This is a genomic window from Paracoccaceae bacterium (assembly GCA_012103375.1).
Lineage (GTDB): Bacteria > Pseudomonadota > Alphaproteobacteria > Rhodobacterales > Rhodobacteraceae > WLWX01.
In genome coordinates this window covers 3243235-3300636 of record WLWX01000001.1, presented here as the reverse complement: position 1 = coordinate 3300636, position 57402 = coordinate 3243235, and the positions used below count along the sequence as shown (strand labels likewise).

General features: G+C 59.3%; 59 protein-coding genes, 1 tRNA gene and 3 pseudogenes (2 of these 63 cut by a window edge). 40 read left to right on the top strand and 23 right to left on the bottom strand.

All coding sequences use genetic code 11. The features are described from left to right. The 9 genes and pseudogenes from GKR99_16905 to GKR99_16865 all read left to right on the top strand — a co-directional run. Window positions 1-612 carry the 3' portion of an ATP-binding cassette domain-containing protein gene (locus tag GKR99_16905; GenBank protein ID NKB29133.1) on the top strand. The gene continues 66 nt to the left of window position 1, outside the view, so only the last 612 of its 678 coding nucleotides appear in the window; the start codon falls outside the window, past its left edge; its stop codon occupies window positions 610-612. Between the two features lie 140 nt (window positions 613-752). Beyond that, entirely contained in the window at window positions 753-1649 is an 897-nt protein-coding gene (locus GKR99_16900; protein ID NKB29132.1) for a cell division protein FtsX, read from the top strand. Further along, complete coding sequence (locus GKR99_16895; protein NKB29131.1) at window positions 1646-2416, top strand: 1-acyl-sn-glycerol-3-phosphate acyltransferase; 771 nt, start codon at window positions 1646-1648, stop codon at window positions 2414-2416. Before GKR99_16900 ends, GKR99_16895 begins: the two co-directional genes overlap by 4 nt. Beyond that, window positions 2409-3023 carry a pyridoxamine 5'-phosphate oxidase family protein gene (locus GKR99_16890; protein ID NKB29130.1) on the top strand — a complete coding sequence of 205 codons (615 nt, stop codon included), beginning with the start codon at window positions 2409-2411 and terminating at the stop codon, window positions 3021-3023. The genes GKR99_16895 and GKR99_16890 overlap by 8 nt, the downstream gene beginning before the upstream one ends. 124 nt (window positions 3024-3147) lie before the next feature. Then, a pseudogene (locus GKR99_16885) lies at window positions 3148-4105 on the top strand (IS630 family transposase). A gap of 453 nt (window positions 4106-4558) precedes the next feature. Continuing rightward, on the top strand, window positions 4559-4930 hold the full coding sequence (locus GKR99_16880; protein ID NKB29129.1) for a hypothetical protein: 372 nt from the start codon (window positions 4559-4561) through the stop codon (window positions 4928-4930). A 75-nt stretch (window positions 4931-5005) separates the two neighbouring features. Continuing rightward, window positions 5006-5413, top strand: coding sequence for a hypothetical protein (locus GKR99_16875; GenBank protein NKB29128.1), 408 nt, complete (start codon window positions 5006-5008; stop codon window positions 5411-5413). A gap of 30 nt (window positions 5414-5443) precedes the next feature. Next, on the top strand, window positions 5444-5857 hold the full coding sequence (locus GKR99_16870; protein ID NKB29127.1) for a curlin: 414 nt from the start codon (window positions 5444-5446) through the stop codon (window positions 5855-5857). A gap of 205 nt (window positions 5858-6062) precedes the next feature. Continuing rightward, window positions 6063-6377 (top strand): metalloregulator ArsR/SmtB family transcription factor, encoded by a 315-nt coding sequence (locus GKR99_16865; GenBank protein NKB29126.1) that lies wholly within the window; start codon window positions 6063-6065, stop codon window positions 6375-6377. A gap of 46 nt (window positions 6378-6423) precedes the next feature. Here the strand turns inward: GKR99_16865 and GKR99_16860 are convergent, their stop codons facing one another. Beyond that, window positions 6424-7590, bottom strand: coding sequence for an alpha/beta fold hydrolase (locus tag GKR99_16860; protein NKB29125.1), 1167 nt, complete (start codon window positions 7588-7590; stop codon window positions 6424-6426). Window positions 7591-8014: 424 nt separating this feature from the next. After that, window positions 8015-8977: an acetyl-CoA carboxylase carboxyltransferase subunit alpha gene (locus tag GKR99_16855; GenBank protein NKB29124.1), complete on the bottom strand. Its 963-nt coding sequence runs from the start codon at window positions 8975-8977 to the stop codon at window positions 8015-8017. Window positions 8978-9162: 185 nt separating this feature from the next. Here GKR99_16855 and GKR99_16850 point away from each other — a divergent pair, with 185 nt between their 5' ends. Beyond that, entirely contained in the window at window positions 9163-10548 is a 1386-nt protein-coding gene (locus GKR99_16850) for an IS1182 family transposase (protein NKB29123.1), read from the top strand. A 117-nt stretch (window positions 10549-10665) separates the two neighbouring features. Here GKR99_16850 and GKR99_16845 read toward each other — a convergent pair whose 3' ends face one another. The 5 genes from GKR99_16845 to rpiA form a co-directional block, all read right to left on the bottom strand. Next, complete coding sequence (locus tag GKR99_16845; GenBank protein ID NKB29122.1) at window positions 10666-10860, bottom strand: DUF2065 family protein; 195 nt, start codon at window positions 10858-10860, stop codon at window positions 10666-10668. After that, window positions 10860-11750, bottom strand: coding sequence for a protease modulator HflC (locus tag GKR99_16840; GenBank protein NKB29121.1), 891 nt, complete (start codon window positions 11748-11750; stop codon window positions 10860-10862). Before GKR99_16840 ends, GKR99_16845 begins: the two co-directional genes overlap by 1 nt. Continuing rightward, complete coding sequence (gene hflK / locus GKR99_16835) at window positions 11750-12898, bottom strand: FtsH protease activity modulator HflK (protein NKB29120.1); 1149 nt, start codon at window positions 12896-12898, stop codon at window positions 11750-11752. Before hflK ends, GKR99_16840 begins: the two co-directional genes overlap by 1 nt. A gap of 59 nt (window positions 12899-12957) precedes the next feature. Then, window positions 12958-14334, bottom strand: a complete 1377-nt coding sequence (gorA, locus tag GKR99_16830; protein NKB29119.1) for a glutathione-disulfide reductase — start codon at window positions 14332-14334, stop codon at window positions 12958-12960. A 97-nt stretch (window positions 14335-14431) separates the two neighbouring features. Continuing rightward, window positions 14432-15214, bottom strand: a complete 783-nt coding sequence (gene rpiA / locus GKR99_16825) for a ribose-5-phosphate isomerase RpiA (GenBank protein NKB29118.1) — start codon at window positions 15212-15214, stop codon at window positions 14432-14434. A gap of 128 nt (window positions 15215-15342) precedes the next feature. Here rpiA and GKR99_16820 point away from each other — a divergent pair, with 128 nt between their 5' ends. Next, window positions 15343-16119, top strand: a complete 777-nt coding sequence (locus GKR99_16820) for a methyltransferase domain-containing protein (GenBank protein NKB29117.1) — start codon at window positions 15343-15345, stop codon at window positions 16117-16119. A 101-nt stretch (window positions 16120-16220) separates the two neighbouring features. After that, window positions 16221-17594, top strand: a complete 1374-nt coding sequence (locus GKR99_16815; protein ID NKB29116.1) for an L-serine ammonia-lyase — start codon at window positions 16221-16223, stop codon at window positions 17592-17594. A 126-nt stretch (window positions 17595-17720) separates the two neighbouring features. Here GKR99_16815 and GKR99_16810 read toward each other — a convergent pair whose 3' ends face one another. Continuing rightward, window positions 17721-17861: a hypothetical protein gene (locus GKR99_16810; GenBank protein NKB29115.1), complete on the bottom strand. Its 141-nt coding sequence runs from the start codon at window positions 17859-17861 to the stop codon at window positions 17721-17723. A 157-nt stretch (window positions 17862-18018) separates the two neighbouring features. Here GKR99_16810 and GKR99_16805 point away from each other — a divergent pair. Continuing rightward, window positions 18019-18977: pseudogene (locus tag GKR99_16805) on the top strand (IS630 family transposase). Here GKR99_16805 and GKR99_16800 read toward each other — a convergent pair. Continuing rightward, the gene (locus GKR99_16800; GenBank protein ID NKB29114.1) at window positions 18974-19357 is read right to left on the bottom strand and encodes a hypothetical protein; all 384 of its coding nucleotides are present in this window, start codon (window positions 19355-19357) and stop codon (window positions 18974-18976) included. The pseudogene GKR99_16805 and the gene GKR99_16800 overlap by 4 nt on opposite strands. 115 nt (window positions 19358-19472) lie before the next feature. Further along, a complete protein-coding gene (locus GKR99_16795; protein NKB29113.1) occupies window positions 19473-20399 on the bottom strand; it encodes an IS1595 family transposase in 927 nt (308 codons plus the stop codon). A 162-nt stretch (window positions 20400-20561) separates the two neighbouring features. Between GKR99_16795 and GKR99_16790 the strand changes: the two genes are divergently transcribed. Next, window positions 20562-21500, top strand: a complete 939-nt coding sequence (locus GKR99_16790; protein ID NKB29112.1) for an EamA family transporter — start codon at window positions 20562-20564, stop codon at window positions 21498-21500. Here the strand turns inward: GKR99_16790 and GKR99_16785 are convergent. Beyond that, window positions 21448-22107, bottom strand: coding sequence for a thiamine diphosphokinase (locus GKR99_16785; protein NKB29111.1), 660 nt, complete (start codon window positions 22105-22107; stop codon window positions 21448-21450). The two genes, GKR99_16790 and GKR99_16785, sit on opposite strands and share 53 nt — an antisense overlap. 223 nt (window positions 22108-22330) lie before the next feature. Here GKR99_16785 and GKR99_16780 point away from each other — a divergent pair, with 223 nt between their 5' ends. Further along, complete coding sequence (locus GKR99_16780; GenBank protein NKB29110.1) at window positions 22331-24001, top strand: hypothetical protein; 1671 nt, start codon at window positions 22331-22333, stop codon at window positions 23999-24001. Between the two features lie 236 nt (window positions 24002-24237). Here GKR99_16780 and GKR99_16775 read toward each other — a convergent pair whose 3' ends face one another. Further along, a complete protein-coding gene (locus GKR99_16775) occupies window positions 24238-24468 on the bottom strand; it encodes a DUF2842 domain-containing protein (GenBank protein NKB29109.1) in 231 nt (76 codons plus the stop codon). Continuing rightward, window positions 24468-25760, bottom strand: a complete 1293-nt coding sequence (locus GKR99_16770; GenBank protein ID NKB29108.1) for an adenylosuccinate synthase — start codon at window positions 25758-25760, stop codon at window positions 24468-24470. Before GKR99_16770 ends, GKR99_16775 begins: the two co-directional genes overlap by 1 nt. 158 nt (window positions 25761-25918) lie before the next feature. On the opposite strand from GKR99_16770, the gene GKR99_16765 reads away from it, so the two are divergent. From GKR99_16765 to GKR99_16705, 13 genes and pseudogenes are all read left to right on the top strand, one after another. After that, the gene (locus GKR99_16765) at window positions 25919-26314 is read left to right on the top strand and encodes a hypothetical protein (protein NKB29107.1); all 396 of its coding nucleotides are present in this window, start codon (window positions 25919-25921) and stop codon (window positions 26312-26314) included. 104 nt (window positions 26315-26418) lie between these two features. Beyond that, window positions 26419-26778, top strand: a complete 360-nt coding sequence (gene secG / locus GKR99_16760; protein ID NKB29106.1) for a preprotein translocase subunit SecG — start codon at window positions 26419-26421, stop codon at window positions 26776-26778. A gap of 282 nt (window positions 26779-27060) precedes the next feature. Continuing rightward, window positions 27061-28704: a CTP synthase gene (locus GKR99_16755; GenBank protein ID NKB29105.1), complete on the top strand. Its 1644-nt coding sequence runs from the start codon at window positions 27061-27063 to the stop codon at window positions 28702-28704. 366 nt (window positions 28705-29070) lie between these two features. Next, window positions 29071-29418 carry a hypothetical protein gene (locus GKR99_16750; protein ID NKB29104.1) on the top strand — a complete coding sequence of 116 codons (348 nt, stop codon included), beginning with the start codon at window positions 29071-29073 and terminating at the stop codon, window positions 29416-29418. 40 nt (window positions 29419-29458) lie between these two features. Next, complete coding sequence (locus GKR99_16745) at window positions 29459-29752, top strand: DUF1330 domain-containing protein (protein NKB29103.1); 294 nt, start codon at window positions 29459-29461, stop codon at window positions 29750-29752. A gap of 168 nt (window positions 29753-29920) precedes the next feature. Next, window positions 29921-30466, top strand: a complete 546-nt coding sequence (locus GKR99_16740; GenBank protein NKB29102.1) for a hypothetical protein — start codon at window positions 29921-29923, stop codon at window positions 30464-30466. Between the two features lie 59 nt (window positions 30467-30525). Beyond that, window positions 30526-30966 (top strand): TerB family tellurite resistance protein, encoded by a 441-nt coding sequence (locus tag GKR99_16735; protein NKB29101.1) that lies wholly within the window; start codon window positions 30526-30528, stop codon window positions 30964-30966. An 8-nt stretch (window positions 30967-30974) separates the two neighbouring features. Then, window positions 30975-31712: a PhnD/SsuA/transferrin family substrate-binding protein gene (locus GKR99_16730; GenBank protein NKB29100.1), complete on the top strand. Its 738-nt coding sequence runs from the start codon at window positions 30975-30977 to the stop codon at window positions 31710-31712. 76 nt (window positions 31713-31788) lie between these two features. Next, window positions 31789-32580: pseudogene (locus tag GKR99_16725) on the top strand (ATP-binding cassette domain-containing protein). Next, the gene (locus GKR99_16720) at window positions 32544-33263 is read left to right on the top strand and encodes a transporter substrate-binding domain-containing protein (GenBank protein ID NKB29099.1); all 720 of its coding nucleotides are present in this window, start codon (window positions 32544-32546) and stop codon (window positions 33261-33263) included. The pseudogene GKR99_16725 and the gene GKR99_16720 overlap by 37 nt, the downstream one beginning before the upstream one ends. 76 nt (window positions 33264-33339) lie before the next feature. Next, window positions 33340-34062, top strand: coding sequence for a transporter substrate-binding domain-containing protein (locus tag GKR99_16715; protein NKB29098.1), 723 nt, complete (start codon window positions 33340-33342; stop codon window positions 34060-34062). Window positions 34063-34133: 71 nt separating this feature from the next. Further along, the gene (locus GKR99_16710) at window positions 34134-35000 is read left to right on the top strand and encodes an ABC transporter permease subunit (protein NKB29097.1); all 867 of its coding nucleotides are present in this window, start codon (window positions 34134-34136) and stop codon (window positions 34998-35000) included. Next, on the top strand, window positions 34997-35317 hold the full coding sequence (locus tag GKR99_16705) for an ABC transporter permease subunit (protein NKB29096.1): 321 nt from the start codon (window positions 34997-34999) through the stop codon (window positions 35315-35317). Before GKR99_16710 ends, GKR99_16705 begins: the two co-directional genes overlap by 4 nt. Before the next feature lie 183 nt (window positions 35318-35500). On the opposite strand, the gene GKR99_16700 is transcribed toward GKR99_16705, so the two are convergent. The 4 genes from GKR99_16700 to GKR99_16685 all read right to left on the bottom strand — a co-directional run bounded on the left by GKR99_16700 (window position 35501) and on the right by GKR99_16685 (window position 40356). After that, the gene (locus tag GKR99_16700) at window positions 35501-37654 is read right to left on the bottom strand and encodes a CHASE2 domain-containing protein (protein ID NKB29095.1); all 2154 of its coding nucleotides are present in this window, start codon (window positions 37652-37654) and stop codon (window positions 35501-35503) included. Window positions 37655-37813: 159 nt separating this feature from the next. After that, window positions 37814-38524, bottom strand: a complete 711-nt coding sequence (locus GKR99_16695; GenBank protein NKB29094.1) for a hypothetical protein — start codon at window positions 38522-38524, stop codon at window positions 37814-37816. 27 nt (window positions 38525-38551) lie between these two features. Beyond that, a complete protein-coding gene (locus tag GKR99_16690) occupies window positions 38552-39937 on the bottom strand; it encodes an IS1182 family transposase (protein NKB29093.1) in 1386 nt (461 codons plus the stop codon). A 179-nt stretch (window positions 39938-40116) separates the two neighbouring features. Then, entirely contained in the window at window positions 40117-40356 is a 240-nt protein-coding gene (locus GKR99_16685) for a hypothetical protein (protein ID NKB29092.1), read from the bottom strand. A gap of 10 nt (window positions 40357-40366) precedes the next feature. On the opposite strand from GKR99_16685, the gene GKR99_16680 reads away from it, so the two are divergent. From GKR99_16680 to GKR99_16660, 5 genes are all read left to right on the top strand, one after another. Beyond that, on the top strand, window positions 40367-41689 hold the full coding sequence (locus GKR99_16680) for an AMP-binding protein (protein NKB29091.1): 1323 nt from the start codon (window positions 40367-40369) through the stop codon (window positions 41687-41689). 51 nt (window positions 41690-41740) lie between these two features. After that, complete coding sequence (locus tag GKR99_16675; protein NKB29090.1) at window positions 41741-43228, top strand: AMP-binding protein; 1488 nt, start codon at window positions 41741-41743, stop codon at window positions 43226-43228. A 270-nt stretch (window positions 43229-43498) separates the two neighbouring features. Then, window positions 43499-44083, top strand: a complete 585-nt coding sequence (locus GKR99_16670; GenBank protein ID NKB29089.1) for a hypothetical protein — start codon at window positions 43499-43501, stop codon at window positions 44081-44083. A 33-nt stretch (window positions 44084-44116) separates the two neighbouring features. Then, on the top strand, window positions 44117-44701 hold the full coding sequence (locus GKR99_16665) for an outer membrane beta-barrel protein (protein NKB29088.1): 585 nt from the start codon (window positions 44117-44119) through the stop codon (window positions 44699-44701). A gap of 101 nt (window positions 44702-44802) precedes the next feature. Then, entirely contained in the window at window positions 44803-45429 is a 627-nt protein-coding gene (locus GKR99_16660; GenBank protein NKB29087.1) for a sulfotransferase family protein, read from the top strand. Between the two features lie 1328 nt (window positions 45430-46757). Here GKR99_16660 and GKR99_16655 read toward each other — a convergent pair. Beyond that, window positions 46758-48143: an IS1182 family transposase gene (locus tag GKR99_16655; protein NKB29086.1), complete on the bottom strand. Its 1386-nt coding sequence runs from the start codon at window positions 48141-48143 to the stop codon at window positions 46758-46760. Between the two features lie 179 nt (window positions 48144-48322). After that, complete coding sequence (locus tag GKR99_16650; protein ID NKB29085.1) at window positions 48323-48484, bottom strand: hypothetical protein; 162 nt, start codon at window positions 48482-48484, stop codon at window positions 48323-48325. A gap of 121 nt (window positions 48485-48605) precedes the next feature. On the opposite strand from GKR99_16650, the gene GKR99_16645 reads away from it, so the two are divergent. Together GKR99_16645 and GKR99_16640 are read left to right on the top strand one after the other, a co-directional pair. Continuing rightward, the gene (locus tag GKR99_16645) at window positions 48606-48893 is read left to right on the top strand and encodes a transposase (GenBank protein NKB29084.1); all 288 of its coding nucleotides are present in this window, start codon (window positions 48606-48608) and stop codon (window positions 48891-48893) included. After that, on the top strand, window positions 48839-49735 hold the full coding sequence (locus GKR99_16640; protein ID NKB29083.1) for an IS3 family transposase: 897 nt from the start codon (window positions 48839-48841) through the stop codon (window positions 49733-49735). The genes GKR99_16645 and GKR99_16640 overlap by 55 nt, the downstream gene beginning before the upstream one ends. A 1362-nt stretch (window positions 49736-51097) precedes the next feature. On the opposite strand, the gene GKR99_16635 is transcribed toward GKR99_16640, so the two are convergent. From GKR99_16635 to GKR99_16625, 3 genes are all read right to left on the bottom strand, one after another. Next, window positions 51098-51184: transfer RNA gene (locus GKR99_16635), tRNA-Leu, on the bottom strand. 350 nt (window positions 51185-51534) lie between these two features. Further along, on the bottom strand, window positions 51535-51723 hold the full coding sequence (locus GKR99_16630) for a cupin domain-containing protein (protein NKB29082.1): 189 nt from the start codon (window positions 51721-51723) through the stop codon (window positions 51535-51537). A gap of 192 nt (window positions 51724-51915) precedes the next feature. Next, complete coding sequence (locus GKR99_16625; GenBank protein ID NKB29081.1) at window positions 51916-52230, bottom strand: hypothetical protein; 315 nt, start codon at window positions 52228-52230, stop codon at window positions 51916-51918. Between the two features lie 90 nt (window positions 52231-52320). Between GKR99_16625 and GKR99_16620 the strand changes: the two genes are divergently transcribed. Beyond that, entirely contained in the window at window positions 52321-53310 is a 990-nt protein-coding gene (locus GKR99_16620; GenBank protein ID NKB29080.1) for an NAD(P)H-binding protein, read from the top strand. On the opposite strand, the gene GKR99_16615 is transcribed toward GKR99_16620, so the two are convergent. Next, entirely contained in the window at window positions 53290-54093 is an 804-nt protein-coding gene (locus GKR99_16615; GenBank protein NKB29079.1) for an undecaprenyl-diphosphate phosphatase, read from the bottom strand. The genes GKR99_16620 and GKR99_16615 overlap by 21 nt on opposite strands. A 231-nt stretch (window positions 54094-54324) precedes the next feature. Here GKR99_16615 and GKR99_16610 point away from each other — a divergent pair, with 231 nt between their 5' ends. The 4 genes from GKR99_16610 to gltB form a co-directional block, all read left to right on the top strand. Beyond that, window positions 54325-55758: an NAD(P)-binding protein gene (locus GKR99_16610; protein ID NKB29078.1), complete on the top strand. Its 1434-nt coding sequence runs from the start codon at window positions 54325-54327 to the stop codon at window positions 55756-55758. A 204-nt stretch (window positions 55759-55962) separates the two neighbouring features. Next, window positions 55963-56298 carry a GFA family protein gene (locus GKR99_16605; GenBank protein NKB29077.1) on the top strand — a complete coding sequence of 112 codons (336 nt, stop codon included), beginning with the start codon at window positions 55963-55965 and terminating at the stop codon, window positions 56296-56298. After that, on the top strand, window positions 56295-56726 hold the full coding sequence (locus tag GKR99_16600) for a GFA family protein (protein ID NKB29076.1): 432 nt from the start codon (window positions 56295-56297) through the stop codon (window positions 56724-56726). Before GKR99_16605 ends, GKR99_16600 begins: the two co-directional genes overlap by 4 nt. Further along, on the top strand, window positions 56723-57402 hold the 5' portion of the coding sequence (gene gltB / locus GKR99_16595) for a glutamate synthase large subunit (GenBank protein ID NKB29075.1). It continues 3859 nt past the right edge of the window; 680 of the gene's 4539 nt are visible here — the first part of the coding sequence; the start codon lies at window positions 56723-56725; its stop codon lies beyond the right edge, outside the window. Before GKR99_16600 ends, gltB begins: the two co-directional genes overlap by 4 nt.

Genomic DNA, 57402 nt, shown 5'->3' with positions numbered 1-57402 from the left:
GACCTGCCGGCGGAGTCGTTTCATTTCCTGACCGGCCCGTCGGGATCGGGCAAGACCACGATCCTGAAGCTGTGCTACCTCGACCTGCGCCCGGATGAGGGGCATATCACGCTGTTTGATCAGGACGCGGGATCGTTGAACCGCGACGATATCGCCGCGTTGCGCCGCCGCGTGGGGGTGGTGCATCAGAATTGCGAATTCCTCGACCATCTGACCTTGCAGGCGAATATTGCCCTGCCGGTAACGGCGACCGGCAGTGGCACGGCGTCGTCCGAAAACGACCTGAAAGAGCTGATGGTCTGGGTCGGCCTGTCGGATCGTGCGGATGCAATGCCTCCGGAACTGTCTGGCGGTGAACGCCAGCGTGGCGCCCTTGCGCGCGCGGTGATTGTGGCCCCCGATGTGGTGCTGGCGGATGAGCCCACCGGCAATGTCGACTGGGAGATGTCATTGCGCCTGCTGCGTTTGCTGATCGAGTTGAACAAGATGGGCAAGACGATCCTGATCGCCACCCATGATCTGAACCTGATCCGGGCCGCGAAGACGCAGGTTGCCGCGCGCGTGCTGCGCATCCGCGACGGCGGCGTCCATGCGGCGGGGGCAGACCTATGAGCGGCGAGGCCAAATCCGACGCGCCTGAAACGGATGATGCCGACGGTATCGAAGGGGCACCAGCCGACGCCACGACACCCCCGTCGATGGGCGGGGCGTTGCGCGGGAAGTTGAGTTTCGAGGCATTGAACAAGATTCACATGCCGCGATTCCCGCTAACCTCGCTAGTGCCGGACCGGCGCGCGCAGCATGTGGTGCCGCGCAAGGGGATGACCGCACGGCTGACGGTTTTTGCCGCCGCGACCATGGCGTTTCTGGCGATATTCGCGATGGCGCTGTCGCTTGCGTCGGGGCGGATGGCGGATCGCTGGGGCGCGGAACTGGCGCGCACGGCCACGGTGCGCATATCGGCCCCGGCCGAATTCCAGGTAGCCCAGACCGAGGCTGTGCTGACCGCGCTTTCGCAAACCCCTGGCATCGCCTCGGCGCGTGCGCTTGAAGAATCGGAAAGCCTGGCCCTGTTGGAACCATGGCTGGGAAGCGGGCTGGACCCGGAAACCCTGCCGGTGCCGCAACTGATCGAGATCATCGAAGATCGCTCGGGCTATGACGAAGACGGGTTGCGCCTGCGGCTTGCCGCCGAAGCGCCCGATGCCATTCTGGACAATCACAGTGCCTGGCGACAGCCGCTTGTCAGCGCGGCCTGGCGGTTGCGCACCATCGGGCTGACGGCCGTGACCCTTATCGCGCTGACCATGGTGGCGATCATCGTGCTGGCCGCCAATGCGGCCCTGTCCGCGAATGCGCAGGTGATCCGGGTTCTGCGTCTGGTTGGCGCGCGTGATGCCTTCATCGCAGGGGCCTTTGTGCGCCGCTTTACTTGGCGTGCATTGATCGGCGCAGGCGTTGGCAGTCTGGCTGGCACCATCGCGGTGGCCCTGATGCCGGCCACCGATTCGGCGGGCGGCTTCCTGACCGGGTTGCGATTTCAGGGATGGGAATGGCTGTTGCCGCTTGCGATCCCGCTGTTGGCGGCGGCGATTTCCTTCGCCGCGACCCGCGCTGCGGCGCTTCAAGCGCTTCGGTCGCTGCCATGACAGAACTTTCGGGCGTCGCCTATGGTGTTCAGTGGCTCCGCTCGGTCCTGTTCATCGGACAGATGTATGTGGCAATGCTGATCTGTGCGGTTATCTGGTTCATCCCGGCGCTGTTCTCGCGCGAGTACGCCTACAGTGCGGTACACGCATACTGCCGCTGGGTTCGGTTTTCGGCGCGGGTGATCTGTGGCCTGCGCTCGGAAATTCGCGGCCCGGTTCCCACGGGCGAGGTGATAATTGCCGCCAAACATCAGAGCTTTTTTGACATCATCATGATTATCAGCGCGGTGCCGCGTCCGCGTTTCATCATGAAAAGTATCCTGAGATGGGCGCCGTTGCTGGGTTGGTATGCGCTGCGCATCGGCTGCATTCCGGTGGATCGCGGCAAACGGGGCAAGGCCATCAAACAAATGGTGGACGGGGTCAGAAACAGCCCGGACCCCGGACAGCTGATAATCTATCCGCAGGGCACCCGGGTCGCGCCGGGCAAATCGCTTCCCTACAAGGTTGGCCCGGCGGTTCTGTACGATCAACTGGCGCAGCCTTGTATCCCGGCGGCTGCGAATGTCGGCGTGTTCTGGCCGCGCCACGGGTTTTATCGCCGTCCCGGTCTTGCCGTGGTCGAATTCCTTGACCCGATTGCCCCGGGAATGAAGCAGCGGCCATTTCTGGCGCGATTGGAATCCGAAGTCGAAGCGGCCTCGGACAGGTTGATGGCCGAAGCTGGCTTCCCGGTGATTGACCAAAAGGCAGAGCAGCATGGCTGACGTAGAGTATCTGACCGACATCGCCGCGCTGGAGGCGCATTATGGCACCGCCCAGGCCCCGTCGCTGCGCAAGGTGGCCGACCGGCTGACGCCTGAATATCGCGCCTGGATCGCGGCCTCGCGCTTTGTCGTGCTCAGCACTGTCGGTCCGGAAGGCACCGATGGAACCCCGCGCGGCGATGACGGGCCAGTGGTGATCGAGCTGGACCCGCAGACATTGGCCCTGCCCGACTGGAACGGCAACAACCGCATCGATTCGCTGCGCAACATCGTGCGCGACGGGCGGGTGTCACTGATGTTCATGGTGCCGGGATCAAGCAACGTCGTGCGGGTGAATGGCACGGCCCGGATCACCGCGGACGAACCGTTGCGTCAGCGATTCGCCCGCAATGGCAACCTGCCGCGCACCGTCGCAGTGATCCGCGTGTCCGAGGTGTACTTTCAATGTTCGCGCGCGCTGATGCGTTCAGGCATGTGGGCCCGTGGTGACAAAAGTGAGGGGCTGCCAACGCCGGGTCAGATGTTGGCTGCAATGACAGACGGAGAGGTCGGCGGCCCGGACTATGACCGCGCCTGGCCGGAACGCGCCGAATCCTCGATGTGGTGAAGATGCGGCGCGACGGTCCGGATCTGACGAATCGCCGCTCCTAAAGCGTTTCGGCTTGAACCTGAATCGCGAGGGATTCCCTTGAGACCTGATCTGTGATTCATCCTGTTTGGGAGGATGGATCATGTCAGCACCTTTGCCATCTGCGCTTCGGATACGGTTTCAGAGATACATTGAAGAAGGGTTGAGCGGGCGCGCGGCGGCGTTGCGGTTGAAGCTGTCGCCTGCCACAGGCGCGCGGTGGGCGCGTCAGGTGAGGATGAAGGGTCATGCGGAACCTGCCCGGCAGGGACCGCCGCGCGGCAAGGGAAAGCTGGCTCCGCATCGGGAATTCTTTGAGGAGTTGATCGCACAAGACCCTGACATCACGCTCTTTGAGTTGCGTAATGCGCTGGCCGATGCAGAGGGTGTGCGGGTGCATCACTCCTCCATCGCCAACCTTCTGTCCCGGCTCGGCTTCACGTACAAAAAAGTCGCTGGTCGCAACCGAGCGCCGCCGCGCCAAGGTAAGGCAGCAACGGGCCGACTGGTTCAGATACCGCTCGCCAGCCATTGCGACCTTTCCTGAGCGCGTTGTCTTTATTGACGAAACCGCAGTGAAGACAAACCTCACGCGCCTACGCGGCAGAGCCAAGCGCGGTAAGCGCCTGACGATGGATGCGCCCTTCGGAAGCTGGGGAACCCAAACCTTGATCGCGGGCCTGACCCAAGGCGCGCTGATCGCACCTTGGGTCATCAAGGGAGCGATAGATGGCCCCGCCTTCGCGGCCTACATCCGCGAAGTGCTGGTCCCCGAGATCAACCCCGGCACTGTCGTCATTCTCGACAACCTGGCAACCCACCGGAATAAGGAGGCGACGCAGGCTTTACGCAATCACGGCTGCTGGTTCCTTTACCTGCCACCGTACTCGCCCGACCTGAATCCCATCGAGCAGGCCTTCTCTAAACTGAAAGCCCATTTGCGACGGATCGGGGCCAGGTCCTTTACCCAGGTCTTCGAAGCAATCGGAGCAATCTGCGATCTCTACGACCCAGTAGAATGCTGGAACTACTTTAAGGCCGCCGGATATGTCTCAGGTTAATGTCGAAACGCTTTAGCGCGTGGATTGCTGATTCGAACGCCCTGGCGGCCTGGCGATATCCATGTGCTGCGCCTGCGATTCTGCCGATTTTTCGCACCCTGATCGGATCTGGCCTGATGGACGCAGGAAATGACTCGATTCACACCCCGATTTCCTTTGTGCGTTCAGCGTCGTTTCAAACAGGGGTTGAAAAATGGTTCAAAAATACTTTGAGAGCACCGAAAATATAACCTATTGAATTAAAACAGTAATTGTCGAAATTCCTACCGCCGATATCCGATAACACGGCCGATCTTACCCGGCGTCATCCAATAGCTTACGTCACGTCATTTCATAGCATTCCGGCGTTATTGCCTGACATGGCAGGCCGCGGCCAGGTTGGGTCATCGGCACAGCAACCCCGCACCGCCGAACATCGTAACCCGTAACCTGCATACCCAAAGGATAGTGACCATGACCTTCACCAAACCATTCAAGACTGCCGCCCTTGCCCTGATGATCACGCTGCCTGCTGCTTCGGCCATGGCTGCTGGTAATAACGCATCGCTCAGCCAGTGGGGCTTTGGTAACGCCCTTGGCGGCGGCCAGTTCGGCAACGACAACACGGTTGTTGTTGGTCAGGCTGGTCTGGCGAACAACGCTGATGTTGCCCAGCACGGCGACTGCAACCTGGCCGGTGTTGCCCAGATCGGCAGCTTCAACAACGCTGTGGCCAGCCAGGACGGCGACTGCAACGCGGTTGGCATCATCCAGGTCGGCAACGGCAACAGCGCCGAATCCCACCAGATGGGCGCCGGCAACGTGTCGGTCTTCATCCAGAACTGATCCCGCCCCGTGCCGGGGGTGTCCCTCCCCCGCCTCCGGCACATCCCAAATTCCCGCTTATCAGGAGCCCCCGCCATGGCCTTTCCCCGCACATTCCTTCCGGTTGCTGCCCTGTCAGCGGCGGCCGCCTGCACCGCCGCCGTATCGGCCAGCCACCCGACCACCAACGTAACAACGGTCGCCAACGCACCGGTCTGCCAGATTGCCGTCGCCAAACAGGGCCGCAGCGTCAACCTTCAGGCGTTGGTCCATGCCGACACCGACATGCGCGGCAGCTATCGCTTCAGCGTCGCCAAATCCGGTGGCGGTGGGCGCGCCATGATCAACCAGGGCGGCAACTTCGCCGTCGCCGCGGGCGAAACCCGCACCCTGGGCCAGACCACGCTGGGCGGAAGCTCTGCCAGCTATGACGCGACCCTGACCATCGATGTCGGCGGGCAGACCTACACCTGCTCCAGCGACGATCCCACGACCGACCTTTGATCCCAACCCCTCTGCCAAGGAGATATTCCCATGACCAAGTTCCGCACCATCCCCGCCGCCCTCGTCACCGCAACCCTTTTGGCCACCACCGGTTTCGCGGCCCCTGCCGTCGCCGGTGGTCAGATCAGCATCGCGATTGAACCTAAGAACGAAGAAGAACGTCAGGCCATGCGCTTTGGCCTTGGCCTCTATGCCTTTGCCAAGGCGATCGAGAGTGACGCCTATATCGAGCAGAACGGCAACGGCAACGCTGCCGGTATCGCCCAGTCCGGCAACGGCAGCTTCGGCGTCATCGAACAGGACGGCGACGGCCACACCGCGACGCTGAACCAGCAAGGCGACAACCAGGCATTCGGCATTTTCCAGATCGGTGAAGGCGCCGAGGGCCACGTTGATCAGCAGATCGATGGCGATACCGGTCTGCTGCTTCAGATCGGTTTCTGACGACCCCACGACCACGGCAGACGCGTCCTCCCTGTCCTGTGCATCCCTGCCTGCCGTGCTGGCCCTCCGGATTTCCTGCCCCGGAGGGCCATTTTTTTTGCTGCACCCAGATCGGCTGTAGAGTTTGGATATGCCTTATTTTTTTAGGTCTTATTACATTACTTAGCCGTATTGCTAAGTAAAGATTTCCGATGTACCACACCATATGTCCGACCCCTTGAACAAAACCTTCCACGCCCTCGCCGACCCCACCCGCCGCGCGATCCTGGACCGCCTGTCGCACGGCCCAATGCCGGTCACCAGCTTGTCTCACCCGTTCAAAATGGCCCTGCCGAGTTTCATGAAGCACCTGAGTGTGCTGGAGAATGCCGGATTGATCGAGACACGGAAGGAGGGTCGGAAGCGCTGGAGCGCGTTGTCGGTCGAGGGGTTTGGGGTTGGCGCGGATTGGTTGGCGGAGGCGCGGGAGGTTTGGGGGGCGCGGTTGGCGCGGTATGCAGAGATGGTGGAGGAGGAATGAGGACCCTGCGGGAATGCGAAGCCTTTCCCACTGCGGGACGACCCCCCTAGGAATCAGTCTTTAGAAAGCGGCAGAACGCTTCAAAATATACGTCCCAAGTCGGGTGACCCAAAAGTGGGAGGTGATTTGCGGTCTCAAGGACCAGAAGCTCTGCGTTTGGAATTCCAGCGGCCAATTTCTTGGCCTCACTTAACGGATGGACCGCATCCTTGCGTCCGTGGACAACGAGTGTGGGACATTGCACCTTGGAAAGCACAGGCAGGATAGAATAATTGTTCACGGCATCGCGCAGCATTGTCATGGCTTCGGTCGTACCGCTTGCCCGCATCATTTTTGCCATTTCACCGACAACTGGAAACGGACCTTCCGGTGTATAGGCCAGCATGAAAGCGCGCGCGAAATAGTCTTCTTCTGATTCCCAGCTTTCGCGGATCATGGCCCGCAATATGTCCGGTTCTTCAGATTGTGACCGGCGGGTTCGCCCTTCTGCGTAGCCGCCAAGCAGAACCATCTTGCTTACTCTTTCCGGGTATTTTGCCGCGAATTGGATTGCCTCAAAGCAAGCGCCGGATTCACTGTAAATTGCAAACCTGTCCCATCCCGCTGCGTCGGCCACAGCGCGGCAATCGTCTGCATCACGTTCGCAATCGACATTATCAATGTCGCGATCCGACATTCCAAATCCAAAGCCGTCATAGCGCAACAGTTCAAATTCGGCAGAATTCGTTTCTATGATCCCGCGCAGCCCCGGCAGTTCCCATTCCATGCCAATATCCGCTGGCGTGGCAGGAACCCTCAGTAATCGGGGGCCGTTTCCGGTGATCGTATATGCCAATGATTTGCCCCCATCGCTACTCGCGTAGCGGACCTGCGGAGTTGGGGCGGCCTCGGGCGTCAATTCAATTGTATTCTTAATTTCGGCAACAAACTGCAACCCGCGCCGCTGCACAGTACGAATGATGGATTGCAATTTTCCGTCGTCGCCAACGGCCTTTCTCATCGCTGCAATCCGCGCACTGATTGCGGATTCTGATACAATGCGCCCGCCCCAAACCGCGTCAATGATTTCGTCCCGCGTCACCACCCGGTCGGCATTTTCAGCAAGAAGGTGCAGCAAATCGAAGACCTGAGGCTCAACCGGGACAGGTGTATCGTTGCGAAATAACGCGCGTTTGTCCGTGTCCAGCCTGCAGTCAGAAAACCTGTAAATCATGGACCCAGTTGATCGGAAAACCGATAGGTCGGCAAGCGCGGGCAAACTCTAAGGGGAAACACAGGGATTTCTAAGGATGGTCTGAAAGACAGCCAATTATTTGCCGGTCAGTATGGGTGCATCACGAAAGGATCAAGCTGATGATGCCACCAATTGATACCGCGCTTTTGAAACACGTCGAAGGTCGCCACCCAGCCATTCTCCAAGCAAGACGCGAGGCAATCAAGTCGGCAAGAGAGCGGAGACGTAAACGCATCCAAACGATTGTGGCGGGCTTACTCGGGGTCCCCCTGCGGATGGTGAATACGTCAGGTAGAAATAAACTTGGCTCCTTCGAGCATTCCAGTATTCGATAATGTGCAGGTTACTGGGATAGTGAATGTCGCCAATGGTTCCGAGCGACCAACCAGAGGATTGAGCCCCCCTAAGCCGCCAGCCCCTTCGTCCCGATATTCAAGTACTTCTCACGCCGATCCTTGATCAGTGCCTCGGGCGTTTTCTTCGACAATTCCGCGATCATCGCCTCAATCGCTTTGCCGACGCCGTCGATCGCTTCATACCGGCCGCGTTGGGCGCCGCCGACCGGCTCGGCGATGATCCGGTCAATGACGCCCAGCGATTTCAGATCCTGCGCGGTCAGGCGCAGCGCTTCCGCAGCCTCGCGCATTTTCTCGGCGTCTTTCCACAGGATCGAGGCGCACCCTTCGGGGCTGATTACCGAATAGATCGAGTGTTCCAGCATCGCGACCCGGTTGGCCGTCGCGAAGGCCACCGCACCGCCAGAACCACCTTCGCCGATGATTACGCTGACCAGCGGCACGCCGACCTCCAGGCATTTCATTGTGGAGCGTGCAATCGCTTCGGACTGGCCGCGTTCTTCGGCCCCCTTGCCGGGATAAGCGCCGGGCGTGTCGATCAGCGTGACGATGGGCATGCCGAAACGGCCCGCCAGATCCATCAGGCGGATTGCCTTGCGATACCCTTCGGGGCGGGCCATGCCGAAATTGCGTTCAATCCGCGATTTGGTGTCGTTGCCCTTTTCATGCCCGATCACCATCACCGCGCGCCCGTCCAGCCGGGCAATGCCGCCCATCACCGCGTGGTCATCGGCAAAGTTCCGGTCGCCTGCCAGCGGTGTGTAATCGGTGAACAGCCGGGCGATATAGTCTTTGCAATGGGGCCGGTCCGGGTGCCGCGCCACCTGGCATTTCTGCCAGGGCGTCAGATCCTTATAGAGGTCTTTGAGCATCGTCGCCGATTTCTTGTCCAGCGCGGCGGCCTCTTTTTCCACGTTCACGGCTTCGGACTTTTCGGCCATAGCGCGCAGTTCATCGGCTTTGCCTTCGATCTCGGCCAGGTCTCGTTCGAACTCAAGATAATGGGTCATGTGCGCCTCCGGGTTACCGGGCTAGGTATAGGAGGTGTGACGCAGGGGGTGCAACAGGTCAGCGGGTGCAGGCGCGAGGCAAGGTTGTCGTTGGCGATGAAAATGGCTAATTTTGTTGAAAAACTCCTGCTTGATCGAGGGCTATGGCGCTGATTCAATCCTCTCAACAAGCGGGAGGATCAGCCATGATGGGACCGAGGCAGGAAGCACAGGCGGCGCTGTTCTATGAGTTCTCGCTGGAAGACCATGTCCCGCAAGATCACCTGCTGCGATCGATTGATCGTTTCGTCGATCTGAGCAGCATCCGCGCCCATCTTGCCGATTTCTACAGCCACACCGGTCGTCCTTCGATCGATCCTGAACTGCTGATCCGGATGCTGATCGTCGGTTACTGCTTCGGCATCCGGTCCGAGCGGCGGCTCTGTGAAGAGGTACACTTGAACCTCGCGTACAGGTGGTTTTGTCGGCTCGACCTGGCCGATCGGGTGCCGGATCACTCGACCTTTTCAAAGAACCGGCATGGTCGGTTCCGCGAGAGTGAGCTGCTGCGCCATCTCTTCGAGACCACGGTCGCGCGATGCATCGCCGAAGGTCTCGTCAGCGGTCAGCGCCTGGCCGTCGATGCCAGCTTGATCGAGGCGGATGCCAACAAGCAGTACTCTGCGCCAAAGGAAGAATGGGACATTGCGCGGATCGATGCAGACGCTGCACCCCGCGCGGTCCGCGAGTATCTCGACACTCTGGATGAGGCCGCATTCGGAGCAGCGACACCGGTCGAGCCAAAGTTCACGTCCTATTCCGACCCAGCCAGCCAGTGGACGGCGGCGCGTAAGGGTCCCGCATTTTTTGCCTACTCCGACAACTATCTCATCGATACCGATCATGGTGTCATCGTCGACGTGGAAGCGACACGGTCGATCCGTCAAGCCGAGGTGGGGTCAACCAAGACGATGCTGAAGCGGGCCAAAGAGCGCTTCGATCTTCATCCCGAACGGCTGATCGCCGACACCGCCTACGGATCGGGACCCATGCTCGGATGGCTGGTGGGTGAAAAGATCGCACCGCACATCCCGGTCTTCGACAAAGCCGGGCGCACCGATGGCACCTGGTCCCGAGCTGACTTCGAATGGGATGCCGAGAACAATCAATACATCTGCCCGGAAGGCGAGGCTCTGAAGCAGTTCCGCCGAAACTACTCCGACCCCAATCGCGGCCCAACCGGCAAGGGCGTGGCCAAGTACCAAGCGCTGAAGCACACCTGCCAATCCTGTCCTTCCAAGCCGAAGTGCTGCCCGAATGCCGACGCCCGTAAGATCACCCGTGAGGAACATGAGGACGCTCGCGACATCGCCCGCGCAATCGCCAAAACGCCGCAATACAAGATCTCGGTGAAGCTCCGGAAGAAGGTCGAAATGCTCTTTGCCCACCTCAAGCGCATTCTCGGCCTGGGACGGCTCCGATTACGTGGACCATGCGGCGCAAATGACGAATTCCTGCTCGCCGCCACTGCCCAAAACCTTCGCAAACTGGCAAAGATCTTTCCTGCACCGCAGCAAACGCGCAAAGCCTGATCAGAAAGGCGCTCGCGCTATGTTCAAATCGCTACTTTCTGCGCCCGCAACACGTTGTTTTTCCACAGAATCGGCCAAAACCAACAACGCGCAAGCCATGCCCGAGGCGGGCCAAACCTATGCCCCCATCCCCCGCGCCAGCCAGATCAGCAGCACGCCGCCCGCCAGTGCTGCCAGGCCCAGCATACGCCGGGTTTCCGGCGGGATCGACAGCAGGAACTGCAACGCTTCCTCCAAACGACGCGGGGCCAGTGCAAGCACCAGCCCCTCGAACGCAAGCACCAGACCGGCACCCAGTAACAGCGTTGCCATTATTCGGATGCGCGCCCAGTTGGATTGTCGGATTTGAGGTATTCGAAGAATTCCCCATTGGGCGAGATGACCATCGTCGAGTTATCCGCCCCCAAAGCAGCCTGATAGGCCGCGAGGGAACGATAGAACTCGAAGAACTCCGGATCGGCGCCAAAGGCTTCGGCAAAGACCGCATTTCGGCGCGCATCAGCTTCACCACGGGCAATCTCGGCCTCTCGACCCGCATCCGAGACCAACTCGACCACGGTGCGGTCCGCCAATGCCCGAACCCGTTGCGCGGCTTCTTCGCCTCGGGCGCGTTCGTCGGCGGCTTCGCGTTCCCGTTCAGCGCGCATTCTTTCAAACGTCGCTGCAAGGTTCTGTTCCGGCAGGTTCGTCTGCTTCAGCCGCACATCCACCACGTCCAGGCCAAGCGAGGCCGCTTCGGCGTCTGCACTAGTGCGGATCCGATTCATCAGCGAGGCACGCTCGGACGACAGGATGGTGTTCGACGTCACACCTTCCGAACCCAGCACCGCCCGAATCTCGTTGATCAAAATTCGGTCAAGGCGGTCTTCGGCCAGCGGAATGCCACCGGGGCCAACCGCCTGTCGAAACTGCACAGCGTCCGCGATCCGATAGCGCGCGAAGGCATCAACCACCAACCGGCGGTCGTCCGAAGGCGTCACCTCGATCGCGGCGGTGTCCAGCGACAGGATACGGTCGTCATAGCGCACGACCTCCTGAATCAGCGGAATTTTGAATGCCAGTCCCGGATCTTCCTTGACCCGCTTGATCTGACCAAATTGCAGGACCAGCGCCTTTTCACGCTCGTCCACGATGAAAATCGACGACATCAGCGCGATTATTGCGACGAAGACGACGGCGATGAGTACGGTAAGTCTGGTCATCAGTTCGACCCCTCTGTCTGGCGACGCAATTCATTGAGCGGCAGGTAAGGGACAACCCCCTGATCGCCGCCCGCCCCTTCGTCGAGGATCACCTTGTCGACACGTCCCAGCACCTCTTCAATGGTTTCCAGATACAGACGCTTGCGCGTCACCTCTGGGGCTTTGACGTATTCTTCCAGGACGGCCGTGAAACGGCTCGCCTCACCTTCGGCTTCGTTCACCACGCGGGCGCGGTAACCTTCAGCCTCTTCCAGAACCTGCGCCGCTTCACCGCGTGCACCGGCAAGGACCCGGTTGGCATAGGCGTCCGCCTGACGTTCCAGCCGGTCACGTTCCTGTTCTGCGGCCTGCACATCGCGGAATGCGTCAATCACCTCGCGCGGCGGGTCGGCTTTGTTGAGGTTCACCCGGACGATGTTGATACCCGACTCGTAACTGTCGAGTGTCGCCTGAATCAGTTCTTCGGCACGTTGGGCCGTCGCACCACGATCCCGGTTCAGAAGCGGCGCAAGCTCACTTCCGGCCACAATCTCGCGCATGGCGGATTCCGACACGGCGCGCACCGTCTGCGGACCGTCCGACAGGTTGAACAGGAAGGCGGCGGGATCGTTGATATTCCAGACCACCTGGAAATCAATGTCGAGGATGTTTTCATCCGTCGTCAGCATCAGCCCGTCACCACCCGATGACCCGCTGCGGCCCAACCCGATATCTTCAGATCGTTCCCGGGTTACGGCAATGACTTCGGCCTTGACCACTGGCCAGGGCGCAAAGTTCAGGCCCGGATTACCAACGGACGAGAATTCCCCAAGGAACAGCTCAACGGATTGCTCTTCCGGTTTCACAGAATAAAATGAGGTGAACAGCCACATTCCGGCAGCCACCAATCCGGCGATCACCAATGTGCCGCGTCCGATGGCCGGACCACCGCCGCCGCCACCGCCGCCAGTGCCATTGCTGCGGCCACCACCGCCGCGACCGCCCATCAGGACGCGCAGCTGTTCCTGCCCTTTTTTGACGATCTCGTCGATTTCAGGGATTTGCGCGCCGCCTGCAGGGCGTCGCCCGCCGCCACGCCCGTCGTCATCGTCGCCGCCGCCACCGTTCTGGCCGCCACCCCCCCAGGGTCCGCCGTTGTTACCTGCCATGGGTACTGTATCCCTTTGGTTTGCGTTTCATGTTCTAAATGCGCTTTCGCGCCCGAATATCAAGCCGTTCCTTCGGAGGTTCGCACCGGATGCGCCATTGTGACCAGTTCTTCGGACACGGTCGGATGCACCGCAACGGTACGGTCAAAGTCTTCCTTCGTCAGGACATTCTTCACTGCGATCCCGGCCAGCTGGATCAACTCGCCCGCATTTGGCGCGATGATGTGGCAGCCGAGCACGCGGCGTGTTTCACTATCTACGATCAGCTTTAGCAGCACTTTGCCGTCACGTCCTGCAAAGGCTTCCTGCATTGGGCGGAAAGAGGTGCAATAAACCTCGATCTTATGCGCCTCACGGGCGTCTTCTTCGGTCATGCCGACGCTGCCATATTCGGGCTGCGTAAAGATTGCCGCCGCCACCAGGTCGTGATCGGCCTTGCGTTTCTGACCGCCGAACATCGTGTCGGCAAAAGCATGCCCTTCGCGGATCGCGACCGGCGTAAGATTGATGCGGTCCGTCACGTCACCAACGGCGAAGATCGACGGAACCGAGGTTTGCGAATAGGCATCAACCTCGATCTGGCCGCGACGGCCAAGCGTCACGCCGACCTCTTCCAGCCCCAGACCCTTGGTATTCGGATTGCGCCCGGTGGCATAGATCACCCGATCATAGGTCTGATCGTGCCCGGTGGTCGACGTGACCTGGATCCCGTTATCGCCCTGCCGCATCCGCACAACATCCGCGCCCACGTGCAGATCAACCCCGCTGTCGCGGATCAGTTCGGCCAGATGGCCGCGCGATTCTTCGTCAAAGCCGCGCAGGATCTGCGCGCCACGATAGAATTGCGTCACCTCAACGCCCAGACCATTTAGAATGCAGGCGAATTCGCAGGCGATATAGCCGCCGCCGACAATCAGCACCGATTTCGGCAAGGCCTCCATCAGGAAGATGTCGTTTGAAACCCAGGCCAATTCGTGCCCGTCCAGGGTGTCGGGCACAAAGGGCGACCCACCCGTGGCGACCAGAATGTGTTTGGCCGATTTGACGGTGCCATCGGCCAGCTTGACCTCATGCGGTCCTGCCACGGTAGCGCGGGTGTCGAACACCTCGACACCGGCATTGGCCAGCGTGTTGCGATATGCCGCTTCAAGCCGATCCAGCTCGGCCAGCAGCTTGGGGCGAAACCGATCCCAGGAAAACGTCGCATCCCCGAAATCCCAGCCATATTCGCGCGCATCCGCCCCCATCCGCGCATAGCCCGAGGCGAAGACCATCAGCTTCTTGGGAACGCAGCCCCGGATCACGCAGGTGCCGCCCATGCGGTATTCTTCGGCCAGCGCGACCTTCGCACCATGCTGCCCCGAGGCGATCCGCGCCGCACGCACGCCGCCCGAGCCGCCGCCAATTACGAACAGATCATAGTCAAACGCAGGCATTCGGGTAACTCCAGTTGGGCAGGCCGCAACCTTTTTGCACAAGTGCCGTCCAAGGCAAAGGGCGCATTCAGGACGCGGGTTCACCAATCTGTCAAAATCACAGATCCGCAAAGATGTTCTGAGCGCCCGCCACGTCGAGGCGGCTTTCCTCGCGCGTGCCCTCATTGATGTCGCGGGTTTCAACCCGCCCATCGCCGTGCCCCACGACGACGACATCGCAAATGTCGATGAACAGCCCGTTTTCGACGATCCCCGGTATCTGGTTCAGCACCAGGGACATCTGGCGCGGATTGCCAATACGTTTCAGATGCAGGTCGAGGATGTGATTGCCCTCATCCGTTACATAGGGCGCGTCGCCATTCATCCGCTGCGTGCAATCACGCCCCAGCACGTCCATATTGACCAGCGTTTCTTCCAGCAGCGCCTTTGTCGTCTGCCAGCCGAACGGAATCACCTCTACCGGCAGCGGGAAGGCCCCCAGCGTTTCGACTTCTTTGCTGACATCGGTGATCACGATCATCCGATCACTGGCCGTGGCCACGATTTTTTCCTGCAACAACGCCCCGCCGCCGCCTTTGATCAGGTTCAATTCCCGATCAAACTCGTCCGCGCCGTCAATCGTCAGATCCAACCACTTCGCATCGTCCAGCGATATCACGTTGATCCCGACCTGGCGCGCCAATTCCGCCGTGCGGGTCGAGGTTGGCACGCCGGATATTTTCAGCCCCTCGCGCTTGACCCGCTCGCCCAGGCAGCGAACCATCCAGGCAGCGGTCGATCCGGTGCCAAGCCCGACGCGCATACCGTTTTCGACAAATTCACAGGCCCGGCTGGCCGCAACGAACTTGGCAGTGTCGATTGGATTAAGGTCGCCAGTCATTCGGTGGTCCCCCTGCTGTGTCAGGGGCGTTATAAAAGGATCAGCCGAAGGGTGCGAGGGGCCAATTGACCCGACAGGGGCACGACCCGTATCGCAGTGGACAGGGATCACAAAGGGGGACGAGGACAATGCTGGAATTCGACGCCGACACGACGGCTTTGCTTGAGGATGCGTATCAGGGTGCGGATTTCGCGCGCCGCCGACGCGCCAGCTTCGATGTCTTGGACCCGGTCGCCGGCGAAACGATCCTGGATATCGGCAGTGGGCCGGGCCATCTGTTGCTGGACATCGCGCGCGCCGTCGGCCCAAAGGGTCGGGCAATCGGCGTCGATCCAAGCGCGCCGATGCGCGCCGCCGCACAGCGCATGACCGAAGGACGCGCGAATATCGAGATGTTCGAAGCCGTCGCTTTGGATCTGCCGTTTGATGACGGAACGATTGACAAGGCAGTTTCGGTGCAGGTGTTCGAGTACCTCGACGATTTGCCCGCCGCTTTACGCGAATCAGCGCGTGCCATTCGGCCCGGCGGGCGTCTGGTCGTTTCGGACATGCACTTCGACACATTCGCATGGTCCAGCGACGAACCTGCGCGCATGAACCGGATGATGCGCGCCTGGGATCACCATCTGGTGCACAAAGCCTTGCCCGCTGACCTGCCGCGACTTGGTCGCGCTGCCGGATTCGAGGTCGAGCGAATCCTGCCAGTGACATTCGTTGATCATAAGATGCGCCCCGGCGGTTTGGCCTGGATGATGCTAACCCTGATGGAACGTTACGCGATCGCAAACGATCTTCTTCCCATGGCCGAGGCAAAAGCCTGGGCAGCTGAGCAATCTTCGCGCGCCGCAGAGGGGCGGTTTTATTTCGCAATCACCCATATCGTGACGGCACTTCGTCGCATCTGAAGGCGCGCAGATGTGCGTCGCGTGGCTTACGAAAAGTTTGAAGTCGTGCTACGGGCACTCACGCCGTCGTCTGCGGATTAAGTGCAAAAGGGTGAACGCCAATGTTCCTTTCCGTATTCGATATGTTCAAGGTCGGCGTCGGCCCCTCCTCGTCGCATACCATGGGGCCGATGGTCGCTGCGGCGCGGTTCCTTGATCATCTTCGCGGCCTGCCGTTCACACCCGCTGGCCTTCGGGCCAGCCTGCATGGCTCACTCGCCTTCACCGGGGTCGGGCATGCCACGGACCGGGCCGTGATCCTGGGCCTCGCCGGGTTCCTGCCAGACACTTACGACGCTGATCTGGCCGAGGTCACGCTGGCCTCCATCAAAGCCAGCAAGCGGGTCGCGCCGAACGGCCTGCCGCCCCTCGAATTTGACCCCGCCAATCATCTGACCTTCGACTACGACACACCCCTGCCCGGTCACGCCAATGGCATGATCCTGTCGGCAACCGACGCCCAGGGCGATGTGATCACGTCAGAAACCTACTATTCCGTCGGCGGCGGATTCGTTCTGACCGCTGCCGAGCTTGAGGCCGGTGCAGACACCAATGATGGGCCGCCCGTCCCGCACCCCTTCAAGTCCGCCGCCGAAATGCTGGAAATGTGCGCCACTACCGGCAAATCCATCGCCGGGCTGAAACGTGCCAATGAACTCAGCCGGATCAGCACGGCCGAGCTTGACGCCGGCCTCAACCGGATCTGGCAGGTGATGAACGCCTGTATCGACCGTGGCCTGACATCCGGCGGCATTCTGCCCGGAGGGCTCAATGTCCGCCGCCGCGCCAAAGCCATCCACGACACGCTGCAGGCCGAACGTGGCATGAACCTGACCGCGCCCCACACCATCAACGACTGGATGAGTACCTACGCCATGGCGGTGAACGAGGAAAACGCCGCCGGGGGCCAGGTTGTCACCGCCCCCACCAACGGTGCGGCAGGCGTGGTTCCGGCGACGATCCGGTATTGGCTGGATCACGTCCCCGGCGCCGCCCCCTCTGGCGTGCCCGATTTTCTTTTGACCGCCGCCGCCATCGGCGGGCTGGTGAAACACAATGCTTCGATCAGCGGCGCGGAATGCGGCTGCCAGGCCGAGGTTGGCAGCGCCGCAGCCATGGCCGCCGCGGGCCTGTGTGCCGTGATGGGCGGCACCCCGGAACAGGTGGAAAACGCCGCCGAAATCGCACTGGAACACCACCTGGGCATGACCTGCGACCCGGTCAAAGGCCTGGTTCAGGTGCCTTGCATCGAACGCAACGGTCTGGGCGCGATCAAGGCCGTGTCAGCCGCCAGCCTGGCCCTGCGCGGCGACGGCAGCCACCTGGTACCGCTGGATGCCGCCATCGAAACCATGCGCCAGACTGGCGAGGATATGAGCGTGAAATACAAGGAAACCTCGCTCGGCGGATTGGCGGTCAATGTCCCAAACTGCTGAACACCTCTGAAAGCCCCCGACGCGAAAGCCCGGCTTCACCTCAGCCATCATTGACCCAAAAATAGGCGATTGTATACTTAACAAAGCAGGTGCATCATGGTAGGTGACACGAGACAGGCCGGTACTTCAATTGTTCGTGCGTTTGGCGCGCTTCGCGCGAGCCTTCTTTCCTCTGTCGTGCAGATCGACCGGGAGGACGGCTTCTTTGACGTCCAGGTCCCACTTGACCATAAAATTCATCAAGGCGATGCCCGCGTTGTAGATCATAACGGCGTCTTTCTGGAGGACTTCTAGTGATACGAGAACCGGCTTCATTGTGAAGTCGCCTTTTGCTTGCGTCCTAAAGCGTTTCGTCTTGAACCTGAATCGCGAGGGATTCCCTTGAGACCTGATCTGTGATTCATCCTGTTTGGGAGGATGGATCATGTCAGCACCTTTGCCATCTGCGCTTCGGATACGGTTTCAGAGATACATTGAAGAAGGGTTGAGCGGGCGCGCGGCGGCGTTGCGGTTGAAGCTGTCGCCTGCCACAGGCGCGCGGTGGGCGCGTCAGGTGAGGATGAAGGGTCATGCGGAACCTGCCCGGCAGGGACCGCCGCGCGGCAAGGGAAAGCTGGCTCCGCATCGGGAATTCTTTGAGGAGTTGATCGCACAAGACCCTGACATCACGCTCTTTGAGTTGCGTAATGCGCTGGCCGATGCAGAGGGTGTGCGGGTGCATCACTCCTCCATCGCCAACCTTCTGTCCCGGCTCGGCTTCACGTACAAAAAAAGTCGCTGGTCGCAACCGAGCGCCGCCGCGCCAAGGTAAGGCAGCAACGGGCCGACTGGTTCAGATACCGCTCGCCAGCCATTGCGACCTTTCCTGAGCGCGTTGTCTTTATTGACGAAACCGCAGTGAAGACAAACCTCACGCGCCTACGCGGCAGAGCCAAGCGCGGTAAGCGCCTGACGATGGATGCGCCCTTCGGAAGCTGGGGAACCCAAACCTTGATCGCGGGCCTGACCCAAGGCGCGCTGATCGCACCTTGGGTCATCAAGGGAGCGATAGATGGCCCCGCCTTCGCGGCCTACATCCGCGAAGTGCTGGTCCCCGAGATCAACCCCGGCACTGTCGTCATTCTCGACAACCTGGCAACCCACCGGAATAAGGAGGCGACGCAGGCTTTACGCAATCACGGCTGCTGGTTCCTTTACCTGCCACCGTACTCGCCCGACCTGAATCCCATCGAGCAGGCCTTCTCTAAACTGAAAGCCCATTTGCGACGGATCGGGGCCAGGTCCTTTACCCAGGTCTTCGAAGCAATCGGAGCAATCTGCGATCTCTACGACCCAGTAGAATGCTGGAACTACTTTAAGGCCGCCGGATATGTCTCAGGTTAATGTCGAAACGCTTTAATGTAGAAAACACGGCCTGTGTTTTTGTCTGACGCCCACGTGTTGTGGACATAGGTATTCCGCCGCGCGAACGCTTCATTCACGTTGTTCAACAAGTCGTCTAAATCGTTTTGTGCGCTTTCTGAAAGGTCGGATAGTTGAGAGAGTGTTCTTGCGGCACCATCTCGCAGCGGCGCGCTCATATGGGTTGTTAGCGCGGCACCACGGATAGCATCAACACCACTGAGGCAGGCTATCAGTTGCTCAACTATGTTTTCTGTCTGTGCGCTACAGGCCGTGACAAGACCGATGGCAACAAGGTAGTCTTTCGGCAGGTTAAGGGGGTCAAAATCATAGATGGGGAAATCGTTGTCCTTTGAATCCACAGTGAAGAACCTTCTCTCAATGAAGCCGAAGCCCCACAAAGAGGACTCCGGCTCATCTGAGAGTCAATCCGCGTCGGACCAATCGTCCAGTAAGCGGGCAACCAAGTCGCGAAAATCAGGCGAAGACTGAGTTAGTCCGCCGATAGGTCAGGCGTTTGCCTTCTGCCCCGCGCAGGATCGCGTTGGTGCGCATGGTGTCGTCAATCTCGTTGGCCGCGCGGTTGTTGTAGCGGAAATCAAATTCGGCAGCATAGCGGTGCAGGTGTTGCTTGCCGCAGTACTGATAGACACCTTTCATTCCGCGCTTGAAGATGGAGTAGAAGCCCTCGACCGTGTTGGTGTGGACCGTGCCACGCCCGTACTCGCCAGCGCCGTGGTTGACCGTCTGGTGGTCTGAGGCAACGCGGCCCGCCATCAATTTGTACTGGCGATATTCGTCGGTAATCATGCGCGCTTCGCGGGACATGTTCTCTGAAATCACTTCGGCCATTGTGTCAACGCGCAGGTTATCAACCACAACCGATTTGGCCATGCCCCTGTTGCGGTCAACAAGCGTCATCATCTTCATCTTGTGAGCGCCACCGCGCGCCGTTTTAGACTTGGGCTTGCCGGGTTCCTTGCCGATGAATGTCTCATCAATCTCGACTTCGCCGCCACCAACGCCAAACGGGCCGTTGTCGGTGCGCATCGCTTCGCGGATGCGGTGGAACATGAACCAAGCCGTTTTGTAGGTCACACCGATTGAGCGATGCAGTTGGTGCGCGGACATGCCCTTCTTGCTGGACGCCATAAGAAACGTAGCCAGCAACCACTTGTTCAGCGGAACCTTGGAACGCTCAAAAACGGTGCCGACTGTGACCGTGAACTGCTGGCGACAATCACCGCACTGGTAAAGGCCGGGGCGATGTGATTTACCCGCCAGCTTCCGAATCTTCTCAACGCCACCACAGTGCGCGCAGTAGACGCCATCGGGCCAGCGCGCGGCCTCAAGATGTTCGCGGGCTGCGTTTTTGTCGGTGAAGATGGGATCGGTCAGGTTCATGGCTTTAACTCCTTGAACCCAATATAGGAATGGCGGTTTGCTTTGTAAAGTATATAATCGCCCAAAAATATCCCCGCCGGAGGCATTTTTTTGCCCCGGCGGCCCTGGTACGCCCGGCGAATTCCGGTTTCACCGTCCTGACATCTGCCATAGGGTCGTGCGATGACCCTTGATCGCCCGTTTTTGGGCATCCTCCTGATGATCGGTTTCTGCGTGCTGGCCCCGCTGGGCGATGCCACCGCGAAATTCCTTGGCGCGTCCTATACGCTTGGCACGCTGGTTCTGGTCCGCTTTGGCATGCAAACGCTAACCATGGTGCCGCTGGCCCTGCATAGTGAGGGCGGACTGCGCCTGCCGCCGCGTGTCTGGAAGCTCTGCGCCTGGCGTGCGGTGCTGCATATCGCCGGGCTGTGGCTGATGTTCGCTTCGTTCCGCTTCCTGCCGCTGGCTGACGCGGTTGCCATTGCCTTCGTGATGCCCTTCATCATGCTGCTTCTGGGGCGCTACGTGCTGGACGAGGTTGTGGGCGCGCGCCGTCTGGCGGCCTGCGTTGTCGGGTTTCTTGGCACGCTGATGGTGATCCAGCCCAGCTTTGCCTCAGTCGGCGCGGCGGCCCTGCTGCCGCTCGGGGTCGCGGTGGTATTCGCGCTGTTCATGCTGGTGACACGCCAGGTCGTCAAGGCGGCGGATCCGATCACGTTGCAGGCCGCAAGCGGCATCGTCGCCATGATTGTGCTTGTCGCCATCGCGCTGATCGGGCCGCCCCTCGGTTGGGCCGACGCCGCACCGGTTCTGCCTGTCGGGTCGGATTGGGTATGGTTCGCAATCCTTGGTGCCATCGGCACCATCGCACATCTGTTCATGACCTGGAGCCTGCGTTTCGCCCCCTTGGCCACCGTTGCGCCGGTCCAATATGTCGAAATCCCCTTCGCCACCTTCGTCGGATGGATCGTCTTCTCGGACTTTCCAAACGGTCTTGCGCTGGCGGGAATAGCCGTCACCATGGCCGCTGGTCTTTATATTCTGATGCGAGAACGCCGCCTGTCCCTTAGCCCTGCAATGCCTGCACCGCAGCCGCCAGCGCCTGGCGTGGCAGAATAACCAGCATTCCGGGTGCCTCAAATGTCAGTGTGACAGGACCGGTCGCTACGTTCGACACCCCGGTCCGTTCGCCAAGCGAAAAATTCAGCCCTTCGATCGACCAGCGCAGCCCCGTGGCCGATCCCTGAACCGGGGCCATCGGAAACAGCGACACCCGTGTGCCCGGCGGCAGGTCCAGCGCAACGGTGCCGCGCGCCGCGAATACGACATCCTCTGCCCCAAGCAACAGACAACGCGGCGCCCCCGCCGCTGCTATCGCCGCGCAGGCCGCAAGATGGTGATCCAGCCGCCCGCCCAGAAACCCGATCCCCAATACCAACCGGGCCTCAACCACGGCCAGGCATTTTTCAAGATCCGTGGTATTCTGATCGGGCACATGATGCAGCCGGTCTGCCGGAATGACCGCTCGCGCCGCATCCGACAGCGAATCCAGATCGCCGATCACGGCATCGGGAACTTGCCCTTTTGCAACAATCGCATTCGCCCCACCGTCGGCAGCGACAAGAATCGGTGTGAATAGTCCGAGGTCAGAGAAATCATTGTTGCCAATTTCGCCCCCTCCAACCAGGCCTATTGTTTCGAAACCGTGAACAATACCCTGTAAAATGTGGCGATTATCTGGCAATTTGGGTTTCGATCATATTCTGGCCCGGAAAATATCCCGTACAAAACGTAGTTTCGTTCCGGTTTGCGAACCTATCATCAGTACAACCTCGAGGCTGGATCTGAATGGAAGCGATTGCAACATGACTGGCGCCACAAAAATCCTCACGGTGTCTTATGGGACGTTTTCCTGAACGCTGGAAGGGTTTGATGATCCTTTCTCGTCGATGCAATCCATTGCCGAGTATTTTCGCGACCTTGCCGCCGACGATCGTTATTTCGGGGCCGATCCCCCAACGCCGGATGCGGCCATGTTGCAGCGGATTGTGGCACAGGCACAGACCGGTCCGAAATCCGGGCAGATCCAGACGCAGTTGCGCGAAGACGGTGTCGTGCTGCGCCAGACCGGCCCCGATGCCGCAGCCCCTGTTGCCGCAGTGGCACCCGAACCTGACACGCCCGCTCCGGCTGAAGTTGCTACAATTGCCGCCGTACCGCCACCAGCACCCGGATCGGTTGCAGATAAGCTAAGCCGCATTCGTGCGGTTGTTGCGCGTTCCGGCGGTGATCTCGGCGGGTTCACGGATGAGGAACCGACTTACGCCCCCGCCGCTGCGCCCAATGCAGCGCCACTGCAATCGGATACGCCGCTTGGATCGGACGCCGTCAACTCTGGCTATCAGGATGAAGACGAAGAGGTTCCGTCGATTCTGCACCCTCCGGCAGACGTCGCGGCACGGTCCGCCGAGGACGCCGAGGACGCCGACGTAAATCCGGCCGTTGCCGCAGATGATGCCGCCGAAAGCGCCGCGTTGTCCGATGACCAGGATGAGGCGCACGTGTCCGATCTGGCCGCGGCGGATCCGGCGGGTGAACCCGAGGAAGACGCGGCACCGGTGGTCGCCCCCCAAACGACACATATCGAAAGCGATCTATCCGCCCGGATCGCCGCCCTGCGTGGTGCCAGCGCGCTGACAGATGGCGATGACGCCATTGCGCGGAAGGAAAATACGACCGCCGAGATTTCGCCGGATGACGCCGATGCCTATGACGGCGACGAAGAAGTTGGCGACGATGCCGCGGCAATGACTGCGGGCGGCGCAACTGATGCAGCTTCTGGCGAAGGCCTCGACCCGGATGTTGAAGCAGATGATTTTGACCTGGATGACGACGAATTCCACGCTTTCGCAAAGCCCCGCGTGACGCGAAGCGATGTGGCCGTTGACCGTATCCTGGAAAAAACCAACACCGAAATGAACGAACACGAAGGCAGCCGCAGGCGGTCAGCCATCGCGCATCTGAAAGCGGCGGTTGCCGCGACCCGCGCCGGTGCAGGCCGCGACCCGGTGGCCGGACAGGACGACGACACGATGAGCCAGTTTCGCGACGATCTGGCCAAAGCCGTGCGCGCCCAACAACATTCGGACGGGCCTGCAACCAGCGGCGGTCAGGGGCAGCGAAGCGGCATCGCCACGACCCCGTTGATGCTGGTCCCTTCGCTGCGGGTCGGCAACGCCGGCGCCGACACACCACATACTGCCACTTCTGCACAGCCCCGCCGGGTCGCCAACAGCGACGTGAACTTCGACGAGGACTTCGTACAATCTGATGCGCCTGTGGCCGACCGGTTCGCCGAATTCGTCGCCCAGCAGGACGCGCGTGAACAGCCTGAGGTGATGGAGGCCGCCGCCGCCTATGCCACCCATGTCGAAGGCCGCCCCCACGTGACCCGCCCCCTGGTGATGAGCCGGGTTCTGGAACAAAATAACAGCGTGAAACGCGAAGACGCGCTGCGCACATTCGGCAGATTGCTGCGTGACGGCCGGATTATCCGACTGAAACGCGGCAAGTTCGCGGTGGCCGAAGATACCCGCTTCCGGGGTTCCGGCAATCAATAGCTTTCCCTGGTAAACTGAGTGTGTGACGGGATCGGGCAATACGCCCGGTCCCTGTCGTTTTGGGGTATGAATTCACGGGAAGTGATGGGCAACGGCGCTCCAAGCCATTTGCCGATACTGGTCCTGGGGGTGTGCTAAATCTTCGCGCCGAAGGCTGCGCCCAGACTGGGAGCATGAAAGGGCCATCCGTGACGCGCACGTCAGGCCATTTCGGACAGAAACCTCGGCGCGGGGCGTTAACCGTCTTCGCCGCGCCCGATGCCACGGAACACCGCCCGGAACGGCAGTGCCCAGATGATGCCGAGGATGACATAGACCAGAAGCTCTATGATGAACGGCGGGCGACCAAGCCAATTCAACACGCTGATCGCCACGACGATATACAAGGGCAGCCCAACAAGCAGGATCAGCAACGACCAGCGTTTGCGCTGTTTCAGGCTTAGGCCTGGTTTCGTTTCGCGCGCCATCAGTCGGCGAAGGGGTCTGTGACAAGAATCGTGTCGTCACGCTCGGGGCTGGTTGAAACCAGCGCGACCGGCGTGTTGATCAGCTCTTCAACGCGACGGACGTATTTGATCGCCTCGGCAGGCAGATCGGCCCAGCTGCGGGCACCTGCGGTGCTGTCGCTCCAGCCTTTCATAGTTTCATAGACGGGCGTGACCCTTGCCTGCTGATCCGCGGCGGTTGGCAGATAGTCGAGCGTTTCCCCGTCCAACTCATAGCCGGTGCAAATCTTCAGTTCCGCAAACCCGTCCAGAACATCCAGCTTGGTCAGGGCGATCCCTGACACGCCGCTGGTCGCACAGGTCTGGCGGACAAGAACCGCATCGAACCAGCCGCAGCGCCGCTTGCGGCCCGTGACCGTGCCGAATTCATGGCCGCGTTCGCCAAGACGTTGCCCGTCGGCATCGTCCAGTTCGGACGGGAACGGCCCCTCACCCACCCGGGTGGTATAGGCTTTGACGATGCCGAGCACAAAATTCACCGCCCCCGGGCCAAGGCCGGATCCGGTGGCCGCCATGCCCGCCGTGGTGTTGGACGAGGTGACGAATGGATAGGTGCCAAAATCGATATCCAGAAGCGCGCCCTGCGCACCTTCAAACAGGATGCGCTTGCCCGCGCGGCGTTGTTCACCAAGGATCTTCCAGACCGGTTTGGCAAATTGCAGGATCTTCGGGGCAACCTCCAGCAGCTTGGATTTCAGGGCGTCCCGATCCACAGCCTCCAGACCCAGCCCCCGGCGCAGCGCATCATGGTGCAGCAGCAACCGGTCAAGCCGCGCATCCAGTGTTGCCGGATCCGCAAGATCGGCCACCCGCACGGTGCGCCGCCCGACTTTGTCTTCATAAGCAGGGCCGATACCGCGCCCCGTGGTGCCGATCTTGGCGATCGAGTTCTGGTTTTCGCGCGCGCGGTCCAACTCTCCATGTACCGGCAGGATCAGCGGCGTGTTCTCGGCGATCATCAGGTTATCCGGGGACACCTCGACCCCTTGCTCGCCAAGGCGCGCAATTTCTTCCAGAAGCGCCCAGGGGTCCAGCACGACGCCGTTGCCAATGACACTCAGTTTTCCCGGGCGCACGATGCCGCTTGGCAGCAGGCTAAGCTTGTAGACTTCGCCATCAATGACCAGCGTATGCCCGGCGTTATGCCCGCCCTGAAAGCGGACGATGACGTCGGCGCGTTCGCTCAGCCAGTCAACCAGCTTGCCTTTCCCCTCGTCGCCCCATTGGGCGCCGACAACTGCGACGTTGGCCATGTGCTCTCTCTTCTCATATTCGCTGAAACCCGCGCCGGTATAGCGGCCCCGCGCGGCGTGTGAAACCGCCAAAACGCCGCGCAGCGCAAGGACGTGGGGCTGGACAGGGCCGGAGATGCGCGCCAATTTCGGACCAACCAATCGAAGGACCGTATCTGATGGGCTTTTTCCTGCGCTGGCTGTTCGCCTTCTTTCTGATCGCGGCAACGTTCAACCCGACCGATCTGAACTATGTCACCTGGGCGCGCGACAATTGGGATGGTCAACTGCCGCTGGTGGTTCTGTTCGGGCTGGTTTTGTTCGTCGGCTACGTGATCTATCTGCGCGCCACGCTACGCTCGATCGGGTCCTTCGGTATGCTGCTGGTCATCGCGATTGTCGGTGCCTTGATCTGGGTCCTGTGGGATAGGGGGATTCTGAGCTTTGACAGCCGCGCGACCTCTGGCTGGATCGCGATAATTGCGCTGTCGGTGGTTCTTGGCATCGGGCTAAGCTGGAGTTTCGTGCGCCGTGCCATGTCGGGCCAATACGACGTGGACGATGCCGATCAGTGAATCAGCGGTGCGGGATAACCGGCGGTAGACCCTAAGGCGGCTTGCGGCGCGCGCCCTGAACCACTAGATACCGCCCGTCCACCCCGGTCGAAAGCAAGAAGCCCATGGAAAACGTCGTCCTTGTCATCCACCTGATCCTTGCCCTGTGCCTGATCGGTGCCGTGTTGTTGCAACGTTCGGAAGGTGGCGGCCTTGGGATCGGCGGCGGTGGCGGCGGGGCCGTTTCGTCGCGCGCAGCGGCGACCGCAATGGGCAAACTGACCTGGGGATTCGCAATCGCCTTTATCTGCACCTCGATCGCGCTGACGATCATCGCGGCGCAGAAGTCATCGACCTCGTCAGTTCTGGACCGGATCACCGATACTCAGATCACCGAGCCTGCGGCCGAAGACAGCCTGCCAGCGGGCGAAGACCTGTTGCCGCCGACATCCGGCGATACTCCGCTGGTGCCGCGCGCCGACTGATCAGCGATCTGGTCGTCAGACACGAGATAGCTGGCGGCGCGCCCAGACGCGGGATTCCTGGGGGCCAGCCCCCAGACCCCCGGGATATTTCTGGGTCAATGATGGGCAGTTGTTCGGCGTTTTGTTGCTGTGGCACCTACTATCGCTAGAATTTTTGGCGCGGATAACCGCAGGATATTGCGGTTCGGCTGCGAATCCTTTATGGCTCAAATCCCGTGATACTGGCCCGTTTGGGGTCGGAAATTGCCGCTGCATTCGACATCACGGGGGTCCCGCAAATCCATGGCACGATACGTATTTATCACCGGCGGCGTGGTGTCTTCGCTTGGCAAGGGGTTGGCCTCGGCCGCGTTGGGCGCGTTGTTGCAGGCGCGGGGGTATTCTGTTCGGCTGCGCAAGCTGGACCCGTATCTGAACGTCGATCCTGGCACGATGTCGCCATTCGAACATGGCGAGGTTTTCGTCACCGATGACGGGGCAGAGACCGACCTGGATCTTGGCCACTATGAGCGTTTCACCGGGGTGTCGGCACGCAAGACGGACTCGGTCTCGTCGGGGCGGATCTATTCAACCGTGCTGGAGAGGGAACGGCGCGGAGATTACCTGGGCAAGACCATCCAGGTGATTCCCCACGTCACCAATGAGATCAAGGATTTCATCGCCATCGGTGATGATGAGGTTGATTTCATGCTGTGCGAAATCGGCGGCACCGTGGGCGATATCGAGGGGTTGCCGTTTTTCGAAGCGATCCGCCAGTTCGCGCAGGATCGCCCGCGCGGCGAATGTGTCTTCATGCATCTGACGCTGTTGCCCTGGATTGGGGCTGCGGGCGAATTGAAGACCAAGCCGACGCAACACTCGGTCAAGGAACTGCGTTCGATCGGGATTGCGCCAGACGTTCTGGTCTGTCGCTCTGACAAGCCGATCCCGGAGAAGGAGCGCGAAAAGATCGCGCTGTTTTGTAACGTGCGCAAGGAAGATGTGATCGCCGCGCCCGACCTCAAATCGATCTACGAAGCGCCGCTGGCCTATCATCGTGAAGGGCTGGATCAGGCGGTTCTGGATGCCTTCCGCATTGCGCCCGCCCCCGCGCCGAACCTGTCCGTCTGGGAAGATGTTGCCGACCGGATTTTCAACCCCGAAGGCGAAGTTCGCGTCGCCGTCGTCGGCAAATACACGCAATTGGAAGACGCCTATAAATCCATCGCAGAAGCGTTGACCCACGGCGGCATGGCGCATCGGGTTCGGGTCAGGCTTGAATGGATCGACGCCGAGATTTTCGAACGCGAAGACCCCGCCCCCTGGCTGGAAGGGTTCCACGCGATCCTGGTCCCCGGTGGATTCGGCGAACGTGGCACCGAAGGCAAAATCAAAGCCGCCGAATTCGCACGAACCCGCGGAATCCCCTACCTGGGAATATGCCTGGGCATGCAGATGGCGGTGATCGAGGCTGCGCGAAACCTCGCCGGGATGGAAAACGCGGGCAGCCAGGAGTTTGACCACGAAGCCGGTGAAGAACGCTTTGAGCCGGTGATCTTCCACCTGAAAGAATGGGTCAAAGACAACCAGAAGATCGCCCGCACCGTGTTGGACGACAAGGGCGGCACAATGCGCCTGGGCGCTTATGCGGCGACGCTGGAGGCTGGATCAAAGGTTGCCGAAGTCTACGGCACGACAGCGATCGAGGAACGCCATCGCCACCGGTATGAGGTGGACATCAAATACCGCGAAAAGCTGGAGGCGGTGGGGTTGAAATTTTCGGGGCTGAGCCCGGACGGCCGCCTGCCCGAAATCGTCGAATGGCCAGATCATCCGTGGTTCATCGGGGTGCAGTTTCACCCGGAATTGAAGAGCAAACCCTTTGCGCCGCATCCGTTGTTTGAAGGGTTTGTCGGGGCGGCGAAGGAAGTGTCTAGGTTGGTTTGAGGTGCGCCAATCAATGCATTTGAGCGTTCAACGCCTCGTCAGATGTTTCCTTACACCATTGGCCTGCCTCGCCATAGCATCCTCCGGACTGCCCGCCGCGGCCTCGGAACCCAATATCCAGCTGTGCAGCTACGACGATCTGGGCACACCAATCAGGATCAACTTCGAAGACCCGCGCATCGAACACGAAACACTAATCGACGATGTCTTTGGAATCGGAGATGTCGCTTTCGGAGAAAGCTTCAGTCCGCGGCGTCCGAACATTTTCGAATCCTGGTACACTCGGGCGCATACGACAACGCGCGACCGGAAGCTGCCAGCCCTCTGAGAGTGTATTCCGGGACCGCCGAAGAAAATCTCGCGCTGGTGAAAACCAACGAATCCCAAATGCTTGCTGGTCTCGGACCGCCCCCTGATTTCCTTACCGGAAACGGCTCCATATCGTTCGAATTTGACCACGCTCAGGTCGCTGTTGGGTTCAAGGTCTTGGCGTTGGGTGGGAAATACAAAGGCGGTACAATCAGGATTCACGTGTTTGATACTTCGGGCACGCATTTGACCTATATCTATTTCGAGATTTCAGGCGCGTCTCGGGTCGCATTATGTACACAGAACGGGCTCGCGGTGATCGGCGGAATCACAATTTCAAACGTTGTGCCCGGCGGCATCGCGATAGATGATATCAAATATGGTCACGCGGCCATGATCAGCTGAAGCCTCAGTTGTCCGATTGCCTCTGCTCAAAGGACCCCCCATGCCCAAAGCCTACTGGATCGCCAACAACATCGTCCATGACGCCGAGACTTATGAGAAATACAAAGCCGCCAATGCCGCCCCTTTTGCGCGCCACGGCGCGCGTTTCGTCATTCGTGGCGGGCAGCAAAAGGTCGTCGAAGGCACGGCGCATCCGCGTTCGGTTGTTATTGAGTTCCCGAGCTATGCTGCCGCGCTCGCCTGCTATGAAGATCCTGAATATCAGGCTGCCAAGGCGATCCGCGAAGAAGTGTCGGATGGCACCGTAATCATCGTCGAAGGGTACGACGCCTAAGATCAGGTTCAACGTTGCGCAATGCCGGTGCTGTGATACAGAATTCGCCGGGGTGCAATTGGGGGCAGCGCGGTGAAACATGCGCGCACAAGGATTCGTAGGGCAATTCGTGCAGCCGCATGCAAAGCCCTGTGCGGGGCCACAGCCTTTCCGAGTGAACGGGTCTGGGTGCGACCCGAAACCCTTACGCATTTCTTTGGCCCCAGCGTCCGGATCCGGAAATACGGACGCATTCGAGGCGGGTCATGGGACATCGGCGGGCCACGCTTTGACGAAAGCTGGCGCGCGCAGTGTTGCCGGTTGCACTGGCTCGATGGTCAAAGCTGGGCAGAATCCGGTGTCTATGACCACATGGCCGCCGGAATCGCAAAGACAAAAGATGGGGCAATGGACGGGTGCCGGACCCATGATGACGTCGTCAAACGCTATCAACAGTTGGATACGCTTTATGAGGCGGCCAGTGTGCACGGCCTTCCTTCGCGTGCCACATCTGTCGCGGGGCGCATGATCGAACATGACGGAATAACTGTGCACATGGCGCGTGACGGTCGCCTGCTTGTCGGTTGGGGCGGCAATCATCGGCTGGCCATGGCGCAATGTCTGGGGCTGGAATGGGTGCCGGCGGGGCTGGGATTGGTGCACGCCCGCGCCGCACGGCAGTTGCGGTTTCGCCGCAGCGAAGCAGCTCGCACATCGGGTTGGTACATCGCCTGAGGGCCTTACCCGGCGAATGCGGCCTTCCCTCGTCGCCACAATCCCCTATATCTAACACCATGTTTGCAGATCTCATCCGCCGCCTGACGGCCCCCGAACCCGAACCATTGCATGAACCTGACAGCAGGCTGGCCCTGGCCGCCTTGCTGGTACGGGTTGCCCGGTCGGACGATCACTATGCCCCGGCCGAGGTTGCCCAGATCGACCATCAGCTCGCGAAACGCTATGATCTGCCGCTTGCAGCCGCCAAAGCCCTGCGCGGCGAAGCCGAGATCCTGGAAGCCGAGGCACCGGATACCGTGCGTTTCACCCGCGCCATCAAGGATGCCGTTCCGCATGAAAACCGCGAAACCGTGATCGAGGCGCTGTGGGCCGTTGCATTGGCCGATGGTGAACGCGACCATGATGAGGATACGCAGCTACGCCTGGTCGCCTCGCTTCTGGGGGTGAATGACCGCGACAGCGCCCTGGCCCGCCAAAGGGTCGCCGCCCGCGATTGATCGCGCATATGATTGCCAGCCTGCCGATGTACGATCGCCCCGAGGTCCGGGGCGCGACAGATCGCTTTTGGCAGGCGATCCGGGCCGCGTTGGGCGATGGCCCGGAAACCCTGCACAGAAAAGGCGACGCTTGGGAGGATTGGCAATCGCCCGACCTGCTTTTGTCGCAGACCTGCGGCTTTCCCTATCGCAAGCGACTGCATGGCAAGGTGAACCTTGTCGCGACCCCGTCGTATGACCTGCCTTGCAACCCGCCGGGCTATTACCATTCGGCCATGGTGGTTCGTATCGACGACCGTCGGGCAACCCTGACTGATTTTGCCGATGCGGTTCTGGCCCGCAATGACCCGCTGTCGCAATCCGGCTGGGCCGCGCCTGAACACGAGGCGGCAGCGCTCGGGTTTTCGTTTCGCCGCCGGACCATCAATTCCGGCAGTCATCAGGCCTCGGCCCGTATGGTTGCCGAGGGCGGGGCAGACATCGCAGCACTGGACGCGGTCAGCTGGGCGATGATCGAACGCCACGACAGTTTCGCGGGCAATCTGCGTGTCCTTGCCCGCACCCGCCCAACACCCGGGCTGCCCTATGTCACGGCGGCAACCCGCGACCCCGCACCCCTTGCCGCTGCGATCGCAGCCGCGATTCCGGCCCTTTCGCAATCTGACCGCGACGATCTGCTACTGACCGGGCTCGTCCGGATTCCGGCGCAGGCCTACCTTGATGTCTGGACCCCGGCCACCGGTTGATCGCGGCGGCCCATTGCAAACACCGTCAAAATGCAGGCAATCTGGCCGCTGACCTGATCAACGTGAGCGTGCTGCCGTGTCCGACACCGCCAATTCCGATACTGCCCCTGTCATCGACATTCGCGCGCTGCACAAAAGCTATGGCGAACTTGAGGTTCTGAAGGGCGTCGATCTGGTTGCCCCGAAGGGGCACGTTGTATCGCTCATAGGATCGTCCGGGTCGGGCAAATCCACCCTGCTGCGCTGTGCCAATCTGCTGGAAGACAGCCAATCCGGAGAGATCCTGTTCGAGGGTGAGCCAATCAAGTGGCGCGGCACCGGGTTGGACCGTCGCCCGTCTGATCCCGCACAGGTCACCCGTATCCGCACGAACCTGTCGATGGTGTTCCAGCAATTCAACCTCTGGTCCCACATGACCGTTTTGTAGAACGTCATGGAGGCCCCGCTGCATGTGTTGAAACGCGACCGGGACGAGGTTGAGGCCGCCGCCCGCAAATACCTCGCCAAGGTCGGGATTGGCGACAAATGCGATGTCTGGCCCGCGCAATTGTCGGGCGGGCAGCAGCAGCGCGCCGCCATCGCGCGCGCCCTGTGCATGGAACCGCGCGCCCTGCTGTTTGACGAACCAACCAGCGCGCTGGATCCGGAACTGGAACAAGAGGTCGTCAGGGTCATCAAGGACCTTGCCACCGAGGGGCGGACCATGCTGCTGGTCACCCATGACATGCGCCTGGCCCGCGATGTGTCCGATCAGGTTGTGTTCCTGCACGAAGGCCGGATCGAAGAACAGGGCCCGCCCGATCAGGTGTTCAACCGGCCAACCTCGGCGCGATTGCAGAAATTCCTCAGCGCTGGGCAGGCCGCGTGAAACGCCTTGCGCTAATCTGTGCTTTGGTGACTGCGCAGCCCGCGTATCCTCAGGACTTACCCCAACCTGTCCGCCTAGGCACTGACGGCACTTATCCGCCCTATAGCTTCCTCAACCCGGACGAGGGGCTGGACGGGTTCGAGGTCGAGCTTGCCTCGATCCTGTGCGCCGAAATCGCGGCGGACTGCACCTGGGTCCGAATGCCATGGGAAGACCTGATTGCCGCCCTGGATACGGGTAAGATTGACGCCATCATGTCCGGCATGGGCCCGAACCCCGAACGCGCCCAGATCATCGCCTTTTCCGAACCCTATCACGGCAGCGGCAGCGCCGCCTGGCTGGTGCGACGCGGCGATACGCTGGTGCCCGGTGCGCGCGTCGCCGTCCTGAAAGGATCGCTTCAGGAAGGCCACGCAATGGCTGAAGGCTTTGACGTCATCGGAACCGCCACGATCGACGCAGCGGTTGAGGCCGTCGCCGAAGGATCTGCCGATGCGGCAATCGGCATGACTCAGTTAATGGAAGGGTTCGCCGCAGCCTCGGACGGATCGCTGGAGGTGACCAGCGCACGAATATCCTTTGACGGCGGTGTGCGAATCGGTTTCCGACCCGGCGAAACCGCGTTGCTGGATGCGTTCAATGCCGGTCTGGACGCTATAGAACGTAACGGAAAGCTGCGCTAAGTGACCGACAAGTGGTTTCCGCCCGCATCGAACAACTGATAGTCTCCGCGCCACGATCCAACTCTGGGAGAAAAAAATGAAAAAACTGATCCTCGCAACGGCTGCCGTGACGCTCAGCGCTGGCATGGCACTGGCTGCCAGCCATTCCACCGTCCGCCTGGGCACCGAAGGCGCGTACCCGCCGTACAACTTCATCAACGATGCCGGCGAAGTCGACGGCTTCGAACGAGAGCTGGGCGATGAACTGTGCAAGCGCGCCGAACTGACCTGTGAATGGGTCGTCAACGAATGGGATTCGATCATCCCGAACCTTGTCTCGGGCAACTACGACACCATCATCGCCGGCATGAGCATCACGGACGAGCGGGACGAGGTCATTGACTTCACCAACGCCTATATTCCGCCGGATCCGTCGGCCTACGTCACGATGTCGGCGGATGTTGATTTGTCCAGCGGCGTAATAGCGGCCCAGACCAACACCATTCAGGCGGCCTTCGTTGCAAACACCGGTGCCACGCTGGTTGAATTTGCAACACCCGAAGAAACCATCGCCGCGGTCAAGAACGGCGAAGCAGATGCGGTTCTGGCTGACAAAAGCTACCTTGAACCGATTGTTGCGGATGATGCCGACCTGATGATGCTCGACCAGGAAGAGATGATCGGCGGCGGCACCGCCATGGGGTTCCGCGAATCCGATGGCGAGATGCGCGATGCCTTCAACGCGGCGATCCAGTCGATGAAGGATGACGGCACCCTGAATGCGATGATCGCGAAATGGGAAGTCGGCAGCCAGTGGTAAGCTGACGCCGGACAACACCGGATCGGGGGGCCATGCGCCCCCCGGTTTCTGACTGGCCGAGGAGGCCCGCCATCTTCGATTTCTGCGCCGATCCCGAGACACTTGACGGTGTCCGCTGGCTGTCGTGCTATTTGACCACGGGCAAGCACATGGGGCTCTGGTGGTCGTTTCTGACCGTCCTCGCGTTGCTGGGCATCACGGCACCAACCTCTCTGGCATTCGGCTTTGGCGGCGCGGTCGCCGCCCGTTCGGACATTGCGCCGCTGCGCTGGTTCGGCAAGGCCTATATCGCCGTCGTGCGCGGCGTGCCGGACATCGCCTTTTTCCTGTTTTTCGTCATCGCGCTGGATCAGGGCCTGGAATGGACCCGCCACCAGTTCGCCTGCCCCGGCTGGACCGAGCCGATTTGGCAGGGCAACGACTTCCGGGTCTGCGACGCCGCGAAACTGCCCTTGTCAGCCTCGCCCCAGTGGATGCACGAGGTTTACGGTTTCTTCCTGGCCGTCGTGACCTTCGCAATCGTCTTCGGCGCTTTCGCCGCCAACGTTCTGTTCGGCGCCATGCGCTCGGTGCCCGATGGCCAGATGGAGGCCGCGCAGGCCTATGGCATGACCCGCCGCCAGGCGTTTCGCCGCATTCTGGTGCCACAAATGTGGGTCTATGCGTTGCCCGGCCTGTCCAACGTCTGGATGATCCTGATCAAGGCGACGCCGCTGCTGTTCCTGCTGGGCGTTGAAGACATCGTATACTGGGCGCGGGAACTGGGTGGCACCAAGACCCCGAATTTCACCGCCTATCCGCATGGCGACTGGCGGCTGTGGTATTTCCTTGGGCTGCTGGTGTTCTATCTGGCCTTCACCAAACTGTCCGAACGTGTCCTGGGCCGCCTGACCGCCCGTCTGTCACGCGGGCAAGCCACATTTGCTGGTACGTCATGAGCTGCTGGGAGACGATACAGGCCTATGCGCTGCGGTCGATCGGGATTGGCGAACGCCTGTTGCCGCGCGAAGATTTTACCCTGTGTCAGCAATTCACGCTGATCGGCTCGGGCTTGCTGTGGAATATCTACTTCGCGGTCTGCGCGCTGGTGATCGGGTTTTTCATTGCCAATGCAGTGGGTGTTGCGAAATCCGCAACCTCGCCCTGGCTGCGCAAACCTGCCGAGTGGTACGTATTGATCTTCCGGGGCTCGCCCCTCTTCATTCAGTTCTTTCTGGCCTATGATTGTGTTGAAAAACTCCGTTTTAGGGCCTGAACGATGATTTTTCTTTCCATGCAGCCCGATCCTAAATTTTTGGCGCGGGGGTCGGCCCAAATCGCCTACATGCGCTCACGCGCAGCCATGCGCTGTCTCGTGGTCAAAGCTTTCCGACTATTTCGCTTCATAGGTTTTCGCAAGAAATCCGCGACGCTCTGATTTCGGAGTTTTTCAACACAATCAGCGAAAATCATCCAGCCGATCCAGAATACGATCATAGAATTCAACAAGGCCGGGTTCGATCTGTGCGGCAATTGCAGAAACCTCTGAGCAATCAGAGTCCTTCGACAACGCCTGAATAAACGCGGCGTGTCGACCGGCCAATTCGACAAACGCGTCACTATTTGCCAATGCTTCGTCACCGACCAGAATACTGACCGGCGTGCGCGCGGCTTTGCCTTTCAATGTGACAGATCCCGCGTCCAGCAGTGCAAGTCTTTTGGCGCCAACGGCGGTATCCTGTGCGACGACAATATCGTAGCCGATCGGGCGGCACTCTGCCTCGACCCGTGCCGCGACATTCACTGTATCTCCGACCACGGAATAATTATAACGATCGCTGGAACCCATGTTCCCGACGCAGCCGATACCGGTGCTGATGCCAATGCAAATATCGACCGGCACAGACGTTTTCACAGAATTCAGATCGGCCAGCGCCTTGCGCATCCCCAATGCGGCAAGACAGGCGCGTTCGGCGTGATCCTCAATATCAATGGGCGCGTTCCAGAAAGCCATTATTGCATCGCCGATGAATTTATCAATTGTGCCACTTTGTTCTAGAATTTCGGCCCCAAGTCGGTCGAATAACCGATTGAGCATATTTACCAGATCAGGTGCGGACAGCGTTTCGCTGAGTGAGGTGAAACCGCGAATATCGCAGAACATGACCGACAGTGGCCGGATTTCTCCGCCCAGTTTCAGGCTGTGGCCGCTGCGCTCGATCTGTTCAAGAACAGCCGGGGCGACGTAATGTGAAAATGATCTGCGGATCAGCCGTTTTTCGCGATCTGCCACGACGTATTGCCAGGCCAGCAGATTTCCGAAGGCGAACAGCCCACCGGCCAGCGGGAAGGTGACATCCAGAAGAATACCGGTGCGGGTGAATGCCAGCCAGCTTCCGATGACAAGAACGGCGCCGCTTGCGCCGCCGACAATCAAAGAAACCATCGGCCCGGTTCGCACCGCCAGAATAATCACCGCAAGACCGATAATTAAAAAGGCAAGCATCTCTGTGCCTTCGACCACGTCGTTTCGTGTCAGATAATCCCCCAGAAGGATCTGTTCGAGGATCTGCGCATGGATGGACACCCCCGGAACCGCCTGACCCAGCGGCGTGGTCCGAATATCCAACAGCCCTGCGGCAGAGGTTCCGACCAGAACCAGATTGCCAGACAGCTTCTCCATCAGATCAGGATTCACCGTGCCTTTCGGGACGGACAGAACCTCGGCCGCGGATACATAGCTGCGCGAATCTTCGTGGCGCGCATGGAACCACATTTCACCGCGCGCCGTCGTCGGCATGGTGAAATCGGCCAGTCGAAGTTGCAATATTGCGGCATCAAGATCGGCGATGCCCTGCACGATCAACGTGCTTTCACCCAGGCCGGCACGCAGCAATTCCAATGCCAATGCCGGCATCGGCCCTTTCGACGTCTGCCAGGCCATCGGAACGCGGCGCACGACCTGCGCAAGATCACCGGGGCTGATGTTGATGACACCGATGCCGGATGCGGCATCCGCCAGCGCCGGAACAATCGGCGTCAGCGCCCGCGTGGGATAAAAAGCCTCGGACGGGCGCTCTCCGATTTCGACGACGCCGATGCGGGGGGATGGCGCGACGGCACCGGTGTCGATCACTTCCGAGGTGCCCAGCACGACCGGCATTGTTGCCATCGCGCGGGCGAATTGAGCATCGAAATCAAGCGCATTGATAAGATCAGGCGTTACCCCGTCGGCAAGTTCGAACGGCAGGTTGCCCTGTTCCAGGGCACGGGCGGGTGACAGGCGATCATCTTCAGCGAAGATGACGTCGAAGGCCACCGCAGCGACCCCATGGTCGCCAAGGGTCTGGACCATGTCGGCCAGCCGGTTGCGTGGCCAGGGCCACTGGCCGATCTGGGCAAGCGAGGCTTCATCAATATCGATCACCTTCACAGGCAATTCGGCATAGTCGCGCGGTGACAGCCTTTGAAGCTGATCGAAATAGGCAAGCCGAAGCGCCTGAAGCAGGTCGGGATCAGCCAGCCGCACTCCGGCGGCGGCAATCAGCAGCAAGGCGCCGACCAGAACCTGAGAGACCACAGCGCTTTTGATATGGTTAAGAACAGATCTCACAAAGCTGGATTCTCGGGTTGGTGAAGGGGAAGGGGCCAGAATGGCCACCGCGACACGACATGCATGCGAAAGATTTGCCCCGCGATCCAGCGAATTCCAACAACACCTTGGCGACTGCGGCGTTCAGAGCAGACGTCACGCCTGAACTGGTCGAGCGTGCTATTTGTCGTGACCTTTTCCCTGCCCGCCAGCAGAATTGCTTTGCGATGCCCCTTTGCCTTGAGAGTTCCCCCCACCCTTGGTGCCGCTTTGCCCTGGCGCATTGTCGGGTTCACCGCCTGGATCAGGTGTGGGCGTGGGGCTCGGAGTGGGATTGGGAGTTGGCGTCGGTGTTGGAACTTGGGTTGGTGCGATCGTGTTCCGGTTCCGCTGCACGGCGACGGCAAGCAGCTTCTGGCAGCTTGATGAATTGACCCGCAAGCTGCGGCTGACGCGGCGCTGATCAACGGTAAACGGGAATTCGTCGCGCAGAATGGCGGCTTTTTCGGTGTTGTCTTCGGGCACCTGAACCCTGCCACGGCGCGGCGCCAGTACGGGGCTGCAACCACCACCGCGCACCCGCGCACACGAGTTGGTTGACGTGCAGATCTGCACGCCGCCGCCGTGCGTCAGAAGGTTTGTGACCCGCCGACCGCGCACTGTAAAATCGAACTCTGTGCCACGTATGCCCATGGTCGCGGTTGGTGTCTTGATCTGATAAGCCTTCTTGGAACTGCGCCCGGACAGGAAACGAAACGTTCCCGCCGTCGCCGAAACCGAAAACTTTCGCGCGCGGCTGGACGATGACAGAATGACGTCATCAACAGCGAATTTCGAATTTTGGCCGATTCTGTGGAAAAACAACGTGTTGCGGGCGCAGAAAGTAGCGATTTGAACATAGCGCGAGCGCCTTTCTGATCAGGCTTTGCGCGTTTGCTGCGGTGCAGGAAAGATCTTTGCCAGTTTGCGAAGGTTTTGGGCAGTGGCGGCGAGCAGGAATTCGTCATTTGCGCCGCATGGTCCACGTAATCGGAGCCGTCCCAGGCCGAGAATGCGCTTGAGGTGGGCAAAGAGCATTTCGACCTTCTTCCGGAGCTTCACCGAGATCTTGTATTGCGGCGTTTTGGCGATTGCGCGGGCGATGTCGCGAGCGTCCTCATGTTCCTCACGGGTGATCTTACGGGCGTCGGCATTCGGGCAGCACTTCGGCTTGGAAGGACAGGATTGGCAGGTGTGCTTCAGCGCTTGGTACTTGGCCACGCCCTTGCCGGTTGGGCCGCGATTGGGGTCGGAGTAGTTTCGGCGGAACTGCTTCAGAGCCTCGCCTTCCGGGCAGATGTATTGATTGTTCTCGGCATCCCATTCGAAGTCAGCTCGGGACCAGGTGCCATCGGTGCGCCCGGCTTTGTCGAAGACCGGGATGTGCGGTGCGATCTTTTCACCCACCAGCCATCCGAGCATGGGTCCCGATCCGTAGGCGGTGTCGGCGATCAGCCGTTCGGGATGAAGATCGAAGCGCTCTTTGGCCCGCTTCAGCATCGTCTTGGTTGACCCCACCTCGGCTTGACGGATCGACCGTGTCGCTTCCACGTCGACGATGACACCATGATCGGTATCGATGAGATAGTTGTCGGAGTAGGCAAAAAATGCGGGACCCTTACGCGCCGCCGTCCACTGGCTGGCTGGGTCGGAATAGGACGTGAACTTTGGCTCGACCGGTGTCGCTGCTCCGAATGCGGCCTCATCCAGAGTGTCGAGATACTCGCGGACCGCGCGGGGTGCAGCGTCTGCATCGATCCGCGCAATGTCCCATTCTTCCTTTGGCGCAGAGTACTGCTTGTTGGCATCCGCCTCGATCAAGCTGGCATCGACGGCCAGGCGCTGACCGCTGACGAGACCTTCGGCGATGCATCGCGCGACCGTGGTCTCGAAGAGATGGCGCAGCAGCTCACTCTCGCGGAACCGACCATGCCGGTTCTTTGAAAAGGTCGAGTGATCCGGCACCCGATCGGCCAGGTCGAGCCGACAAAACCACCTGTACGCGAGGTTCAAGTGTACCTCTTCACAGAGCCGCCGCTCGGACCGGATGCCGAAGCAGTAACCGACGATCAGCATCCGGATCAGCAGTTCAGGATCGATCGAAGGACGACCGGTGTGGCTGTAGAAATCGGCAAGATGGGCGCGGATGCTGCTCAGATCGACGAAACGATCAATCGATCGCAGCAGGTGATCTTGCGGGACATGGTCTTCCAGCGAGAACTCATAGAACAGCGCCGCCTGTGCTTCCTGCCTCGGTCCCATCATGGCTGATCCTCCCGCTTGTTGAGAGGATTGAATCAGCGCCATAGCCCTCGATCAAGCAGGAGTTTTTCAACACAATCGGCCGATTGTGTTGAAAAACTCCGTTTTAGGGCCTGAACGATGATTTTTCTTTCCATGCAGCCCGATCCTAAATTTTTGGCGCGGGGGTCGGCCCAAATCGCCTACATGCGCTCACGCGCAGCCATGCGCTGTCTCGTGGTCAAAGCTTTCCGACTATTTCGCTTCATAGGTTTTCGCAAGAAATCCGCGACGCTCTGATTTCGGAGTTTTTCAACACAATCGGCACAAAGTTCTTGCGTTGGAAGACTGTTCCAAGAAATAGCTAAAAACAACCCTGATCGCGATGCGATCGTCACTGACGAGCTGAGTGTTTCATACTCCCAACTTAGCGATCTGGTCACGGCATTTACGGTGCGCTTCACTGATTTCGGGGTGAAGCAGGGATCGATTGTCGCAATCGTGACGGATGATCCGCTGGTTGCCATTTCGACTGTCCTGGCAACAAGTTTGCTAGGCGCGGAATGGGTTGAAGCGAACCGAGTGCTTGCCGAAACAAAGCCGGTTCAGCCGACGCATTTTTTTAATTCGCCGGAAGCGAAAGGCTCGAAAAGGGTAAATTTCGTCGAACTAGACATGACATGGAGTGCTGCTCCGGAAACACTGGTCAGAGCCACTGAAATTGCTACGCCCGGGCCACCAAACGACGAAGCAACCTGGTTAAATGTCAGAACGTCTGGAACGACCGGAACGCCTAAATATGTTGGGTTCTCCCAATCAAACGCGATCGCGCGCGCGCATTCCGTTCGTGACGATTTTGTTGAGGGTTTCACGCGGGTTGCCTGTCTGTTCAGTTGCACCGCATTCCCGTTCATTACCCGCGCGCTGGCCGCCCTCCTTAACGGTTGTACACTCGTCACTTCTTACGATTTCCGCGTATGGCAGAAACAGAAAGTCAATCTGGTCACAGGCTCTCCATCGCAGGTCGCAGATCTGCTGAAAGGCGTCACTCTGTATCCGAAGATTGCCCAAATTCATGTTGGGGGCGGCAATATGAGCGAGGAGATATGTCGTGCGTTGTTAGCTAATTTCGACCACGTTGTGGATCTCTATGCGTCAGCTGAGAGAAACCGATGTTTCAAGAATATCCGGAAGCTGGTCGCTTCGGGCGAGATTATGACCTTTGGTGAGGCCACGGACGCGATCGTTGAAATTGTCGACAAAAACGGCAACCCGGTAACACCGCCCGAGCTTGGAACGGTCCGCGTGAAGAATGCCTACCTGGCAGCAGGTTACCTCAATGACAAGGACGCGGAAGCGGAGGCGTTCCGGGACGGCTGGTTTTACACCGGCGATATCGGAACATGGGGTGAGAACGGCGAGCTCGTTATTGTCGGGCATGGCGGGGAGACTGCCAACATTAACGGCCTAAACGTCAATCTTGTACTGATGGACGCAGTAATTTCGTCAATGCCCGGCGTTACTGCAGCTGCGGTTTTCAAAAACCCGCGCCCGTCGGCAAGCGAAGAACTGATCGCCTTCGTCGCAACTGAACCCGATGCCGACAAGAATACCATAATCAACGAAGCCAGGACTCTTTGCCTTGCGAACTTCGGTCGACATGCGACGCCTGCGAGAATTATACCAATCGACGAAATTCCTGTGAATTTGGATGGGACCCCAGATCGCCGAGCTTGCATCGAGATTGTCAAGGCGCGCCAGGGCGCACATATCTAACCCGGAGCGGAACTGCGCGTATGAGCATTGCTCCATACCTGTGAGACAAACATGAGCGACAATCAGATCTATAACGTTGGCTTTCGGTTTCTTGAAGTTGCCGACAACTGCCCTGAACACCCGGCGATCATCGCCGAAGACATGACGGTCACATATGCCAATCTCGCGGCTTCTGTACGCGCATTTGCGGTAAAACTTCGGGAGAACGGCGTCGGGCGGAATTCAATCGTCGTGCTCGAAACGACGGACATGTTGGCGTCGCTCGGCATTTTCCTGGCGACAGCGGTACTCGGTGGTCGGTTTGCAATCGCTTCCACATCATTGTCGCGTGCCGGAATCTTCGAAGCAACCCACCTTGTCGCAACCCGCGAAGCAAAGATCGCCGAACGTGCTCAGGCGACAATCGTGGATTCGAGCTGGTCGCCCCGGTATGTTTTGGCAGAGGGTCTCTCCTGCGATCTTGATGAGTTCGAAGGATACGAAGACAAAAGTGACGCTTTCTTCATCACAAGCACGTCCGGAACCACAGGCGCCCCCAAATTCCTCGCCTTGAGCTATGAACAGGTCTGCAGACGCGTTCATGCGGCACGGGCCGATTATGAACCCTTCAAGACTGTTGCAGCACCGCTTTTCAACTGCACCGCACGCCCGTTCCTTTCGCGAGCTTTGTCGATTTTGCTGACACCGTGTACCCTGATCGACAGTAACAAGCCGTCATTCTGGCTGGAGAACGGAGTGAACCTGGTCAACGGGTCTCCAGAACAGGTGAAAGACAGTCTATCCGGCAAGAAACTGAAGCAAAAGATCGCGACTCTGCACATCGGTGGCGGGAAAATCGAAGCTGAAGTAATTGCGGAACTTCTGGAGAGTTTCGACCAGGTGATCGATGTCTATGGCGCCAGCGAGACGAACAGAAGTTTCATGAACATCAACAGGTTGAACGAAGATGGCATCGTCACGACGCAGGGAAAATCGTTGGACAGTCAGGTTCAGGTTATCGCGGACGATGGTCGCGAATGCGACATTGATGAACCCGGAACAGTGAGGGTTCGCAATGACTATCTGGCGGATGGATACCTGAACAATCCGCATGCTCAGGCCAAAGCGTTTCGGGATGGCTGGTTCTACCCGGGCGATCGTGCCCGTTGGGAAGCGAACGGCAACCTGCGCATCGAGGGGCGCGTTGATGATGTCATCAACATGGGCGGCACGAAGATTGATGCAGCGCGAATCGAGATCATGCTCCGCATGGCGCCGGACGTGGTTGATGCCGTGTGTTTCAAAAATCCCAAGGGCGATGTTCGTACTGAATTGCTGGCGTTTGTCGTGGTGGAACCTCTTGCCCAAATCGACATATGTGTCGAGAACGCCCGGTTGCTGTGTTTGCGCAATCTGCCAACGATTTTTGTGCCCCGCCACGTGTTTCCGATCAACGAAATTCCGAGGGACAGCGAGGGCAAGCCTGATCGTGCCGCATGCGCAGCACTTATCCTGAAAAGATCGGCCGCAAACGGTGTCGACCAACCTGGCACTCCGTAGAAAACGCAAGCTGATTCGGCGAGGACGAAGGACTCTGCCGCCAATCAGCGGGATTCTGTGTCAGAAGCGCAACATCGGTGGCCAATTTGCCTTCCCTTAGGCGCGGCTGCGGCTGCCACATGTGGACTCGAGGTTTCCGCACGGTTAACCATTCAAGTAATTGTGAAACGCGGCCAAGCCGTAGCACTAAAGCGTTTCGGCTTGAACCTGAATCGCGAGGGATTCCCTTGAGACCTGATCTGTGATTCATCCTGTTTGGGAGGATGGATCATGTCAGCACCTTTGCCATCTGCGCTTCGGATACGGTTTCATAGATACATTGAAGAAGGGTTGAGCGGGCGCGCGGCGGCGTTGCGGTTGAAGCTGTCGCCTGCCACAGGCGCGCGGTGGGCGCGTCAGGTGAGGATGAAGGGTCATGCGGAACCTGCCCGGCAGGGACCGCCGCGCGGCAAGGGAAAGCTGGCTCCGCATCGGGAATTCTTTGAGGAGTTGATCGCACCTTGGGTCATCAAGGGAGCGATAGATGGCCCCGCCTTCGCGGCCTACATCCGCGAAGTGCTGGTCCCCGAGATCAACCCCTGCACTGTCGTCATTCTCGACAACCTGGCAACCCACCGGAATAAGGAGGCGACGCAGGCTTTACGCAATCACGGCTGCTGGTTCCTTTACCTGCCACCGTACTCGCCCGACCTGAATCCCATCGAGCAGGCCTTCTCTAAACTGAAAGCCCATTTGCGACGGATCGGGGCCAGGTCCTTTACCCAGGTCTTCGAAGCAATCGGAGCAATCTGCGATCTCTACGACCCAGTAGAATGCTGGAACTACTTTAAGGCCGCCGGATATGTCTCAGGTTAATGTCGAAACGCTTTAGGATGTAGGAGACAGACAATGAAGAAATCTATTGTAGTGAGCTCCGCGGCAACATCAACCTTGGCGTTGTTAGCGGCTTCTGGATCTGCGCACGCGCAGGATTGGTCGGGCTTTTACGGCGGCGTTAGTTTGAACTACAATTCAGGTGACATAGTCTCCGGACTTAGTGGTAGTAGTGACTACGGCATCGGCGGTCACAATGGCTCCGTGTTTGTCGGCCATAATTGGAACGTTGGGAACGGAAATACCGTGGCCGGTGTCGAACTTGCACTGTCTCTCGGCGATGTCGATATGAGTTACAGCGGCCCCGGATCGGATTATCTTACAATCAGCAATATTTTCGACGTAAAAGGGCGCGTCGGGCAATCAATGGGCAAGACGCTTGTCTATGGGTTCGCGGGCCTCTCTTTCGGCACTCGTTCCTCCGTAGCTGGCGACTACAACATTTCGGGCACGAATGTCGGCATTGGCGTCAGTCACATGATAAACGAAAACTTTGCTGTTGGTGCCGAACTCATGCGCCTGAATATGGATGGCGGGTACTCAGCCTATGGTTCAGCCAAGATGAACAGTGCTTCGTTGCGATTGGAAATGAAGTTCTGAGGCACAACTGAACCTCAGACAACGTCAAGGGCAGCTTCGGTTGCCCTTTTTCATTGCATGTTTCGGCACCAATCCTCCCTTTTTCCGATAGGCGTCAATCGATGACACTAAAGATAAACGGTGCGGGAATGGGTCGCACCGGCACCAAATCCACCAAACTTGCGCTCGAGGTTTTGGGATTTGGACCGTGCCATCACATGCACGAGTTGCTTTCCCACCCGGAAACCATTCAGGTTTGGCAGGGCGTCGCGGCTGGTAACGTTCCCGATTGGAATGAGGTTTTTCATGGCTACAGGTCGCAAGTCGACTGGCCGGGTGCGTTTTTCTGGCGCGCACTCATTGCGTACTATTCGGATGCCAAGGTTATCCTGACTGTCCGGGATCCGAACGAATGGTATGACAGCATGACGCAGACCATCATGCGTGGTTTCCAAAGCCGCGATGGCGCACCCAACCCTGTTCGTCGCGAACAGCTTCGATTTGCCCACAATCTGGTTTCGGAACAGCTGTTTCAAGGAAATCTCGATGATCCGATCTTTGCCAAAGAGTTGTTCATGCGTCACAATCAGGATGTTATCGACACAGTCCCTCCAGAGAAGCTTTTGGTGGTGAACGTCAAAGATGGCTGGCAACCGTTCTGTCAATTTCTGGACGTTCCAATTCCCGACGAAACATTTCCATCCGAGAACACGACCGAGGCCTTCCTTCGCGGGCTTGGGCGTAGCTAGTAGCTGACGCCTTCGTCCCGGCAGTTATCAAGCGCTTCGTTCGGCATCGCACTGGACTTCAGACCCAATGTTCGCGTTGCGCGCGTGTTGCGGACCACGACAGATTCAACTGTCCGTGGCTCGCACCCGAACAACAAACGTTTGCCGCGCGGCAGAATTCTGTTTGAAATGGACTGATTGTGTTGAAAAACTCCGAAATCAGAGCGTCGCGGATTTCTTGCGAAAACCTATGAAGCGAAATAGTCGGAAAGCTTTGACCACGAGACAGCGCATGGCTGCGCGTGAGCGCATGTAGGCGATTTGGGCCGACCCCCGCGCCAAAAATTTAGGATCGGGCTGCATGGAAAGAAAAATCATCGTTCAGGCCCTAAAACGGAGTTTTTCAACACAATCGACTCGTTGCCGCCTTTCGGCAGTGCAGAGTAAGACTGAGATTCAATGCCACCTGAACGTCCGCTTCAACAAATCACCTGAGTCGTCGATGCACCTGCCGCGAAATTCGGCTCTCGCCCGATTCTGTTGAAAAACAACGTGTTGCTGGCGCCGAAAGTAGCGTCCTGAACATGGCGCAGGTGCCTTTCTGATCAGGCTTTGCGCAGATGCTGCGGTGCAGGAAAGAGCTTGGCCAGTTTGCGGAGGTTCTGGGCGGTGGCGGCGAGTAGGAATGTGCCCCGACGAGATACGTCAGATCCCTCGTTTCTGATCATCATTCGACTAAAGGGGTTTCGCTGCTGAACGTCGGCCTCCATCAATCCGTATTCGATGACCGCATGGATGGAGTTCAATCGTCGTCTGATCGTGCCGGTTCGATTTCCTCGTTCACAAAGACTGGAGACGAACGATCTTGCATGTCTGACGTCAGGGTTTTTCGGACTTCGCGGGCCGTTTCGTAACGGAGGCTCTGGTTCGGTTTCTGTTTGAGTTTAGGCGGCGGCAGTTTGGTGCTGCAATCTCTGCTTCGGCCAGCCATGCAATCAACTTTTCCAATAGTGTGTCGGGCAGCCGCAGCAAGTCATCCTTTTCAATATCGAAAATCGCCATTTCACCAATCCAATACAACGGGTTGGAGATCTAACATGAAGTAGCAACAACATCTAGCCATCCGGGCGACATGCACACCAATGGGTAAATAGGTTCATTTAACAATCTCTAGCACTTTGCGTTAAGCCGAACGAAATCCGCAGGGGCTTCATACGTCAGCTCTGTGGCGGCTAGATCGCGGTTTTTGTGAGTGCAACGAAAGTCAGCAATCAGCCGATTCTGTGGAAAAACAACGTGTTGCGGGCGCAGAAAGTAGCGATTTGAACATAGCGCGAGCGCCTTTCTGATCAGGCTTTGCGCGTTTGCTGCGGTGCAGGAAAGATCTTTGCCAGTTTGCGAAGGTTTTGGGCAGTGGCGGCGAGCAGGAATTCGTCATTTGCGCCGCATGGTCCACGTAATCGGAGCCGTCCCAGGCCGAGAATGCGCTTGAGGTGGGCAAAGAGCATTTCGACCTTCTTCCGGAGCTTCACCGAGATCTTGTATTGCGGCGTTTTGGCGATTGCGCGGGCGATGTCGCGAGCGTCCTCATGTTCCTCACGGGTGATCTTACGGGCGTCGGCATTCGGGCAGCACTTCGGCTTGGAAGGACAGGATTGGCAGGTGTGCTTCAGCGCTTGGTACTTGGCCACGCCCTTGCCGGTTGGGCCGCGATTGGGGTCGGAGTAGTTTCGGCGGAACTGCTTCAGAGCCTCGCCTTCCGGGCAGATGTATTGATTGTTCTCGGCATCCCATTCGAAGTCAGCTCGGGACCAGGTGCCATCGGTGCGCCCGGCTTTGTCGAAGACCGGGATGTGCGGTGCGATCTTTTCACCCACCAGCCATCCGAGCATGGGTCCCGATCCGTAGGCGGTGTCGGCGATCAGCCGTTCGGGATGAAGATCGAAGCGCTCTTTGGCCCGCTTCAGCATCGTCTTGGTTGACCCCACCTCGGCTTGACGGATCGACCGTGTCGCTTCCACGTCGACGATGACACCATGATCGGTATCGATGAGATAGTTGTCGGAGTAGGCAAAAAATGCGGGACCCTTACGCGCCGCCGTCCACTGGCTGGCTGGGTCGGAATAGGACGTGAACTTTGGCTCGACCGGTGTCGCTGCTCCGAATGCGGCCTCATCCAGAGTGTCGAGATACTCGCGGACCGCGCGGGGTGCAGCGTCTGCATCGATCCGCGCAATGTCCCATTCTTCCTTTGGCGCAGAGTACTGCTTGTTGGCATCCGCCTCGATCAAGCTGGCATCGACGGCCAGGCGCTGACCGCTGACGAGACCTTCGGCGATGCATCGCGCGACCGTGGTCTCGAAGAGATGGCGCAGCAGCTCACTCTCGCGGAACCGACCATGCCGGTTCTTTGAAAAGGTCGAGTGATCCGGCACCCGATCGGCCAGGTCGAGCCGACAAAACCACCTGTACGCGAGGTTCAAGTGTACCTCTTCACAGAGCCGCCGCTCGGACCGGATGCCGAAGCAGTAACCGACGATCAGCATCCGGATCAGCAGTTCAGGATCGATCGAAGGACGACCGGTGTGGCTGTAGAAATCGGCAAGATGGGCGCGGATGCTGCTCAGATCGACGAAACGATCAATCGATCGCAGCAGGTGATCTTGCGGGACATGGTCTTCCAGCGAGAACTCATAGAACAGCGCCGCCTGTGCTTCCTGCCTCGGTCCCATCATGGCTGATCCTCCCGCTTGTTGAGAGGATTGAATCAGCGCCATAGCCCTCGATCAAGCAGGAGTTTTTCAACAAAATTGGCCGATTGTGTTGAAAAACTCCGTTTTAGGGCCTGAACGATGATTTTTCTTTCCATGCAGCCCGATCCTAAATTTTTGGCGCGGGGGTCGGCCCAAATCGCCTACATGCGCTCACGCGCAGCCATGCGCTGTCTCGTGGTCAAAGCTTTCCGACTATTTCGCTTCATAGGTTTTCGCAAGAAATCCGCGACGCTCTGATTTCGGAGTTTTTCAACACAATCAGCAATTCTATAGGCGGATGTCCGGGCGGCACTAACCCCCAAGTTTACCCCAAGAAATCTCTGCGCCCATCTATACGTCCACGCCATCCGCCTTACCCCCCCTGGGGGTGTCCTTCCCCCCTAAAACTGGGCCACTACATTGGTCTTGAGAGGGGAATATGTAATGGCACGGAAACGGCATTCGGACGAAGATGTATTGAAGCTGCTGCGTGAGATTGAGCTGAAGCTGACGGGAGGAAGTGACGTTGCATCGGCGTGTCGTAGCGTCGGCATCAGCGATGCGACATATTACAACTGGCGGAAACGGTTTGGTGGTATGGGACGGTCGCAGTTGTCGGAGATGCGCAGCCTGGAAAAGGAGAATGGGCGTCTCAAGAAGATCGTCGCTGAGCTTGAATTGGACAAGCTGATCCTCAAAGAAAGCCTGAACTACTTAAAGCCCAGGGCCTGACGACTGGGGAGCTCCGTCAGGCCGTTATTCATACGCGCCAAAAGCTCGCGACCTCGGAGCGGAGGACCTGCCGGGTCGTCGGTCTGGCGCGAAACTCTCTGCAATATCGACCCGCGCCAAAAGACGATGATGCTCTACGGCTCGCTTTGATCCGCCTGGCCAAGCAATATGGGCGCTACGGCTATCGTAAAGTTTCGGAACTCCTGCGCATCGAGGGCTGGCGGGTCAATCATAAGAAGGTTGAGCGTCTCTGGCAGGAAGAAGGACTGCAACTCCCGCAGCGGCACAGGAAGCGCAGACGGCTTTATCACAAGGACAGCTCGATCATTCGCCTCAGGCCGACGCATCCGAACCACATCTGGAGCATCGACTTCGTTCACGACAAGCTCAGCAATGGCCGGAGCTACAAGATGCTGACCGTTCTGGATGAGTACACCCGGCAGGCCCTGGCCGTGGAAGTTCGCAGCAGGATGGGCGCCGAAGATGTTCTGGAGGCGCTATATCCGCTGCTCCTCTGCCATGGCACGCCGGAGTATATCCGCTCCGACAACGGCCCAGAGTTCGTAGCCAAGGCGATGCAGGAGTGGTTGGTTCGCGTTGGTGTTCGACCAATTAGAATCTATCCGGGGTCCCCTTGGGAAAACGGATACAACGAGAGGTTCAACGGCACTCTCCGGCACGAGATCCTCAACGCTGAATGGTTCACAACAACGAAACAGGCACAGATCGTCATCAATCATTGGCTTAAGCAGTACAACCACACACGTCCGCACCAGGCTCTGAACATGCGACCACCAATGCCAGAAACTCTAATCAGAAATGGCCCAGAACTTGGGGGCTAGACAGGTGGAGCTCGAAGTGAACCCGGGGGCATACAGACGTACCTTTCACAGGCACTCAGAGAGTCAGTCACTGAGAGTCATTGCCGGGTTGAAGGTAGGTGCGGTCCCTGAAGCTACACAGGGACTCTTCAGTGAAGCCGTAGGACATACCGTAGGACAGAACGCGCCTGTTGACGGTGAGTCCGGGCTGCTGATAACCCTTGTTTGACTGAGGCGTTCAATGGCTGAGGTGCCTGTAACGGGACTCGAACTCCCTCTCCTGGGCACCACCCCCAAGCTCAACCCATTGAATACCCTCGGTTTCTTGAGGAAACTGCAGGGGTGTAGGACATGGCGCCAACGGCACTGCCATATTGCCACTCAAGTATCTGCTTGCGATGCTGCTGACCTACGCTTTGACACTCGAACTCAGAACCGTGGTTTCGCCAACTCACAAGCACCCATTTGCACGAGCTTTCCATCGCTGGAAACACTGTCCGAACGGTATTCGCCGGAATGCCGATCAACAACGATGTATGTGACATAATCTCGGAACAAGGTGCTTTCACAACTCAACTCGACCAACTCCGCGCTGATATTCACACTAGGCCCGTCCTTACAACGGCTAAATCTTGGCACTTTCTCCACGTGCACAAGCTCGTTGCCAGCGTAGAAAAGCTTAAACAGATGATATGAAGGATCAATTGGGTATCTTTGCCTGACACCAAGGCGGTTCGATATATGTCCTGAAGCTGTTCTTGGGTGAATGTGCCTCGACGCGATACATCCGATCCCTCGTCCTTTATGATCATTCGGCTGAAGGGGTTTCGTTGCTGAACGTCAGTTTCCATCAATCCATACTCGACGACAGCATGAATGGAGTTAAGTCGTCTTCTGACTGTCGCTGTCCGGTTTCCTCGCCCCAACAGATGGGCCACGAACGATCTTGCATCTGACCTGACATAGCTTGTGATGGGTTTGTTGCCTGCAACTTCGACTAAAGCACTTACTGCCAGTCTGACGGGCTCCTCTTCTATGTTTCTTGTGCTCAGGTAGTCATCGGTACATTGCAGAAGGTCCAGTTGTTCAGGTCGAGCGGATTTGATGAGCCGGGACAGATCCACCGGTCTTGCGTCTTCGACATTCCAGAGATCATTCAGTGTCTCGGTCAAGTGGGTTGCAAGTTTTCCTGCTTCATCTTCGTCCCTACCCAATTTGAGGCGTACAGCACTCATTCCGAAGGCGTCTTTGACCCGGTCAGGAACCCTACGATTGTAATAGTAAGTGCCCGAACGAAAGATGGTGTGTGACAGTTTGTGTGACATATGGCGTTGTCCTCATAGGTATAACCCGTTGACAACGAAGATATTTATGTCGGTAGATTGGTGCCCAGGAGAGGACTCGAACCTCCACATCCTTGCGAATACCAGCACCTGAAGCTGGCGCGTCTACCAATTCCGCCACCTGGGCAGGTGTCGTGAAAGCGGGACGTAAGCGCAGTGGGGCGGGGTGTCAACAAGGTCTTGGTGTGATTTGTCAGTTTTGATGCGGCGCGGCGCTGTTGCCGGGATTGGTGGGGTTGTTTTGCGCACTGCGGCTGGCTGGAAACGACGATACTGTTGGTGCAGGCCTTGAAGCGGATGCATCGGCTTGGGGACCTAAGCACGAAGCCGGTAAAGGAAGCGGTGCGGGCCTTGTCGTTGGGGCCAATCAAGCGCTGGTGGCGGCGATGCTTGGCGTTACGCTCTCAGGCCGGCTCGCCTGTTCCGGAGCGGCAATTGGCCGTTCGGCGCGCGACGCCGTTGGGCTGAAGACACTGGCTAGGGTGTTTCCGTCACTGTGTTGGGGACTGTCTCAGACCCTGCGAATACGGCCAGAATCCGGGCCGGGCCGGTTCCTGTGTTGGTGCCGTTGTGGCTGGTCTTATAGGCCTCGATGAACGCATCGCCGCGGGTGTAGGTGCGGCTGCCGTCCGGTCCGTAATCAACCGTCAACTCACCCTCCAGCACATAGGCGGATTGTGTTGAAAAACTCCGAAATCAGAGCGTCGCGGATTTCTTGCGAAAACCTATGAAGCGAAATAGTCGGAAAGCTTTGACCACGAGACAGCGCATGGCTGCGCGTGAGCGCATGTAGGCGATTTGGGCCGACCCCCGCGCCAAAAATTTAGGATCGGGCTGCATGGAAAGAAAAATCATCGTTCAGGCCCTAAAACGGAGTTTTTCAACACAATCGGCGAATAGCGGAACCTCGTGATGGTGCGGGCCGGTCGTCTGGCCCGGAACCATGGTGACGATCGCCGCCGTGATCTTTGGCGGACCATCCGGATAGGCGACTGTCTGGCCCAGCACGGTTTCGGCGCCCGACAACAGCACATCCAGTGGCGGATAGGAATCGCGCGCCGGGGCGGCGACGGCCAGAAACAGGCCCAGGCCAGTGGCCCCAAGAAGGATATAGGCAAGGCGATACATAAGGCTCTCCGGCGGTTGATATTTGGGCGACCATAGCTTTGACATTGCGGATCGCCCACCCCGCTTTTCCATTGACGCTTGCTGCCTGCACGACGCCCCGATAAAGCTGTGCTGCGTAACGACAGAAAGGGCCGGATGATGAAGCTGGTCACCATCTACGGCGGATCCGGGTTTCTGGGTCGCCACATTGCGCGCCGAATGGCGCAGGCTGGCTGGCGGGTTCGGGTGGCGGTCCGCCGCCCTGCCGAGGCCGGGTTTGTGCGCACCTATGGCTCGGTCGGTCAGGTAGAGCCTGTGCTGTGCAACATCCGCGATGATGACAGCGTGGCGCTTGCGATGGCCGGTGCCGACGCGGTGGTGAACACTGTTGGCATTCTGGCTGAGCGCGGGCGCAATAGCTTTGAGGCCGTGCAGCACGATGGCCCCGACAGGATCGCCAGACTTGCCGCGGCAGCGGGAATTGCGCGTGTGGTTCACGTCTCGGCCATCGGGGCGGATGCTGACGGCGACAGCGATTATGCGCGCACCAAGGCGCTTGGCGAAGCGGCGGTTCTTGCCCATGTGCCGGGTGCCGTCATTCTGCGCCCCTCGATCATGTTCGGGGCAGGCGATTCGTTCTTCAACCGATTTGCCGGAATGACCCGGTTCGGGCCGATCCTGCCGATCGTGGGTGGCGATACGCGGTTTCAGCCGGTCCATGTGGACGACGTCGCACAGGCTGCGCAAAAGGCGTTGCTTGGCCAGGTCGCCGCAGGAACTTATGAGCTTGGCGGCCCGGATACCGAAAGCCTGCGCGCCCTGATGCAACGCATGCTGGGGGTGATCCGTCGGCGGCGATTGATTCTGAACATCCCGTTCTGGGCGGCGCGGATCAAAGCCGCTGTGTTCGAGTTTTTCGGTAAGATCAGCCTGGGCCTGGCGCCTGTGCCTTTCACGCGTGATCAGGTTGAAAATCTGCGCCATGACAATGTTGTCGCAGAGGGTGCAAACTCGCTGTCCGACCTCGGCATCTTGCCTGTTTCAATGGATGCGGTGCTTGAAGATTATCTGTGGCGCTTCCGTCCGTCGGGGCAATATGCCGAGATTACGGAAAGCGCGAAGAACCTACGTATAGGCAATTCCTAGCAGAATCAGGCCAAGCGCGATCCGGTAGATCACATAAGGCGTATAGCTGACCGAACGCAGCAGGCGCATCATGATCGACAGGGCAAAAAGGGCCGCGATGAAGGCTAGACCGGCGGCGATGGCGCCGTCGCGCAAAAACCCTGGATGCATGCCGGTCGACGTCTCCCACAGCAGATAGCCGCCGGAAACAAGGATGGCCGGGACCGACATCAACATGGCCAGCCTTGCGGAATCCTGCCGCCGGTAACCCATCGCGCGGGCGGCGGTGATCGTTATGCCGGAACGCGATGTGCCGGGGATCAGCGCAAGTGCCTGGGCGATACCCATGCGCAGGGCGTCGCGACGGTTCCAGCTTTCTGCGCTGTTAAGCGTTGGCCCACGTTGATCTGCCCAAAAGAGCAGCACACCGAAGATCAGCATCGTCCATCCGATCAGCGCGACGGAACGCAGATGCGCGTCGAGGCCAGAGAATTTCAGCAACGCTCCGAAAATCACCAGCGGCACGGTTGCAAGGATCAGCAACAGGCCAAGGCGCGCGCCGGGATGGGTGATGTTGCCTGCAAACAACGCGGGAATGCCCCGCAGCACTGCAGAAAAATCCCGGCGGAAATAGATCAGAACCGCGCCCAGCGTGCCCACATGCACGGCGATGTCGATCGCCTGCCCCTGATCCTGCAGACCGGTCAGTTTCGGCAACAGGATCAGATGGCCGGAGGATGAGACGGGCAGGAATTCGGTCAGCCCTTGCAGGATCGCGACGAGGATGATGTGAAAAAGCGGCATCAGGGCCTCTGTCGCGGCTGGCGGGGTGGGATCGCGGCCTAACCTAATGATTGGATTCCGAAAGGAAAGCTGAGAATTAGGTCCGGTTTGGACCTAAAAAAGCCGGTGACGCCCTGAATATGTCACGGCACGTGCGTTGTTTCTTTAATTAGGTCATACATTCTGATTTTCAATCGGAGTCACAGTTCGTAAACAGTGCCTTCGCGGGACAGGGAAAGTGTGACTCGGATTATGGCTGATACACAGATGCTCAAGTTTATCTCGGTAAGCCGGGACATGCCGGAAAAGCGGATGCCGAATCTGCGCCGCACGGATTTCCGCGAGATTTATGGTGAGTACGCGACCGAAAAAGCGGCTGAACAGGCGGGTCGGTGCAGCCAGTGCGGCGTGCCCTATTGCCAGACGCATTGCCCGCTGCACAACAACATCCCCGACTGGCTGCGCCTGACTGCGCAGGGGCGGCTGCGCGAGGCTTATGACCTGTCGCAGGCCACGAATACTTTCCCCGAGATTTGCGGACGCATCTGCCCGCAGGATCGCCTGTGCGAAGGCAATTGTGTGATCGAACAATCCGGGCATGGCACCGTCACCATCGGCTCGGTCGAGAAGTATCTGACCGATACCGCCTTCGATGAAGGCTGGGTGCCCGCGATTGCCCCGCAGGTCGAGCGTGAGGAAAGCGTCGGCATCATCGGCGCTGGCCCCGGTGGGCTGGCGGCGGCGGATATGCTGCGCCGCGCGGGCGTGCAGGTCACGGTTTACGACCGCTATGATCGCGCCGGCGGGCTGCTGACCTATGGCATCCCCGGTTTCAAGCTGGAAAAAGACATCGTCATGCGCCGGATTGATCAGCTGGAAGCGGGCGGCGTGACGTTTGAGCTGGATTGCAATGTGGGCGTGGATCGGTCGTTCCAAGACATTCGCGCGGCGCATTCCGCAGTGATTATCGCCACTGGCGTCTACAAATCGCGCGATCTGCCCGCGCCCGGTGTCAGGGCCGATGGCGTGGTTCGGGCGATTGATTACTTGACCGTGTCGAACCGCAAAAGCTTCGGGGACGAGGTGCCGGAATTCGTCGATGGCTCATTAAACGCCGGTGGCAAGCGGGTGGTCGTGATCGGTGGCGGTGACACCGCAATGGACTGTGTGCGCACCGCGGTGCGGCAGGGCGCGACCAGTGTGAAGTGCCTCTATCGGCGTGACCAGGCCAACATGCCGGGCAGCCAGCGCGAGGTGCAGAATGCCGAGGAGGAAGGCGTCGAGTTCGTCTGGCTGAGCGCGCCCAAGGGTTTCTCTGGCGACCCGGTCGAGGGCGTGATGGTGCAGAAAATGCGCCTTGGCGCGCCGGATGCCAGCGGGCGACAGGCGCCGGAGTTGATCGAAGGGGCGGATTACGTTGAAGGCGCCGATCTGGTGATCAAGGCGCTGGGGTTTGAACCCGAAGACTTGCCTGCCCTGTGGGGCACCGAGGGGCTGGAAGTGACACGCTGGGGCACGGTTCTGGCCGACTTTCAAAGCCATGAAACCAGCCTGCCGAGGGTCTATGCCGTGGGCGATATCGTGCGCGGTGCCAGTCTGGTCGTCTGGGCGATCCGTGACGGGCGCGAAGCGGCCGAGGCGATCCTGAATCGGCTGAACGATGCAGCGCAGATGGCTGCTGAATGAGCGATATGACCGACATATGGGTTTCATATGACTCGCATATGATCGGAACCGGTTCCGGCGATGGCAATGTGTCAGCCTTACTGACCAACAAGCGGAGGAGGCAAGACGATGGCTGAATCAAAACTTTACGGGTCCTGCCTGTGTGGCGCGGTGCGCGTGACCGCAACGCCGCTGGGCGACAGTATGCACGTTTGCCATTGCGATATGTGTCGCGCCTGGACGGGCACGGCGCTGATGTCGTTCAAGGCGGACCCCGGCAACTTTGAGGCGACCGGACCAGTGCGCAAACGCGCAACCTCGGACTGGGCGGAACGGGCCTGGTGCGATGAGTGCGGGTCGTCGCTGTATTACCGAGTGACGGCACCGGGCCAGCATTTTGACATGCACCATGTTGCCAGCGGATTGTTTGCCGATGCGGGCGGGTTGACCCTGAACAACGAGCTTTTTGTGGACAAGCGACCCGGCGGATATCGCTTTGCCGGTGACCTGCCGGGCATGACACAGGCCGAGGTTGAAGCGCTGTTCGGAGATGAGGGATGAGTGACACGATCCAGGGACACTGCCTGTGCGGCGCGGTGACGATCCGGGTGGCGGGCCACCACGACCCGCGCCCAGGTGCGTGCCACTGCCGGATGTGCCAGCGCTGGTCCGGCGGGCTGTTCCTGTGCTTTGAGGCGGACGCGGGCGGTGTGACGATCGAGGGGCCGGTGACGCACTATGCCTCGTCCGAGTTCGCCGAACGCGCGTTCTGTTCGACCTGCGGGTCGCACCTGTGGATGCGGGATCTGAACGCCAGCAGTTACGAGCTGATGCCGGGGCTGTTCGACGCGGTTCTGGACGCACCGCTGAGGTCCGAGGTTTACGTGGATCGCGCGATGGCCTCCGTGCAGCTGACGGGGGATCACCCGACGGCGACGGCTGAAGTGTATGAGGCGAAGAACGCCCATGTTGAGGGAGAGACAAGATGACCGAATTTGACCCCAACTGGGCCGCCGCCGAGGAAGCCAGGCGCGCCTTTATGGACGAAAACAGCCTCTATTCCGCTGAAGATGAGCATTCGTCCTGCGGCGTGGGCCTTGTGGTTTCTGTGAACGGGACCAAATCGCGCAAGGTGGTTGAGAACGGCATTGATGCGCTCAAAGCGGTCTGGCACCGGGGCGCGGTTGATGCCGATGGCAAGACCGGCGATGGGGCGGGCATCCACGTTCAGATTCCGGTTCCGTTCTTTTATGATCAGGTCAAGCGCACCGGCCATGAACCCCGCGCGGATGAGCTGATTGCCGTCGGGCAGGTGTTCCTGCCGCGCACGGATTTCGGGGCGCAGGAGACCTGCCGGACCATTGTAGAAACCGAAGTTCTGCGCATGGGCTATTACATCTATGGCTGGCGGCATGTGCCGGTCGATGTCTCTTGCCTGGGTGACAAGGCCAATGCAACGCGGCCAGAGATTGAGCAGATCCTGATCTCCAACGCCAAGGGCGTGGATGAAGAGACGTTTGAGCGGGAACTTTACGTGATCCGCCGCCGGATCGAAAAGGCGGCGGCGGCGGCGCAGGTGCCTCAACTGTATATCTGCTCCCTCTCCTGCCGGTCGATCATCTACAAAGGCATGATGCTGGCCGAGCAGGTGGCCGAGTTCTACCC

Bases quoted from the DNA above. Each gene is read 5' to 3' on its own strand.
- GKR99_16900 (NKB29132.1), top strand. From the start codon at position 753: ATGCCGCGATTCCCGCTAACCTCGCTAGTGCCGGACCGGCGCGCGCAG.
- GKR99_16895 (NKB29131.1), top strand. From the start codon at position 1,646: ATGACAGAACTTTCGGGCGTCGCCTATGGTGTTCAGTGGCTCCGCTCG.
- GKR99_16890 (NKB29130.1), top strand. From the start codon at position 2,409: ATGGCTGACGTAGAGTATCTGACCGACATCGCCGCGCTGGAGGCGCAT.
- GKR99_16880 (NKB29129.1), top strand. From the start codon at position 4,559: ATGACCTTCACCAAACCATTCAAGACTGCCGCCCTTGCCCTGATGATC.
- GKR99_16875 (NKB29128.1), top strand. From the start codon at position 5,006: ATGGCCTTTCCCCGCACATTCCTTCCGGTTGCTGCCCTGTCAGCGGCG.
- GKR99_16870 (NKB29127.1), top strand. From the start codon at position 5,444: ATGACCAAGTTCCGCACCATCCCCGCCGCCCTCGTCACCGCAACCCTT.
- GKR99_16865 (NKB29126.1), top strand. From the start codon at position 6,063: ATGTCCGACCCCTTGAACAAAACCTTCCACGCCCTCGCCGACCCCACC.
- GKR99_16860 (NKB29125.1), bottom strand. From the start codon at position 7,590: ATGATTTACAGGTTTTCTGACTGCAGGCTGGACACGGACAAACGCGCG.
- GKR99_16855 (NKB29124.1), bottom strand. From the start codon at position 8,977: ATGACCCATTATCTTGAGTTCGAACGAGACCTGGCCGAGATCGAAGGC.
- GKR99_16850 (NKB29123.1), top strand. From the start codon at position 9,163: ATGATGGGACCGAGGCAGGAAGCACAGGCGGCGCTGTTCTATGAGTTC.
- GKR99_16845 (NKB29122.1), bottom strand. From the start codon at position 10,860: ATGGCAACGCTGTTACTGGGTGCCGGTCTGGTGCTTGCGTTCGAGGGG.
- GKR99_16840 (NKB29121.1), bottom strand. From the start codon at position 11,750: ATGACCAGACTTACCGTACTCATCGCCGTCGTCTTCGTCGCAATAATC.
- hflK (NKB29120.1), bottom strand. From the start codon at position 12,898: ATGGCAGGTAACAACGGCGGACCCTGGGGGGGTGGCGGCCAGAACGGT.
- gorA (NKB29119.1), bottom strand. From the start codon at position 14,334: ATGCCTGCGTTTGACTATGATCTGTTCGTAATTGGCGGCGGCTCGGGC.
- rpiA (NKB29118.1), bottom strand. From the start codon at position 15,214: ATGACTGGCGACCTTAATCCAATCGACACTGCCAAGTTCGTTGCGGCC.
- GKR99_16820 (NKB29117.1), top strand. From the start codon at position 15,343: ATGCTGGAATTCGACGCCGACACGACGGCTTTGCTTGAGGATGCGTAT.
- GKR99_16815 (NKB29116.1), top strand. From the start codon at position 16,221: ATGTTCCTTTCCGTATTCGATATGTTCAAGGTCGGCGTCGGCCCCTCC.
- GKR99_16810 (NKB29115.1), bottom strand. From the start codon at position 17,861: ATGATCTACAACGCGGGCATCGCCTTGATGAATTTTATGGTCAAGTGG.
- GKR99_16795 (NKB29113.1), bottom strand. From the start codon at position 20,399: ATGAACCTGACCGATCCCATCTTCACCGACAAAAACGCAGCCCGCGAA.
- GKR99_16790 (NKB29112.1), top strand. From the start codon at position 20,562: ATGACCCTTGATCGCCCGTTTTTGGGCATCCTCCTGATGATCGGTTTC.
- GKR99_16780 (NKB29110.1), top strand. From the start codon at position 22,331: ATGCAATCCATTGCCGAGTATTTTCGCGACCTTGCCGCCGACGATCGT.
- GKR99_16775 (NKB29109.1), bottom strand. From the start codon at position 24,468: ATGGCGCGCGAAACGAAACCAGGCCTAAGCCTGAAACAGCGCAAACGC.
- GKR99_16770 (NKB29108.1), bottom strand. From the start codon at position 25,760: ATGGCCAACGTCGCAGTTGTCGGCGCCCAATGGGGCGACGAGGGGAAA.
- GKR99_16765 (NKB29107.1), top strand. From the start codon at position 25,919: ATGGGCTTTTTCCTGCGCTGGCTGTTCGCCTTCTTTCTGATCGCGGCA.
- secG (NKB29106.1), top strand. From the start codon at position 26,419: ATGGAAAACGTCGTCCTTGTCATCCACCTGATCCTTGCCCTGTGCCTG.
- GKR99_16755 (NKB29105.1), top strand. From the start codon at position 27,061: ATGGCACGATACGTATTTATCACCGGCGGCGTGGTGTCTTCGCTTGGC.
- GKR99_16745 (NKB29103.1), top strand. From the start codon at position 29,459: ATGCCCAAAGCCTACTGGATCGCCAACAACATCGTCCATGACGCCGAG.
- GKR99_16735 (NKB29101.1), top strand. From the start codon at position 30,526: ATGTTTGCAGATCTCATCCGCCGCCTGACGGCCCCCGAACCCGAACCA.
- GKR99_16730 (NKB29100.1), top strand. From the start codon at position 30,975: ATGATTGCCAGCCTGCCGATGTACGATCGCCCCGAGGTCCGGGGCGCG.
- GKR99_16715 (NKB29098.1), top strand. From the start codon at position 33,340: ATGAAAAAACTGATCCTCGCAACGGCTGCCGTGACGCTCAGCGCTGGC.
- GKR99_16705 (NKB29096.1), top strand. From the start codon at position 34,997: ATGAGCTGCTGGGAGACGATACAGGCCTATGCGCTGCGGTCGATCGGG.
- GKR99_16690 (NKB29093.1), bottom strand. From the start codon at position 39,937: ATGATGGGACCGAGGCAGGAAGCACAGGCGGCGCTGTTCTATGAGTTC.
- GKR99_16675 (NKB29090.1), top strand. From the start codon at position 41,741: ATGAGCGACAATCAGATCTATAACGTTGGCTTTCGGTTTCTTGAAGTT.
- GKR99_16670 (NKB29089.1), top strand. From the start codon at position 43,499: ATGTCAGCACCTTTGCCATCTGCGCTTCGGATACGGTTTCATAGATAC.
- GKR99_16665 (NKB29088.1), top strand. From the start codon at position 44,117: ATGAAGAAATCTATTGTAGTGAGCTCCGCGGCAACATCAACCTTGGCG.
- GKR99_16660 (NKB29087.1), top strand. From the start codon at position 44,803: ATGACACTAAAGATAAACGGTGCGGGAATGGGTCGCACCGGCACCAAA.
- GKR99_16655 (NKB29086.1), bottom strand. From the start codon at position 48,143: ATGATGGGACCGAGGCAGGAAGCACAGGCGGCGCTGTTCTATGAGTTC.
- GKR99_16645 (NKB29084.1), top strand. From the start codon at position 48,606: ATGGCACGGAAACGGCATTCGGACGAAGATGTATTGAAGCTGCTGCGT.
- GKR99_16625 (NKB29081.1), bottom strand. From the start codon at position 52,230: ATGTCAAAGCTATGGTCGCCCAAATATCAACCGCCGGAGAGCCTTATG.
- GKR99_16620 (NKB29080.1), top strand. From the start codon at position 52,321: ATGATGAAGCTGGTCACCATCTACGGCGGATCCGGGTTTCTGGGTCGC.
- GKR99_16615 (NKB29079.1), bottom strand. From the start codon at position 54,093: ATGCCGCTTTTTCACATCATCCTCGTCGCGATCCTGCAAGGGCTGACC.
- GKR99_16610 (NKB29078.1), top strand. From the start codon at position 54,325: ATGGCTGATACACAGATGCTCAAGTTTATCTCGGTAAGCCGGGACATG.
- GKR99_16605 (NKB29077.1), top strand. From the start codon at position 55,963: ATGTGTCGCGCCTGGACGGGCACGGCGCTGATGTCGTTCAAGGCGGAC.
- GKR99_16600 (NKB29076.1), top strand. From the start codon at position 56,295: ATGAGTGACACGATCCAGGGACACTGCCTGTGCGGCGCGGTGACGATC.